At 66.0% G+C, this 57,671-nt stretch carries 49 protein-coding genes and 1 tRNA gene (1 of these 50 only partly in view); 14 read left to right on the top strand and 36 right to left on the bottom strand.

The window, feature by feature from the left end:
- Positions 1-181: 181 nt before the first annotated feature.
- The 3 genes from AC6H0R_RS10770 to AC6H0R_RS10760 all read right to left on the bottom strand — a co-directional run bounded on the left by AC6H0R_RS10770 (position 182) and on the right by AC6H0R_RS10760 (position 4,980).
- Positions 182-1,405, bottom strand: coding sequence for an ATP-grasp domain-containing protein (locus tag AC6H0R_RS10770; RefSeq protein WP_497581372.1), 1,224 nt, complete (start codon positions 1,403-1,405; stop codon positions 182-184).
- A gap of 344 nt (positions 1,406-1,749) precedes the next feature.
- Positions 1,750-3,762, bottom strand: coding sequence for a hypothetical protein (locus AC6H0R_RS10765; protein ID WP_497581371.1), 2,013 nt, complete (start codon positions 3,760-3,762; stop codon positions 1,750-1,752).
- A gap of 117 nt (positions 3,763-3,879) precedes the next feature.
- Entirely contained in the window at positions 3,880-4,980 is a 1,101-nt protein-coding gene (locus AC6H0R_RS10760) for an alkene reductase (protein WP_497581370.1), read from the bottom strand.
- A 226-nt stretch (positions 4,981-5,206) separates the two neighbouring features.
- Between AC6H0R_RS10760 and AC6H0R_RS10755 the strand changes: the two genes are divergently transcribed.
- On the top strand, positions 5,207-6,313 hold the full coding sequence (locus AC6H0R_RS10755) for an LLM class oxidoreductase (protein WP_497581369.1): 1,107 nt from the start codon (positions 5,207-5,209) through the stop codon (positions 6,311-6,313).
- A 38-nt stretch (positions 6,314-6,351) separates the two neighbouring features.
- Here AC6H0R_RS10755 and AC6H0R_RS10750 read toward each other — a convergent pair whose 3' ends face one another.
- Entirely contained in the window at positions 6,352-7,389 is a 1,038-nt protein-coding gene (locus tag AC6H0R_RS10750; protein WP_497581368.1) for a T6SS phospholipase effector Tle1-like catalytic domain-containing protein, read from the bottom strand.
- A 159-nt stretch (positions 7,390-7,548) separates the two neighbouring features.
- The gene (locus AC6H0R_RS10745; RefSeq protein WP_497581367.1) at positions 7,549-8,499 is read right to left on the bottom strand and encodes a TAXI family TRAP transporter solute-binding subunit; all 951 of its coding nucleotides are present in this window, start codon (positions 8,497-8,499) and stop codon (positions 7,549-7,551) included.
- A 351-nt stretch (positions 8,500-8,850) separates the two neighbouring features.
- Here AC6H0R_RS10745 and acdA point away from each other — a divergent pair, with 351 nt between their 5' ends.
- Complete coding sequence (acdA, locus tag AC6H0R_RS10740) at positions 8,851-10,059, top strand: 3-sulfinopropanoyl-CoA desulfinase (RefSeq protein ID WP_497581366.1); 1,209 nt, start codon at positions 8,851-8,853, stop codon at positions 10,057-10,059.
- On the opposite strand, the gene AC6H0R_RS10735 is transcribed toward acdA, so the two are convergent.
- The gene (locus AC6H0R_RS10735) at positions 10,023-10,880 is read right to left on the bottom strand and encodes a cupin domain-containing protein (RefSeq protein ID WP_497581365.1); all 858 of its coding nucleotides are present in this window, start codon (positions 10,878-10,880) and stop codon (positions 10,023-10,025) included. The two genes, acdA and AC6H0R_RS10735, sit on opposite strands and share 37 nt — an antisense overlap.
- An 85-nt stretch (positions 10,881-10,965) precedes the next feature.
- Between AC6H0R_RS10735 and AC6H0R_RS10730 the strand changes: the two genes are divergently transcribed.
- A complete protein-coding gene (locus AC6H0R_RS10730; RefSeq protein ID WP_497581364.1) occupies positions 10,966-11,508 on the top strand; it encodes a peroxiredoxin-like family protein in 543 nt (180 codons plus the stop codon).
- 140 nt (positions 11,509-11,648) lie between these two features.
- The gene (locus AC6H0R_RS10725) at positions 11,649-13,229 is read left to right on the top strand and encodes an esterase/lipase family protein (protein ID WP_497581363.1); all 1,581 of its coding nucleotides are present in this window, start codon (positions 11,649-11,651) and stop codon (positions 13,227-13,229) included.
- Between the two features lie 6 nt (positions 13,230-13,235).
- Here AC6H0R_RS10725 and motD read toward each other — a convergent pair whose 3' ends face one another.
- From motD to rlmD, 12 genes are all read right to left on the bottom strand, one after another.
- The gene (motD, locus tag AC6H0R_RS10720; protein WP_497581362.1) at positions 13,236-14,057 is read right to left on the bottom strand and encodes a flagellar motor protein MotD; all 822 of its coding nucleotides are present in this window, start codon (positions 14,055-14,057) and stop codon (positions 13,236-13,238) included.
- Positions 14,058-14,064: 7 nt separating this feature from the next.
- Entirely contained in the window at positions 14,065-14,805 is a 741-nt protein-coding gene (locus AC6H0R_RS10715; RefSeq protein WP_497581361.1) for a flagellar motor protein, read from the bottom strand.
- 11 nt (positions 14,806-14,816) lie between these two features.
- The gene (locus tag AC6H0R_RS10710) at positions 14,817-15,581 is read right to left on the bottom strand and encodes an RNA polymerase sigma factor FliA (RefSeq protein ID WP_497581556.1); all 765 of its coding nucleotides are present in this window, start codon (positions 15,579-15,581) and stop codon (positions 14,817-14,819) included.
- Positions 15,582-15,705: 124 nt separating this feature from the next.
- Positions 15,706-16,509 (bottom strand): MinD/ParA family ATP-binding protein, encoded by an 804-nt coding sequence (locus tag AC6H0R_RS10705; RefSeq protein ID WP_497581360.1) that lies wholly within the window; start codon positions 16,507-16,509, stop codon positions 15,706-15,708.
- 13 nt (positions 16,510-16,522) lie between these two features.
- Positions 16,523-17,995: a flagellar biosynthesis GTPase FlhF gene (gene flhF, locus AC6H0R_RS10700; protein ID WP_497581359.1), complete on the bottom strand. Its 1,473-nt coding sequence runs from the start codon at positions 17,993-17,995 to the stop codon at positions 16,523-16,525.
- 123 nt (positions 17,996-18,118) lie between these two features.
- The gene (gene flhA / locus AC6H0R_RS10695; RefSeq protein WP_497581358.1) at positions 18,119-20,221 is read right to left on the bottom strand and encodes a flagellar biosynthesis protein FlhA; all 2,103 of its coding nucleotides are present in this window, start codon (positions 20,219-20,221) and stop codon (positions 18,119-18,121) included.
- 33 nt (positions 20,222-20,254) lie between these two features.
- On the bottom strand, positions 20,255-21,394 hold the full coding sequence (gene flhB / locus AC6H0R_RS10690; RefSeq protein ID WP_497581357.1) for a flagellar biosynthesis protein FlhB: 1,140 nt from the start codon (positions 21,392-21,394) through the stop codon (positions 20,255-20,257).
- Between the two features lie 148 nt (positions 21,395-21,542).
- Positions 21,543-21,986: a DUF192 domain-containing protein gene (locus AC6H0R_RS10685; RefSeq protein ID WP_497581356.1), complete on the bottom strand. Its 444-nt coding sequence runs from the start codon at positions 21,984-21,986 to the stop codon at positions 21,543-21,545.
- A gap of 34 nt (positions 21,987-22,020) precedes the next feature.
- On the bottom strand, positions 22,021-22,608 hold the full coding sequence (locus AC6H0R_RS10680; protein WP_497581355.1) for a pseudouridine synthase: 588 nt from the start codon (positions 22,606-22,608) through the stop codon (positions 22,021-22,023).
- On the bottom strand, positions 22,609-23,025 hold the full coding sequence (locus AC6H0R_RS10675) for a DUF2721 domain-containing protein (protein ID WP_497581354.1): 417 nt from the start codon (positions 23,023-23,025) through the stop codon (positions 22,609-22,611).
- Positions 23,026-23,042: 17 nt separating this feature from the next.
- Positions 23,043-23,132 (bottom strand) — tRNA-Ser (locus AC6H0R_RS10670).
- A gap of 155 nt (positions 23,133-23,287) precedes the next feature.
- Positions 23,288-24,592 (bottom strand): 23S rRNA (uracil(1939)-C(5))-methyltransferase RlmD, encoded by a 1,305-nt coding sequence (rlmD, locus tag AC6H0R_RS10665; RefSeq protein ID WP_497581353.1) that lies wholly within the window; start codon positions 24,590-24,592, stop codon positions 23,288-23,290.
- Positions 24,593-24,670: 78 nt separating this feature from the next.
- Between rlmD and AC6H0R_RS10660 the strand changes: the two genes are divergently transcribed.
- A complete protein-coding gene (locus AC6H0R_RS10660; RefSeq protein WP_497581352.1) occupies positions 24,671-25,804 on the top strand; it encodes a JmjC domain-containing protein in 1,134 nt (377 codons plus the stop codon).
- A gap of 58 nt (positions 25,805-25,862) precedes the next feature.
- Here the strand turns inward: AC6H0R_RS10660 and bamC are convergent, their stop codons facing one another.
- The 3 genes from bamC to AC6H0R_RS10645 form a co-directional block, all read right to left on the bottom strand.
- Positions 25,863-27,011, bottom strand: a complete 1,149-nt coding sequence (gene bamC, locus AC6H0R_RS10655; protein ID WP_497581351.1) for an NlpB/DapX family lipoprotein — start codon at positions 27,009-27,011, stop codon at positions 25,863-25,865.
- 22 nt (positions 27,012-27,033) lie between these two features.
- On the bottom strand, positions 27,034-27,912 hold the full coding sequence (gene dapA, locus AC6H0R_RS10650; RefSeq protein WP_497581350.1) for a 4-hydroxy-tetrahydrodipicolinate synthase: 879 nt from the start codon (positions 27,910-27,912) through the stop codon (positions 27,034-27,036).
- Positions 27,913-28,026: 114 nt separating this feature from the next.
- Entirely contained in the window at positions 28,027-28,950 is a 924-nt protein-coding gene (locus tag AC6H0R_RS10645) for a histone deacetylase family protein (protein WP_497581349.1), read from the bottom strand.
- Between the two features lie 50 nt (positions 28,951-29,000).
- Here AC6H0R_RS10645 and AC6H0R_RS10640 point away from each other — a divergent pair, with 50 nt between their 5' ends.
- From AC6H0R_RS10640 to infA, 5 genes are all read left to right on the top strand, one after another.
- The gene (locus AC6H0R_RS10640) at positions 29,001-29,939 is read left to right on the top strand and encodes an AAA family ATPase (RefSeq protein WP_497581348.1); all 939 of its coding nucleotides are present in this window, start codon (positions 29,001-29,003) and stop codon (positions 29,937-29,939) included.
- On the top strand, positions 29,936-30,913 hold the full coding sequence (locus AC6H0R_RS10635) for a DUF58 domain-containing protein (protein ID WP_497581347.1): 978 nt from the start codon (positions 29,936-29,938) through the stop codon (positions 30,911-30,913). Before AC6H0R_RS10640 ends, AC6H0R_RS10635 begins: the two co-directional genes overlap by 4 nt.
- Complete coding sequence (locus AC6H0R_RS10630; protein ID WP_497581346.1) at positions 30,900-32,864, top strand: transglutaminase TgpA family protein; 1,965 nt, start codon at positions 30,900-30,902, stop codon at positions 32,862-32,864. Before AC6H0R_RS10635 ends, AC6H0R_RS10630 begins: the two co-directional genes overlap by 14 nt.
- A complete protein-coding gene (mltB, locus tag AC6H0R_RS10625; RefSeq protein WP_497581345.1) occupies positions 32,861-33,877 on the top strand; it encodes a lytic murein transglycosylase B in 1,017 nt (338 codons plus the stop codon). The genes AC6H0R_RS10630 and mltB overlap by 4 nt, the downstream gene beginning before the upstream one ends.
- A gap of 260 nt (positions 33,878-34,137) precedes the next feature.
- A complete protein-coding gene (gene infA / locus AC6H0R_RS10620) occupies positions 34,138-34,407 on the top strand; it encodes a translation initiation factor IF-1 (RefSeq protein WP_497581344.1) in 270 nt (89 codons plus the stop codon).
- Between the two features lie 122 nt (positions 34,408-34,529).
- Here infA and AC6H0R_RS10615 read toward each other — a convergent pair whose 3' ends face one another.
- Positions 34,530-36,953 (bottom strand): Lon protease family protein, encoded by a 2,424-nt coding sequence (locus AC6H0R_RS10615; RefSeq protein ID WP_497581343.1) that lies wholly within the window; start codon positions 36,951-36,953, stop codon positions 34,530-34,532.
- Between the two features lie 206 nt (positions 36,954-37,159).
- On the opposite strand from AC6H0R_RS10615, the gene moaA reads away from it, so the two are divergent.
- Complete coding sequence (gene moaA / locus AC6H0R_RS10610; protein WP_497581342.1) at positions 37,160-38,236, top strand: GTP 3',8-cyclase MoaA; 1,077 nt, start codon at positions 37,160-37,162, stop codon at positions 38,234-38,236.
- 4 nt (positions 38,237-38,240) lie between these two features.
- On the opposite strand, the gene AC6H0R_RS10605 is transcribed toward moaA, so the two are convergent.
- From AC6H0R_RS10605 to mltG, 11 genes are all read right to left on the bottom strand, one after another.
- Complete coding sequence (locus AC6H0R_RS10605) at positions 38,241-39,602, bottom strand: DNA recombination protein RmuC (RefSeq protein ID WP_497581341.1); 1,362 nt, start codon at positions 39,600-39,602, stop codon at positions 38,241-38,243.
- A gap of 31 nt (positions 39,603-39,633) precedes the next feature.
- Positions 39,634-43,035 (bottom strand): ammonium transporter, encoded by a 3,402-nt coding sequence (amt, locus tag AC6H0R_RS10600; protein ID WP_497581340.1) that lies wholly within the window; start codon positions 43,033-43,035, stop codon positions 39,634-39,636.
- A gap of 205 nt (positions 43,036-43,240) precedes the next feature.
- A complete protein-coding gene (locus AC6H0R_RS10595; RefSeq protein ID WP_497581339.1) occupies positions 43,241-46,153 on the bottom strand; it encodes an HD domain-containing phosphohydrolase in 2,913 nt (970 codons plus the stop codon).
- 98 nt (positions 46,154-46,251) lie between these two features.
- Positions 46,252-48,750 carry an ABC transporter permease gene (locus tag AC6H0R_RS10590; protein ID WP_497581337.1) on the bottom strand — a complete coding sequence of 833 codons (2,499 nt, stop codon included), beginning with the start codon at positions 48,748-48,750 and terminating at the stop codon, positions 46,252-46,254.
- A 32-nt stretch (positions 48,751-48,782) separates the two neighbouring features.
- The gene (locus AC6H0R_RS10585; RefSeq protein ID WP_497581336.1) at positions 48,783-49,955 is read right to left on the bottom strand and encodes a M20 aminoacylase family protein; all 1,173 of its coding nucleotides are present in this window, start codon (positions 49,953-49,955) and stop codon (positions 48,783-48,785) included.
- A gap of 67 nt (positions 49,956-50,022) precedes the next feature.
- Complete coding sequence (locus AC6H0R_RS10580; RefSeq protein ID WP_497581335.1) at positions 50,023-50,688, bottom strand: ankyrin repeat domain-containing protein; 666 nt, start codon at positions 50,686-50,688, stop codon at positions 50,023-50,025.
- A complete protein-coding gene (locus tag AC6H0R_RS10575; RefSeq protein WP_497581334.1) occupies positions 50,666-51,445 on the bottom strand; it encodes a TatD family hydrolase in 780 nt (259 codons plus the stop codon). Before AC6H0R_RS10575 ends, AC6H0R_RS10580 begins: the two co-directional genes overlap by 23 nt.
- A gap of 24 nt (positions 51,446-51,469) precedes the next feature.
- Complete coding sequence (locus tag AC6H0R_RS10570; RefSeq protein ID WP_497581333.1) at positions 51,470-51,835, bottom strand: PilZ domain-containing protein; 366 nt, start codon at positions 51,833-51,835, stop codon at positions 51,470-51,472.
- A complete protein-coding gene (gene holB / locus AC6H0R_RS10565; RefSeq protein WP_497581332.1) occupies positions 51,832-52,851 on the bottom strand; it encodes a DNA polymerase III subunit delta' in 1,020 nt (339 codons plus the stop codon). The genes AC6H0R_RS10570 and holB overlap by 4 nt, the downstream gene beginning before the upstream one ends.
- A complete protein-coding gene (gene tmk, locus AC6H0R_RS10560; RefSeq protein ID WP_497581331.1) occupies positions 52,848-53,477 on the bottom strand; it encodes a dTMP kinase in 630 nt (209 codons plus the stop codon). Before tmk ends, holB begins: the two co-directional genes overlap by 4 nt.
- The gene (mltG, locus tag AC6H0R_RS10555; protein WP_497581330.1) at positions 53,474-54,472 is read right to left on the bottom strand and encodes an endolytic transglycosylase MltG; all 999 of its coding nucleotides are present in this window, start codon (positions 54,470-54,472) and stop codon (positions 53,474-53,476) included. The genes tmk and mltG overlap by 4 nt, the downstream gene beginning before the upstream one ends.
- Before the next feature lie 93 nt (positions 54,473-54,565).
- Here mltG and ygfZ point away from each other — a divergent pair, with 93 nt between their 5' ends.
- The 3 genes from ygfZ to AC6H0R_RS10540 are packed head-to-tail and all read left to right on the top strand — an operon-like array spanning position 54,566 to position 56,648.
- Positions 54,566-55,579: a CAF17-like 4Fe-4S cluster assembly/insertion protein YgfZ gene (gene ygfZ, locus AC6H0R_RS10550; RefSeq protein ID WP_497581329.1), complete on the top strand. Its 1,014-nt coding sequence runs from the start codon at positions 54,566-54,568 to the stop codon at positions 55,577-55,579.
- Positions 55,576-55,875, top strand: coding sequence for a DUF4936 family protein (locus AC6H0R_RS10545; protein ID WP_497581328.1), 300 nt, complete (start codon positions 55,576-55,578; stop codon positions 55,873-55,875). Before ygfZ ends, AC6H0R_RS10545 begins: the two co-directional genes overlap by 4 nt.
- The gene (locus tag AC6H0R_RS10540) at positions 55,866-56,648 is read left to right on the top strand and encodes an NRDE family protein (RefSeq protein ID WP_497581327.1); all 783 of its coding nucleotides are present in this window, start codon (positions 55,866-55,868) and stop codon (positions 56,646-56,648) included. Before AC6H0R_RS10545 ends, AC6H0R_RS10540 begins: the two co-directional genes overlap by 10 nt.
- Positions 56,649-56,673: 25 nt before the next feature.
- Here the strand turns inward: AC6H0R_RS10540 and AC6H0R_RS10535 are convergent, their stop codons facing one another.
- The 3 genes in view from AC6H0R_RS10535 to tadA are tightly spaced (each overlapping or abutting the next) and all read right to left on the bottom strand, a layout consistent with a single transcriptional unit that may run on beyond the window.
- Positions 56,674-57,105, bottom strand: a complete 432-nt coding sequence (locus AC6H0R_RS10535) for a GNAT family N-acetyltransferase (RefSeq protein WP_497581326.1) — start codon at positions 57,103-57,105, stop codon at positions 56,674-56,676.
- Complete coding sequence (locus AC6H0R_RS10530) at positions 57,098-57,577, bottom strand: L,D-transpeptidase family protein (RefSeq protein WP_497581325.1); 480 nt, start codon at positions 57,575-57,577, stop codon at positions 57,098-57,100. Before AC6H0R_RS10530 ends, AC6H0R_RS10535 begins: the two co-directional genes overlap by 8 nt.
- Positions 57,577-57,671, bottom strand: the final stretch of a protein-coding gene (tadA, locus tag AC6H0R_RS10525) for a tRNA adenosine(34) deaminase TadA (protein WP_497581324.1). It continues 373 nt past the right edge of the window; 95 of the gene's 468 nt are visible here — the last part of the coding sequence; its start codon lies off the right edge, out of view; it ends in the stop codon at positions 57,577-57,579. Before tadA ends, AC6H0R_RS10530 begins: the two co-directional genes overlap by 1 nt.

Genomic DNA, 57,671 nt, shown 5'->3' with positions numbered 1-57,671 from the left:
CCGCCGACTTCAAAACACTGGGCATGTGCGGAAGGAATCATGCTCGTCCAGTCACCCGGCGCGGTGACCTCGCTTCATGCCACGTCAGATGGCCGCGCCGGTCGGAAGCATCCTACAACAAAGCCCGGCGAGCCCGCACGGCAGTGGCCCGACTGTCACATCCGCGCCATGCCGGCTCGGCTCAGACGTAGAAGTCGAGCGACTCCTGTTTCTTGAGCAGATCACGGATCTCGTACGGATCCGGGCCGAAGAAGTACACCAGGCCCCAATGCGTACCGAAGGCCGTGCGCTTGGTAACGATCTCTTCCAGCGGCGGCGTCAGCTCATGAGACTCGAAGTACGGGTGCTCCTCGGTTTCGGCCGGAATCTCCAGCTTGCTCACCACGCGCCGGCGCGGATACACGCCGAAGCAGCCGGCATGTCCCTTGGCATCGACCACTTCACGCGGAAAGAAGGCCTTGATCTCCTCATCCGTGGTCTTGGGATCAAAGGCCAGCACCAGGCCCTGATAGGCATTGAAGCCGTAGGCACGTTCGAGCAGCTCGAACACTTTGAAGCCGGGCGGTCGGTAGGCCACCTCGCCGAGGTACATCTCGTTGTCGCTGGTGACAAAGTACTCCGGGTGGATGAAGCCGAAATCGATGTCGAAGGTTTTGATCAGCTTCTCGATCTGTTTCTCCACCAGCGGGCGCAGCTTCTCCAGCTCGGGGGTACCCGGCACAAACACCGAATAGCCCAGCGTCACGTACTCGGACAGGTTCAGGAACATGATCTTGCCCTTGTGCACCCAGGCCTCGACCGCAAATTCCCAGCCGTCGAGGTGGCTTTCCATCAGCACCGGGAATTCCTCGTCCGGAATCGCATCGATTTCGTCCGGCGTGCGTATCACGCGGTGCCCCAGGCAACCGGCCTTGTCGAACGCTTTGAGGTGGATCGGATCATTGGGGTCACCGTCGAGCTTGAGCAGAGTCTGATTCACGCGCTTGAGGAAGCGGATCACGTCGCTCTTGTCGTGCGCCTCCTCGAAGATGCCCACGCGGATGCCGCCGAGCTGCGCGCGCCGCTTCATCAGCGCCTTGTCACGGAACAGGATGGACTGGCCGAACAGGCGCGGATTGTTCATCAGCACCGAGTTGATCGCTCCGGCCCACTCCACGGTTTCCTCGAACAACGGAATCGCCACGTCCACGCCCATGTCCTTGAGCCGCTGCGCGATCTCCATGGAACGGTCATTGATGCGCTCGAAATCCCAGGAAACGTAGGGAATGTCATGCTGGGTGCAGTACTCCTCCGCCCACGGCGGCGCGACGACGACATAGCGGCGATCGAAACGCTCGAGCGCATCGACGGCATTGAGACTCCAGCCCAGCAGGGCCACATAGCCTTTCTCGGGATTCTTTTGCATGTTCGTTTTCCTTGTCGTTTCGTCGCGGCAAGCGGGACGCTGCAGGGCGGATGGCCCTTGGTCGCCTCAAGCGAGCGAATGCATCGGTGGGATGCAGGTTGTCGTCGGGCCGCTCGTGGCGGACAACGAAAAGAGTCGGCAATGCGGTGCAATGGCTGACCGCGACCGGGGGTGCTGCAGAGACCGGCCGAAGCCGGAATATGGACGCCGGCAAATGCCGGTCTGGTGAAGCGTGGGGGAAAGTGCAATCGACGCTCAGCGCGTCGCGCGGACTTCCTCGGGCTTTTTAAAATGCCCGCCTGTGCCGCCCTCGTCAACCGATGGGCCGCTCGGAAAACTCGTATTCAGACCGGTTCGGCGGCCTGCAGCATGTCCGTATCCGGGCCGATACGGTCACGCGCCCAGCTCTCTTCAGCCATGCGCCGCACCTCGGTTACCACATCGGACGGCACGCTGTCGGCGTGGCCCGGCTCGAGCGGGTCGTAATGAAAGATGTACAGGCGCGAGGCCAGCTGCGCGAAGGGCAAGGACGACTCGCCGAAATATTCACCGTTGCCCTCGGTCGACACCACCACGCCGCAACCCCAGTCCTGGCCGCCGTCGTTGTTGGGGTTGTAAAAGTAGGCGCGCATCTCGCCGCGCATGTCGAGTGCGCTGCGAATCAGCGTAATGGCGTGCCAACCGACGAAACGTCCGCTCGAATCCGTCACCGCCACGCCAGCCGGCTGCAGGTGGATCTGCGGCTGGTTGCCGTTGTAGTACGGATGGTAGGACGCATGAAAGCTGCGCACGAAGCCCTCGTAATCGGCCAGACGGCCCGTTGCCACATCCACTGCGATGGCAAAGCCACGGCCCACCCACCAGCCGTGGAACTCGGGGTTGATCCACTTGTGCGGGTCCTCGGTGCGCGCCGCCGCAAGCCGCCCCATGCCGAGGTAGATGCGGTCCAGATGCGGCACCAGCACCAGCGACACCGCGTCCAGATCCAGGTGCAGCGCCTCGACCAATCCGGCCGGTTGCTGGGCCGAGTCCAGAGGTGACCCCTCGAAATGCATGGTGATGGCGTCGTCGCGCGCTGCCCAGGCCAGCAGCTGCATCAGGTAATCCGGGTCGTTATAGGCCCACATCGAAATCGCACGCGCGCTTTGGCACGTCGGGTTGTGGCCCTGGCCGACGCCAAAGGGCTGGCCCAGCACGTTGAGCAGACCCGCCAGCAGATGCACCTTGGGCGACACCGCCGTGCCGAACACACCGGCGATCAGCGCAGCCGTTTTCTCATGCAGCGGCAGGCGGATCTGGCGCCACAGCGCCGGCGCCACCGGCGGCGAGAAGAGGATGCCGCGTTCGAGCAGGCAGGACAGGCCGTAGATGGCCTGACAGGTTTCAGGATGCACGGCCTCGTCGATCAGCGCACGGATCAGCTCGACATAGGTCAGAAAGGTGTCGGTACCGGTCGAACTCAGGCCCAACGCGGTCGGCAGCAGATCAGGCTGCTGCTCAAGCAGCCAGCGCACGAGTACCGCGTGATAGACCGACACCAGCCCGGTATCGGCCATCGAGCGCGCGAAGCCGCCTGCCTCCTGCCGGAGCGTCTGCGCATCCATGTGCGCAAGCGCCTCGCTGTAGGCCTCCAGACCCGGATCGTACTGCGTCGCCTGAGTCGGCCCGAACAGCGCGCTGGTCAGCCGGTCTGCGCCGCGCAGGCTGTGCACTTCGGTTTCGGGGTCGGCCAGCACGACGGCCAGCTTGGTGATCATGGTTTTCGCGCCATCGACCTTGACCGGGCGCTGACGCAGGATGCGCCACACCTCGTCGACCAGTTGCTCGAGCATCGAGTCGTAACCGATGCGCTCCGCGATGAAGGCAAAAACCTGACGTGCCGCGTCGGTGCGGCGCTCACGTGCGGCCTCGGTAGCGCGGTCGAAGACGTAGTCCAGATTGACCGCCAGCGCTTCACGCAGGAAATGCACGGCCTGCTCGGACGCAATACCGGGATGACGCCCACGTTCCTCCGCCAGCGCCAACCAGCGCAGCAGACTCAGGCATTCGACGGCGACAGTGCGCTCCTCACCGAACTGCAGCGTGGCGGGGATCAGCTGCGGCTGCAGACTGCCCGGATCGGCCCAGTCACTGCCATCGAACACCCCGGCCGACTGAAAGCGACCGGCGCATTCGGCCAGCACCTCGACCCCCTGCGGCATCGCCAGCAAACGACTGGCAGCGTCGATGACTTCAATGGCGAGCGCCGCCTTGGCGACGCGACTGGCCTGTTCCAGGCGCGAAAAACAACGCTGGAAACGCGAAATGGCAAGCTGCAGGCGTTCGGAAGAATCGGTAGGAAGCGGAATATCTGACATCAGCGGGAGGGGACGGCGGGCTGCCGCTTGGGCGCTTGCAGCGCAAACAAGGCGGCATGACGGGACCCAGCATACACCAGCGACACGGACCGTGCCGCCGGTGTCCCGCCCACGGCCTCAGCCGGGGACGCGATCTTCGAGCGTCGGGTAGTCGATGTAGCCCTCTGCGCCACCGCCGTAGAACAGCTTCGGTCGGGGCGGGTTGAGCGGCGCATCCTCCTGCAGACGGCGCACCAGATCGGGATTCGCAATGAAGGGCACGCCGAAGGCCACCAGGTCGGCATCTCCGGTCGCCACGGTCTGCATGGCCAGCGCACGGTCGTAGCCGTTGTTGACCATCCACGCGCCTGGGAAGGCCTCGCGCAGCGCCGCGTAATCAAAGGGTTTGGCCAGCCCTTCCGGTTCGCGTACGCCCCCGGTTTCGCCCTCGACGACGTGCACATAGGCCAGGCCGAGCGGCGCCAGCGTGCGCACGACGTAGCCATACAGCGCTTGCGGGTCGCTGTCGCGCGGCGTGTCGTTGAAGGTGGTGATCGGGCTCAGACGCAGGCCGCAACGCCCGGCGCCAATCTCGTCGGTCACTGCCTGCATGACCTCGATGAGCAGGCGCGCGCGGTTCTCGATGCTGCCGCCGTATGGGCCGCTGCGGTCATTCACGCTGTCGCGCAGGAACTGTTCGAGCAGATAGGTGTTGGCCGAATGGATCTCGATGCCGTCGAAACCGGCGGCAATCGCATTGCGTGCAGCGCGGCGGTAGTCCTCGATCAGCCCCGGAATTTCGTCGTCACGCAGCGCGCGCGGCGCCGAGGTGGGAACGAAGCCCTCGCGCGTGACGGTCTTGGCATTGGGCCGTTGGCTGGTGGACGACACCGGCTGTGCACCGTCCGGCAGCAGCGAGGTGTGCGAGATGCGGCCGACGTGCCACAGCTGGATCACGATGCGCCCGCCCTCGGCGTGCACGGCGTCGGTGACCTTCTTCCAGGCCGCCACCTGTTCGCCACTGTAAATGCCCGGCGTGTCGATATAGCCCTGCCCCATCGGGCTGATCTGGCTGGCTTCGGTGATGATCAGGCCGGCGCTGGCGCGCTGGCGGTAGTACTCGACGGTCATGTCGTCAGGCACGCAGTCGCGCGCGCGGTTGCGCGTCAGCGGCGCCATTACGATGCGGTTGGCGAGCTCGATGTCGCCGATACGGATGGGGTCGAACAGCGTCGTCATGTGTTTCCTTGTTCTGCTGTGGTTCGGGGCCGGTTGGAGCGCGGCTTGGGGAAATCGTTCGCAGCTTACTGCAGCAGGCAACGGTCGTCGTCGGCCCGGTCAGCACAGCGTCGTCAATCCACCTCCATCCTGTCGAAACGCGCAGGCCAACGCATTGTCCGTAGTCCGCTCGGGAACCACCGCCTGCGGCTAGAATCCGACGCCAGTCCTTTGCAAGGAGCCCCCGTTGTCTGACACCCCGTCATGGCGCAAGCAGCTGCGCAAACTGATCCTCGGCCCATCACCCGAAGACCATCTCGGCCGCATGCCCTTCGTCGCGCCCAAGCGCGGGCTCAAGCTGTTCGGCAACAAGTCCGACGAAGCGCCGCGCGCGCCCTACGTGCCGCCGGACTCGCCGGGCTTCCGCCGCATGTTCGCGCGCGACCAGCTCACGCTCGGACTGTTCTTCGCCATCGACAACTACGACGCGGACCTGCCCGACATGAGCCGCCAGGTGGAGCTGGCCCAACGCGCCGACGAGCTCGGCTTTGCCGCGCTGTGGACACGCGATGTACCGCTGCGCGACCCGAGCTTCGGCGACGTCGGGCAGATCTACGATCCGTGGGTGTGGCTGGGGCTGATCACCGGCGCCACGCGCAACATCACGCTGGCCACCGGCTCCATCGTGTTCCCGCTGAGCCACCCGATCACGCTGGCCAAGGCCGCGGCGTCGGTCGATCAACTCTCCGGCGGGCGGCTGTTCCTCGGCATTGCCTCGGGTGACCGGGCGGTGGAATTCCCCGCCTTCGGACTCAACATCGACCAGCGTGGGGACGTCTTCCGCGAGTCTCTGCTGTATTTCAACCGCCTGCTCTACGAAAGCTTTCCGCGCATCGACTCCCCGCTCGGCAAGCTAGAAAAGGCCGACCTCATTCCCAAGGCGCGCTTCAACCGCATCCCGCTGGGCATCACCGGCCACTGCCGGCAAGATCCCGACTGGATCGCCGCGCAGTGCGATGCCTGGATCATGTATGCCAACAGCCCGAGCACGCAGGAGATCGTCATGCGCACCTGGCGCGACGCCGTGCGCAACAGCGGCGCGGACTTCAAACCCTTTGCCCAGCCGCTGCACATCGATCTGTCGGACGACCCGAACGAAAAGCAGAAGCCGCTGCGATCCGGCTTCCGCCTCGGCCGCAACCTGCTCGTCGAACTGCTGGAAGAGCTGCGCGGCGTGGGCGTGAACCACATCATGCTCAACTTCAAACGCGGCCAACGCCCCGCCGCCGAGGTCATGGAGGAAGTCGGCCAGGAAGTGCTGCCGCTCTTCCCCAGTCATAGCACGCGCGACTGAGATGCAAACGCGGCGCCGATCACCTCCGGCGCCGCGCCTCACACCCCGACATCCAGCCCCGCCCAACCTACCGACTCGACCAGCTTCTTCAGTTGCGGCGGGCGGTAGCTATCGTCCGCCTCGTAGCGCCGCTTCACGCTTGGGTGAATACGCGTAGGCTTGTCCGTCACGATCAGCTCGCGGTCGAGCGGACGCTTCACGCGGTAGATGTGCCGTCGCGACTTGTGCGTGCCCGCCAGCGTGCCGTCAGAGAGCGAAGCCCTCAGATGCGGCTCCACACCCAGCCCGGCCTGTTCGGCCTCGTCCAGCATCCAGCCCAGCGGCACGTCGGACGCAAAACACCCCGTGTCCTTGTCCGGCGGGTAGGAGCCGCCCACGTCCGAATGCACACCGGCAAACCACACCTGCTTCAGATTGACCTCCGGCCGCGGCGTCCACACCGTCGGCTCGAAATCCTGCCGCCGCTCGTCAACCGCCAGCGCATGGCGCGCAAACTTCACGTTCGCCCCCATCTTGGTGTCGTAAAACTCGTCCCGCCCCTCGAACAAGCCCATCAGCGAGAACGGAATGCCCAACGCACCCACCGTGTCCCACACCCCGACGAAATGCACCTCGCGCGACGAATGGCTGTGCTTGGCGCGAAATTCAACCGACTTCACACCGTCGGGGTGGAAATCATTGTTCGGGTTCTTGTAGATCTTCCAGGCCTCGACGATCAGCTGCGCATCCGGCCGTTTGACGATGCCGCAGTTATTGATCAGCCCGCACAGCGCCCGCACCGTATAGGCTCCGCGACTGAAACCGAACAGATAAATCCGGTCGCCCTCGGTGTAGTTCTGCACGAGGTAGAGATAGCCATCCAGGATGTTCTTGTGCAGCCCTTTCCCCGTCGCGCCGGCAATCACCGAGTCGTGGTACGAGCCGATACCCCAGTCGTAGAACACATGCTGCTTCGCCCCGCCCCCCACCGGATCAATCGCCCGCGCCAGCCGCAGCACATTGGTGGGGTACTCCTTCGCAAGGTCTTCCTCCGGCCGGTTCCAGGTGCCGTCGGCACAGATCACGAGGTTTGCCATGGCTTGCACTCCTGTTCATGAGCCGGCCCACCGCGAAATGTCGGAAGACCTTCAAACTCATGACAAAGTGATAGCAGGAAAAGCCCAAAGGAACAAACAAAAGCCGCCTGAAATCAGCCGGATAGGCATGACTCCAGGCCGCAGAATCATCGCAACCTCCTATTTCAGACCGAGCTCTGCCAGATAGCGACGTGCGCCCGGATGGATGCGTTCGGGGTCTCCTGCCGCGCTCCAGGTGTTCTCAGGCAAGGTGTCACGTGCCTGGGTCAGGCGTCTGGCCAGCTCGGGCTGTGCCTCATGGATGGCCTTGGCCAGCCGGTAGGCAACGTCCTCCGGAAGGTCGGCACGTGCCAGCAGAAAACTGTACGAACCCACCGTCAGCAGGGGTTCGGCCTGACCTGGATAGGACCCGGCGGGAATCGTCATCGGCTGCAGGAAGGGGTACTTCGCATTGACCGTGCGTGCCTGCTCGTTGCTCAGACCCACCAGCCGTCCGCCACCTTCCATGATGCGCGTGAAGTTGGGCCAGCCGACTCCGCCACCCCACTGCGCGGCGACCTCGCCGTTCAGGACCATGGTCGCGCCGTCACCGGCGCGCTGCAGATAGACCGCATCAAAGTCCTTGTCCCGGTCCAGGCCGAGCGCTTCGGTGACATACAGGCCGAGCAGGGTCAGGCCGGACGCCTCCGTGCCCCAGGCAACCTTCTGCCCCACCAGATCGCTGAAGTTCGTGGCCGGGCTGTCGCCACGGACGGCAAAAGCCCCGAAGGTCGGGTAGATGGCGGTGATGATCTTCAGCGGTGTCGGACCGGGACGATCAATGCCTTCAAATGCTTCACGCGCCGGCAGACTCGCAACCAGCGCCACGTCGAGCGCTCCCTCCTCCAGCAGGGGAATGTTCTCGCTGCTACCGCGCGTGCTGCGGGCTGTAACTGCAAGAGACGCATCCGCCGCGTTGACCTCCTCCGCCAGAGCCTTGCCGAAGAACTCGAAGCCCCCGCCCGGCGTGGCCGTACCCATGACGACCGCGCTGCGATCTGCCGCCTGAACGTGGCTCGTCAGCACACCACAGGCCAACGCCACGCCCATCCATTTCTTCCATCGCTTCATGCACTCTCTCCAGAATCAGACGGTTTCGCTCGCCGCCACGAGGGGCCGCACCGAAGCGTCTGTTCCCAAAATACCGCGAACGTTCCCGCGCATCCGGCAAGGCGCGCGCAAACTGGCGTGGTAGGCCGCACTGGCACCAGCCTTCAGGCGCCTGAGTCGCACCCACCCCACCTATCCACAATCCCTGTGGATAGACCTGGGGACAGCCGCTGAGCAAGCACCGCAAGCCCTTGATGGGGCGTCACCCTTGCCGGTTGCGCAAGGATGAGGCGGCCGACTCCGTATAAGGCGCAACTGTGCGGTCAGCGCGCTCGCGCTATGGTTGCGGAATCGTCATCGACAGGAGCCGATATGACCCGCCTGACCGCCGACCAGCTTGAGCTGCAGACTCGCGCGCGCGAGCTCGCGCAGAGCCGTTTCGCCCCCACCGCTGCCGACACCGACCTCACCGAGGAATACCCGTGGGACAACATCGCGCTGCTGCGCGACGCCGGCTTTGTCGGCATGACGCTGCCGCGAGAGCTGGGTGGCCAAGGGCGCAGTTATCTGGACGCGGTGATCGTGATCGAGGAGATGGCCAAGGCCTGCGCGACCATGGGGCGCATCACGGTGGAGACCAACATGGGCGCCATCGGGGCCATCGTGCGCTACGGCACGCCCGAGCAAGCGAAGCTCGCGGCCGAGCTGGTGCTCGACGGTGACAAGCCGGCGATCTGCATCACCGAGCCGAAGGCCGGCAGCGCGGCAAGCCAGATGACGACGCGCGCCGACCGCAAGGGCGACCACTACGTGCTCAACGGCGAGAAGTACTGGATTACCGGCGGCGGTGTGTCGCGGCTGCATCTGATCTTCGCGCGGGTGTTCGACGACGGCGTTGAGCAAGGCATTGGCGCCTTTATCTGCGTGCGCGACGACAACGGGCCGGAGGGGCTTGTGGTGGGCCGGCGGCTGTATGCGATGGGCGTGCGCGGCATTCCCGAGACCTATCTGGAATTCCGCGATCTCTCGATTCACAAGTCGATGATGGTGGTGCCGCCGGGCGGACTGAAGCGTGGCTTTGCGTCGCTGATGACAGCCTACAACGCGCAGCGCGTGGGCGCCGGCACGGTGGCGCTGGGCATTGCGCAGGGGGCGTTCGAGGAAGGCGTGGCCTACCTCAAGACGCGCGAGCAGTTCGGCCGGCCGATTGCGGAATTCCAGGGTTTGCAATGGATGGCGGCCGACATGTCCACGCAGCTCGAAGCGGCGCGCCTGCTGCTGCACGACGCGGCCACCAGCGGCGAGCAGTTTCCCGATCTGGACCGCGCGGCGCGCGCCAAGCTGTTCGCGGCCGAGACCGCCAACAAGGTTGTGAATGACGCGCTGCAGTTCTTCGGATCATCCGGCTACGGCCGCGACCAGCCGATGGAGCGTCATGTGCGCGACGCGCGCATGTTCACGATTGCCGGCGGTACGGCGCAGATCCTGCGTACGCAGATCGCGGCGCAGGTGCTGGGCATGCGGCTGCCGCAGACGCGCGACGGCTACGTTCGGCTGGCCGAAGACAAGGGCGGCGCCTGAGCGGATACCCGCCGCGCAGACTGGGCCAGCGCGCGCGACAGCGTGGCCGCGCCGGAATAGCCGGACAGGCCGGCGGCACGCTTGAGCCCCGCCCCGCCCTCGATGGCGCGGCGGGCAATCGCCAGTCGCAGGCGGTTCAGATACGCACCCGGCGGGCAGTGCAGCAGATCACGGAAGCGGTTGGCAAACGCGGTGCGCGACATGCCGGCCTCTTCCGCCAACCGTTCCAGCGTCCAGCCCTGTTCCGGTGCGGCGTGCATGGCCACCAGCGCGCGGGCAATGCGCGCATCGGCCAAGCCGCTGAACAGGCCGCCGTCGGTCCGCGGATGCGCGATCAGATGGCGCAGCAGGCCGATGAACAGGATGTCGCCGGCCCGTTCCAGCAGCAGCGGCTGGCCGCAACGCGGTGCGGCGATCTCGCCTGCAATGAGCTGCACGATCTGCTGCAGCGCGCCGTCGCTCTCCGCCAGCGGCACGACCAGGGCCGCACCGAACTCTTCCAGCAACAGCGGACCGACCGGGCCGGCGAAACGTGCGCGGATGCAGGTCAGGCCGGCCTGTGCGGCGGCATCCAGCGGCTCTACCACGGTCTGCGGCCGCGGACGACACACCACGACGGCCGGGCCGACGATGCATTGCGCCGCCCTGCCCAGCACCTCGACGCGTGCGCTGCCTTCGGTCAGCAGATGCAGCAGCAAGTCCTGCTCTGCCGCTGCGGCCAGCGGTTCGGCTGCCTCGCGCGCCGGGCACGCAAGCTCGAACTGCGGGGCGAGCCCCTGCAACAGGGCGGACAGGCGATCCAGTCGGGCGGGTGTGTTCATATGTACGGATTGCAATGTTTTTGGTTCGATGGGTTGCGCATCGTACGCCACACTGACAAGGCCGTCACATACCCAGGAGACTCTGATGACCCCGTTGATTCCGCGACAAGCCGTTCCCGCCCTTGATCTGCCGCTGGTCGGCGGTGGCCGTTACACGCTCGGCGCCGAACCGGGCGAGCACTTTGATCTGCTGGTGTTCTACCGCGGCCTGCACTGCCCGTTGTGCGCCAAGTACCTGCTGGAACTGGAGCGCCTCGGCGAGGAATACGCCAAGCGCGGCGTGAAGATCGTCGCCCTCAGCAACGACGGCGAAGAGCGCGCGAAGCAGATGGCCGACAAGGTGAAGGCCGACCACGTGAAGTTCGCCTACGACCTGCCTCTGCCGGACGCGCGCAAATGGGGGCTGTACGTCAGCGCCGGGCGCGGCAAGACCTCCATCGGCATCGAAGAGCCCGACCTGTTCAGCGAACCGGGCGTGTTCCTGGTGCGCCCGGATGGCACGCTGTACTACGGCGCGGTACAGACCATGCCGTTCTCGCGCCCGCCGTTCCAGGACCTGCTGCTGGCCATCGACTTCGCCATCGACAAGAACTACCCGGCGCGCGGCGAGTACACCGGCGCCGTGTGAGGCGCGGCCGATCATCCGCGGCCGTGTGACTGTTCTCACCTGCCGACCGACTTCCTCCCCATGTCCAGCGCAAGCACCTAAGCTGATGACATCCGACTTAGGCACCCGACTATGGGTGCCGGTCGCATCGGGGGATGAGCATGTCGCAACGCAGACTGGTGGTGTACGTGCCGGGCATCGGCATGACGTGTGCACAGTGGGAAAAGCTGATCGCGCGGCTGCGCGAGCAGCCCGAATTGTCCGACAGCGACTGGCTGGCCTGGGACCACGGCGTGTGGCTGTTCAGCACGGCGCGGGTGATCGACAGGGCCGCCGAATTGCAGGCCGTGATCGATGCGCGCTGGCGCATCGCCGATGGCTACGACGAAATCGTGCTGGTCGGGCACAGCTTCGGCGGCATGCTGGTGCGTCAGTGCTACCTGCTGGCCAGCGGCTGCGAGCGCTGGCTTCCCGGATCGGTCTGGGCAAGCCGCGTTCGACGCATCGTGCTGCTGGCCGCCATCAATCGCGGACTCGACCAGCGCAAGACCTCGGTGCGCCTGTACGACTGGGCCACACGCCTGGCCGGCTTTGTTACCCGGCGCCGATTCATCGGGCAGGAACTGATCTCGGGCAGTGCAACGGTCACCAACATGCGGCTGACCTGGATCCGCCACATGCGCGGCTTGCCCGAAGATCAGCGACCCGACATGGTGCAGATGCTCGGCACCGTCGACTCGGTGGTGAGCCGCCGTGACAGCGTCGATCTGGAGCAATTTCCCAACGCCATGCACATCTCGGTGCCGGGCCTCAACCACCGTCAGCTACCCGTACTCGATCGCGGCCCCGACCCGGAGCTGAGGGTGCGCCTGATGCACGACGCCATCCTGGGCAAGGCCATGCCGGAGGCCGACGCCCGCATGCTCGCCACGCCCCACGAGGACATCGTGTTCGTGCTGCACGGCATCCGTGCCGCCAACCGCGGCTGGGTGCAGCAGCTGGAAGAACGGGTGCGGGCGCACATGCCGGGGGCTCGCGTCATCACGCCCAGTTACGGCTATCTGTCGGCGCTGGAATTCGCCATTCCCTTCCTGCACAAGCGCCCTGTGCGCACCTTTCAGCAGCTGTACAGCGACTGCGTGGCGGAAAACCCCGGCGCGCGCTTTCACTTCGTCGGCCACAGCAATGGCACCTACATCCTTGGCGAATCCTTGCGGGTTCTGCCCGCCATGAGCTTTGAACGTGTGGCGCTGGCTGGCAGCGTGCTGCCGCGCGACTACGCCTGGCGCGATCTGATGCGCGGCGACAATCCCCAGGTGGGCATGCTGCGAAACGACTGCGCCAACGCCGACGTTCCGGTCGGATTCCTGTGCAGCGGCTTGACCGGCCTGCGCCGTCGCGACATCGGCACCGGGGGATTTGAGGGCTTTCTGCACGACGACGAACGGGTGTTCCAGTACTGGTTTCACGATGGCGGCCACAGTGCGGCGCTGAACGAAGACAACCTGGACAGCATTGCGCGCTTTCTGGTCGGCGGAGACGCCAGCCCGCCACCTGCTCGGCTGGCCGAAGGCAAACCCTATTTCGGACTGCTGTCGCGTGTTGCTCCCTGGCTGTTTCCGATTCTCGTGGCCGGAGTGCTGGGGCTTGTCGCCTACGCAATCTGGACCGGAAACGGCATGCTGCTGGGAGGTGTGGTGTTGGGCGCGCTGGCCCTGGTGGCGATTCTGAAGGTGCTGTGAGCCGGCTCAGGGCAGCAAGGCGCGCATCGGGTCGTCCGCGCGGATAGTGCCCGGCGCCTGCGGCGGCGGGTCGTTGTACATGGCATCCAGCCGGATGGTGACGCGGCGGTTGCGGGCGCGCCCCTCTTCGGTGAAGTTCTCGGCGATGGGACGCTGATCGGCATAGCCGATGGCGGACAGCCGCGAGGGAGCTATGCCGGCGTCGGCAAACAGCCGCACCACCGATGACGCACGCACCGAGGACAACTCCCAGTTCGACGGAAAGCGCGGGGAGTTGATCGGCGAATCGTCGGTGTGGCCCTCGATGGTGACGGGGTAATCCCCGCCGACAAAGACCTCCGCAATCGCGCGCAGCGGTGACTGGGCGGCGGGCTGCAAGCTGGTTTCACCGGCCGGGAACAGCAGGCTGGCATTCACTTCTACCGTGATGCCGTGAGCGCCCTCGGAGATGTTCACCTGACCGGTGCGCGTGAGCGGTTCGAGCGCGCGGCGAATGCTCTCGCCCATGCGGCGGATATGCTCGACGTGGTCGCCCTGCCCGCTGGCCGGTTCGCGGTCGGTGCGGCTCACCGGCGGCTGCGGGCGCGCCGGCACCACGAAGGGCGCGACCACCACCTGCTCACTCGGCTGATTGACGGAGACGCTGCGAAAGGCGGAAAGCAGGGAATCGGAAAGGATGCGGTATTTGCCCTCGTTGACCGAGGACAGCGAATACATCACGACAAAGAAGGCAAACAGCAGCGTGATGAAGTCGGCGTAGGAGACCAGCCAGCGCTCGTGATTCTCGGGATGCTCATCGTGCTGGCGGCGTTGGCGCTGGCGCGGCATGGCGCCCTCACACCAGATAGCCGCGCATGCGGGCTTCGATGATGCGCGGGTTCTCGCCGTTGCCGATGCCGACCAGCGCGTCGACGATCATCTCGCGCTCGGCCGAGATGCGCCCGATGTGCGCCATGAGCTTCTTGGCAAACGGCAGGAAAACCAGGTTGGCAAAGCCCACACCGTAGATGGTGGCGACAAAGGCCACGGCAATGCCGGCGCCCAGCCGCGAGGGCTCGGAGAGGTTTTCCATGACGTGGATCAGGCCCAGCACGGCCCCCAGAATGCCGATGGTCGGCGAATAACCACCGGCCGCTTCCCACACGCGGGCGCCGAGTTTCATCTGGGCTTCGGAGGCGTCGATCTCGACGTTCATCAGCTCGCGCAGGCGCTGCGGATCCACGCCATCGACCAGAAACTGCAGGCCACGCCGCAAAAACGGATCGTCCTGTTGTTCGATACGCGGCTCCAGGGCCAGCAGGCCGTCACGTCGGGCGATGGTGCCCCATTGCGTGACCAGCCCGATGAGCTCTTCACCACGCTCGGGCGGCGGCACGAAGACCCAGCGGGTCATGCGCGCACCCTCGACAAAGACCTTGAACGGGCTCTGCAGCATCACGGCGCCGAGCGTACCGCCGATGACGATGAGCAAGGCCGTGGGTTGGAACAGGGAGGCAACATGACCGCCTTCCAGCACCTGCCCGACGACAATCGCGGCAATACCGAGAACGAGGCCGAACAGGCTGATGCGATCCATCGGCTAGCCGCTCAGACCTTGGCGCGCGGCGGACGACCGCGCCGCTTGGCCGACAACGGGGCTGCCCCGTCGGAGAAGACGTGTGCGCGCAGGCGGGCCACGGCCTGGCTGTGCAACTGACACACGCGTGATTCGGTGACGCCCAGCACTTCGCCGATTTCGCGCAGGTTGAGTTCTTCCTCGTAATACAGGCTCATCACCATCTGTTCGCGTTCGGGCAGGGCCTCAATGGCCTTGACCAGATTGCGGCGCAGATCGGCGTCTTCGAGCATGCCGAGCGGATTGGCGTCCTGATCGACGATGTGACGTTCGAGGAAGTCGTCATCCTCGCTGCCGCTGAAATCCTCGAAATACACCAGCTGGTGGCCGCGAGCGTCCTGCAGGATCTGCTGGTACTCGGGCAGCGGCACGCCGACTTCATCGGCCAGCTCGGTTTCGGACGGCGGGCGCCCGAGGCGTTGTTCCAGCGTCTGCACGGCAGATTCCACGCGGCGCATGTCGCGACGCAGGCTGCGCGGCATCCAGTCATCTTCGCGCAGGCCGTCGAGCATGGCGCCGCGGATACGCTGCGCGGCGTAGGTCTCGAACTGCGCACCAAGGCCGTCCTCGTAACGCGAGACGGCATCGAGCAGGCCGATCATGCCGTTCTGCATGACGTCGTCGAGCTGCACGCTGGCCGGCAGCTTCGCCATCAGGTGATAGGCGATGCGCTTGACCAGTGGTGCATACAGCTCAACCAGTTGTGCCTTGTCGGGGTTGCCTTCGGAGTCGTACATCCACAGAGCCCGGGTGTTGCGGGGCGCAACCCGCCCCTTGCCGACATTATGCACGCCGGAAGCACGGGTTTGACCGATGGGTGCAGCGACTTTTCGGGCAGTGGTCAGCATCGACGCTTCTTCCTCACAACGTCGCGCCGCGTGGCGGCGTGAGACGCGCCCCACTGAGCGATGCCAGGCGGCGCAGGAAAGCCGCCTCAGGTTCGCGCGGCGAAGATTCGACAACATCGGCCGTCAGCCCACCGGCCAGATCGTCGCGCTCGACTTCGCCAAGCCAGGCCAGCGGCACGCCAACGTGCTTGCGCACCAGCGCGTCGAGGCTGTCGAAGAAGGCATTGGCCTCGTTGCGCGAGCGTGCGCCGGACACCGCCACATGCAGCGAGCCGGCGCCGGCCGCAGCCAGTGCCTTGATGACCGAATAGGCTTCGATTGCACCGCTGCGGCTGGCCTCGGCCACCAGCAGGCGGCGCGGCGCGGCGAACACGAAGGGCGACGGGTCTGCCGCCTCCTCGCTGTCGGCGTGCACCAGCACGATGCCGGCGTAGCGATGCAGGCTGCGCAGCGCATCGATAAGTTGTGTGCGGCGTTCTTCGTCGAGCAGCGGCAAGGCCAGCGCGGCGGCACTGACCGGCACGCGGCCAACCAGCCCCGGCACGGACTGCACCAGCGAGGCGGCTTCGCACTGTCCGCCCAGCACGCCGAGCAGATCGCCGCCGTCGGCCACGCCCAGCGACGGCGCCAGCGAATGTTCGCCGCGCGCCTCATCCAGAATCAGCACGCGCTCGGCACGCGCCGCGAGACGGAAGGCCGTGCGCACTGCGGTAGTCGTACGCTCGCGGCCGGTGGTGTACAGCGCAACCACCGTGGGCGGTGCGCGTCGGAACAGCCGGCGCAGACCGGCTGCCTGATCTTCGTGGCTGTCGATCATGTCGGGCCTCCGCTCAAGCACCGGCACCAGCGGCAAACTTCAGCGCCGCCTCGTCGGCATCGAGTTTCCACGCCGCATCACGCACGCGGGCGTTGAGGCTGCGATGCAGCAGGTAGGCGCGGTTGGGCAGGTGCAGGTCTTCCGGCACGCGCTGACCGTTGGTGACGTAGAACACTTCCAGTCCATTGGAAATCGCGGCACCGACAGCCGGCGCCAGCGACACGGCCTCGTCGACCTTGGTCAGCACGCAGCCGGCCAGATCCGGGCCCTTCCAGGCGTCAATGACGTCATCAAGCGTTTCACCGCTGGCGGTGGCATTGAGCAGCAGCAGGCGGTGCACGTTGCCGGCGCCGGAGAGCATGGCGGCCTGCTTCATGACCATTTCGTCACGCTGGCTCATGCCGACCGTGTCGATCAGGATCATGTGCTTGCCGCGCAGCTCGGCAATGGTCTGGCGCAGGTCGGAGGCGTCACGCACCGGGAATACCGGCACGCCGAGAATGCGGCCGTAGATGCGCAGTTGCTCTTGCGCGCCGATGCGGTAACCGTCGGTGGTGATCAGTGCGATCTTGTCGGCGCCATGGCGCATCACGCAGCGCGCGGCGATCTTGGCGGTGGTGGTGGTCTTGCCCACACCGGTCGGGCCGACAAGGGCGAACACGCCACCACGATCGATCAGATCGGCGTCCGACGACATGGCGCGCAGATCGCGGCCAAGCGTGTTGCGCACGACCGTGCGGGCCTCGTCGGCGCTGTGTGCTTCATCAACGGATTCGACCAGCTTGCGCGCCAGACGCGTGGGGAAACCGGCGTCGAGCAATTCGCCCAGCACTTCGGCCGCACCCGGTGCATTGCGACGCGTGTCGCCCCAGGCAAAGGCCGCGAGCTGGCGTTCGATCATGCCGCGAATGCCGCCCAGCTCCGACATCAAACGGGCATTGGCGTCCTGCAGTTCGGTAATGCGCGGGTCGGCAACCTGTGGGCGTGCCTTCTCGCCAAGATGGCGTGAAACCGTTTCGGCCACCGGCGCGACATCTTGCGGCAGCACCGGCTCGATGCGTTCTGCAACGGCCGCGGGGCGTTCGACCACCGGCGCCGGGCGAGCCGGAGCCGGTCGCGGCGCTGGCGCTGGCGCCGGCGCCACATCCTCATAGCCACGCTTGCGGATGATGTAGTCGGGCGTTTCCATGCGCGGCGGATCGAAAGCGCGAATCTGCTGCGCGGGCTTTGCAGCCGGCTGCGGGCGCGCGGCACCGAGGCTCACGCGGCAATCCTCGTCTTCGTGCTCGGACACCGGCGTGACCGGCGCGGGCTCGCGGCGCGGCGGGGTCGACACGGCGCCAACCTCGTCGGCCGGCAGGGCCAGGATTTCAACGCCGCCTTCAACGGCGCGATTCGACAGCACGATGGCGTCGGCGCCCAGTTCGGCCTTGAGGGCACGCAGGGCCTCACGGGCAGTGGCGGCAAAGTAGCGCTTGACGTTCATACCGGTTCTCCAGACTTTCCGCGCCTGTAGCGCAGCATGAGTCCATTATTCCTGCGCCCCCCGCCGTGGCGAGGGTGGAATAAACGGGGTTGTTCCCGCTTATTCCCCTCTTCAGAACCGCACTCAGGCAGCGCCGCCGACCATGGCGGTGACACGCACGGTGCGCGATTCGGGCACTTCGGTATTGGCCACGACCTTGAGCGAGGGCACGGCGCGACGCAGGAAGCGCGACAACAGCAGACGCAGTTGCGGCGGCACCAGCAGCACCGGCGGCACACCGGCGTCTTCCATGCGCTGTGCGGCTTCCGCCGTCTGGCGCAGCATGTTGTCGGCCAGCCCCGGCTCGATCGCCCCGCCATCACCGCCGCTGGCGCCCATGGCCTGCGACAGGATGCGTTCCAGCGTCGGTTCGAGGGCGATGACCTGCACCTCTTCGTTGCCCGGGAACAGGCTCTGCACGATGGCGCGGCCCAGGGTTTCGCGGATGCGGGCCACGAGTTCGACCGGCTCCTGCGTGCGCGGCGCGTTCTCGGCCAGCACCTCGATGATGCTGCGCATGTCGCGGATATTGACGCCCTCTTCCAGCAAGGCCTGCAGCACACGCTGCACCACCGACAGGGCCAGCTGGCCCGGCACCAGGTCTTCGACCAGCTTGGGCGCGTCTTTGGCGATGTGATCAATGAGCTGCTGCGTTTCCTGCCGGCCGAGCAGTTCGGCGGCGTGATTGAGGATCAGGTGGTTGAGGTGGGTGGCCACCACCGTACCGGCGTCGACCACGGTATAGCCCAGCGCATGGGCCTGCTCACGCTGCGCCGGCTCGATCCAGAAAGCCGGCAGGTCGAAGGCCGGATCGCGCGTCTCGCGCCCCTGCAGCGGGCCGGACACGCGGCCCGGATTGATCGCCAGATACTGACCCGGCCAGGCTTCGCCGGCGCCGATCTCGACGCCCTTGAGCGCGATGCGATAGGCGTTGGGCTTGAGTTCGAGATTGTCGCGGATGTGCACCGAGGCAGGCAGGAAGCCCACGTCCTGCGCGAACTTCTTGCGCAGGCCGCGGATGCGCTTGAGCAGCTCCCCGTCCTGCGCCTTGTCGACCAGCGGGATCAGGCGGTAGCCCACCTCCAGGCCCAGCACGTCCACCGGTTGCACGTCGGCCCAGCTCGCTTCGAGATTCTCCGGTGTGGCGGCGGCCTGCGCGGCGGGCGCCTTCGCGGCTTCGGCCTCGGCCTCGACAGCGCGTTCGTTGATCTTGCGCCGCTGCCACGCCAGCGCGAACAGGCCGCCGGCGATCAGGATGAAGACCAGGTTCGGCATGCCGGGGATGAGGCCCAGCACACCGATGATGCCGCCGGTGAGGATCAGCACCTGCGGGTTGGAGAAGACCTGCGTGATGACCATGTCGCCGACGTTGGACTCGTCACCCACGCGCGACACGACCAGACCGGCGGCCACCGAAATGACCAGCGCCGGAATCTGCGCTACCAGACCGTCACCGATGGTCAGCAGCGTGTAGGTTTCGACCGCCGTACCCATGGCCATGTTGTGCTGCACGGTACCGACGATCAGGCCGCCGATGATGTTGATCAGCAGGATCAGGATGCCGGCGATGGCGTCGCCGCGCACGAACTTGGAGGCACCGTCCATGGCGCCGAAGAAGTCGGACTCCTGCGACACTTCCTTGCGGCGGCGCTTGGCTTCGTTCTCGTCGATCAGGCCGGCGTTGAGGTCGGCGTCGATCGCCATCTGCTTGCCGGGCATCGCATCCAGCGTGAAGCGCGCGCTGACTTCCGCAATACGCCCCGCGCCCTTGGTGATGACGATGAAGTTGATCAGCACGAGGATGCCGAACACCACCAGACCGATGGCGGTGTTGCCGCCGACCAGGAAGTAGCCGAAAGCCTCGATGACCTTGCCTGCTGCGTCCGGCCCGGTGTGACCTTCGAGCAGCACGATGCGGGTGGAGGCCACGTTGAGCGCCAGACGCAGCAGCGTGGTGACCAGCAGCACCGTCGGAAACACCGAAAATTCCAGCGGCTTGCGCGTGTACATCGCCACCAGCAGCACCATCACCGCCACCGCGATGTTGAAGGTGAAGAACAGGTCGAGGATGAAGGCCGGCAGCGGCAACACCATCATCGACAGGATCATGATGATGAAGATCGGCGCCCCGAGCAGGCGCATGTTCTCCGGCCGCATCAAGGCGCGCAGGTTCAGCGTTTCATTCATTCAGAAGCCTCGTTTCGCCAATGCATTGCTTGCTCATTCGACCGCACCCGGATCCATGTTTTCCGGCACAGCCAGCTTGTTCGGCGCCGCCGGCTTGCGCCCGCCACGCGACAGCCACGCGTTGAGTTGATAGACATAAGCCATGACTTCCGCCACGGCGGTATAGAGCTGTGCCGGCACCGCCTCGCCCAGCTCGCAATGCGCGTGCAGGGCACGTGCCAGCGGCGGCGCTTCGAGCAGCGGCACATCGTGCTCGGCGGCGATCTCGCGAATCTTCAGCGCCACGTCGCCGCGGCCCTTGGCGACGACGACCGGCGCGCCCATCTTGTTGCTGTCGTACTTCAGCGCGACCGAGAAGTGCGTCGGGTTGGTCACCACCACGTCGGCCTTGGGCACCTCGGACATCATGCGGCGGCGCGCCATCTCGCGCTGCAGCATGCGAATGCGTGCCTTGACGTGCGGATCGCCCTCCTGCTCCTTGTTCTCGCGCTTCACTTCCTCGCGCGTCATGCGCAGCTTGCGGTGGTACTGGTAGAGCTGGAACGGCACATCAATCAGCGCAATGATGGCCAGCCCGAGCACGATGATCAGCGACGCGAACAGCAGCGTCTGGAAGAACTCCGGCAGCGCATATTCCAGCGGTTGCATCATCAGCGAAAACACGTGGTCCCATTCGCGCCACACCGCAAACACGGCCAGCACGCCAATGACCACGGCCTTGAGCACCGACTTGATCAGCTCGACCAGGCCATGCACCGAGAACATCCGGCCCAGCCCCTTGAGCGGGTTCATGCGTTCCGGCTTGAGCGCCAGCACCTTGGTCGAGAACACGAAGCCGCCGAGCGTGATCGGGGCCGCCAGCGCCGCGATCACCAGCACGCCGAACAAGGGCAGCATGGTCAGCAGCACGTCGCTGAAAATGGTGTGAAAGGTGTCGAGCATCAACGCGGTGTCGAACACCGCCTCGCGCTCGAAGCTGAAGCCATGGCGCAGCGTGTCGGTGATGCGTCGGCTCACCCAGCTCCCCATCAGCCACAGACTGGCCACGCCGGCGATGAGCACGAAGAACGTCGACAGCTCCCGCGATTGCGGGACCTGGCCTTCCTCACGGGCTTGCTCTATTCGCCGTGGGGTTGGTTGTTCTGTTTTCTCGAGATCGCTTTCTTCGGCCATTGCCGCTCCACCTCAGGCCGTGCCGCAAAACTGCGGACGAACGGCCACGTGCGGCAATTATCGGGAGGAGGCGGCAAGATTTGCCGGTGGATAAAGACGGGGTTTCTACCCCAATTCGGCCCTTCGGCCGGAGCGCACTGCGCGCAGATCAGCGCGTGGGACGCAGTTTGCTGGCGCCGCCGATGACGTCGCCAGGGCCGATGCCGCGTTGCGCGAACCAGCCCTTGTTCATTTCCAGCGCGTAGCGCGCAGGCTTGGCGGCACAGTGATTGGTTTCGGTCTGCGGGGCCATGTCCTCGATGTTGAGGATCTTCCCATCGGTGTCCAGAAAGGCCACCGACAGCGGAATGAGCGTGTTGCGCATCCACATGCAGTGCGTGGCGTCGAACTCGAACACGAACACCATGCCGCGGTTCTCGCCCATGGACTCACGATGCATCAGCCCGGTCTCGCGGTGTTTCGGGGTATTGGCCATTTCCGCAGTGATGCGGTACATGCCGGCGGTGAGCTGCACCACCGGCATTTGCTGCGCAAAAGCCGCCGGAACGAACAACATGAAAGACAGCAGGAGCAGGCAGCGGCGAAAATTCATCGTCAATCCGGTCGTGGAAGAAACAGCGCAGATTCTAACGCGAGCGCCGCACACGCGGACCAGGCTGCGGCAGCGCGGCCGCGACTTCCTCGCGCCATTGTCCCGGCGCCAGCCCGTCCAGCGACCACGGCCCGATGGCCGTGCGCACCAAGCGCAGCGTGGGAAAGCCGACCTTGGCCGTCATGCGCCGCACCTGCCGGTTCTTGCCCTCGCGCAGCACGATCTCGATCCAGCTCGTCGGGATGTTCTTGCGGAACCGCACGGGCGGATCGCGCGGCCACAGCCAGTCGGGCTCTGCCACCTGCCGCGCCTCGCAGGCTTGCGTGCGGAAGTCACCCAGATCCAGTCCGCCGGCGCGCAAGGCCGCCAGCGCGGCCTCGTCGGGCTCGCCCTCGACCTGCACAAGATAGGTTTTCGGCTGCTTGTTGCGCGGATCGGTGATGCGGTGCTGCAGCGCGCCGTCATCGGTCAGCACCAGCAAGCCCTCGGAATCGGTATCGAGCCGCCCGGCTGCATACACGCCCGGCACGGCAATGAAGTCCTTCAGCGTGGGCTTGTCGCCTTCCGGCGAGAACTGGCAGATCACGCCGTGGGGCTTGTTGAAGAGGAGGATGCGCGCCATTCAGCGCCCGTCGGGATCAGACGCTTCGGGCGGCACCGGCGCCTCGATGTCTTCCACCACGATGGCCAGCGCATTGGTGGAGATCAACACCTCGGCCAGTGACATCAGCAGCGACACCGTCAGCGCCAGCAGACTCGCGCCAAACAGCAGCTTGCCGGCAAAGGCCTCGCCCACATACAGCCCGAACATCGACAGCGCGCACAGCAGAAAGCTCAGCACGGCAAAGCCCTGCATGTACTTGATCAGGACGATGCGATGCTTCAGGCCAGGAATCTGGCGCTGCACGATGGGCGCATGCGGATCCCGCGAGGCATGCAGTTGACGGATCACCTGCGCGAGCGTCAGGAAACGGTTGGTATAGGCCAGCAACAGCAAGGAAATCGCGGGAAACAGCAGGGCTGGTGTGGAGATATCCATGATGTATCCGGGTCAATTGGCGGAGGCGGTGAGATTCGAACTCACGAGGGGCGCAAACCCCTGCCGGTTTTCAAGACCGGTGCATTCAACCACTCTGCCACACCTCCGTAAGACCCATGCGGGCCTGCGGCCCGTGCCGGTTTTGGCTTCGCCAGCGCTGGCGCGCCAAGACCGGTGCATTCAACCACTCTGCCACACGTCCATCTAAACCCGTGCGGATCATTGATCCGCGGCGGAGTATACCGTTCCGCCTCGCTCTGCGTCAGGCCATGCGTTCAAACAATGCGATGGATTCGACGTGCGAGGTCTGCGGGAACAGGTTGGCGATACCGGCGCCGCGCAGCGCGTAGCCCTTCTCGCGCACCAGCACCGCGGCGTCGCGCGCCAGGGTCGCGGGGTTGCAGGAGACGTAGACGATGCGACGCGGCGCGGCCTCGCCGAGCGCCTTGACGATGGCGATGGCACCATCGCGCGGCGGATCGATCAACATGCGGTCGAAATGGCCCAGCGCGGCGAAGCTGTCAGGCGTGACCTCGAACAGGTTGGCAGCGTGGAACTCGCTGTTGGCGGCAAGGCCGTTGGCGCGGGCGTTTTCGGCGGCACGTGCGACCAGCGCATCGCTGCCCTCGATACCGACCACGCGTGCGCCGCTGCGGGCAATCGGCAGGCTGAAGTTGCCCAGCCCGCAGAACAGGTCGGCGATGCGCTCGCCCGGCTGCGGATCGAGCAGCTGCAGGGCGCGTCGCATCAGCAACTGGTTGGTCAGCACATTCACCTGCGTGAAGTCGGTCGGACGGAAATGCAGCTTCACGTCGAACTCCGGCAGGCTGTAGGACAGCCCCGGCGCCTCTTTCGGGTGCAGTCTGCGGATGCTGTCAGGCCCCTTGGGCTGCAGCCAGACCTGAACGGCGTGGGCCTCGGAGAACGCAACAAGACGCCTGATATCTGCGGCGGTGAGGGCTTCGAGATGACGGAACACCAGCACCGTGACATCGTCATCGCCCATAGCCAGCTCGATCTGCGGAATACGGTCGGGAATCGACAGACCGCCGATCAGATCACGCAGCGAGGGTAGCAGGGCCGAGACATGCGGCGGCAGCACCTCGCAGCTCGTCATGTCGATCAGGTGGCTGCTGCTGCGCTCACGAAAACCCACCCGCATGCCGCCCTTGCTCGGCACCAGCCGCGCACCGATGCGAGCGCGGAAGCGGTAACCCCAACTCGGGCCGTGGATGGCGGCATAGATGGTTTCGGCGCGCACCTTGCCGACGTGCCACAGCGCGTCTTCGAGCACCCGCTGCTTGACCGCGGCCTGCGCGGTGGCGTCCAGGTGCTGCATGGAACAGCCGCCACAGGTGCCGAAGTACGGGCAGCGCGGCGTCACGCGCAAGGCGCTGGGCGTGATCACGCGCACCAGCTCGCCCAGCTCGTAGCTCGGCCGCGCACGCACCACCGCGTACTCGACTTCCTCACCCGGCAGCGCCCCCTCGATGAAGACGGCCTTGCCGTCGACGTGGGTGACGCCGCGGCCTTCGTGGTCGAGTGATTCGATGGTGGCGACGGGCATGGGCAGTTCCACGGAAAAGTCCGGCATTTTAACGGTGCAGGACCTCGCGCGTCGAAGCAATCGGCGATAATCCCGGCCATGAAAAGCGAACTCCTTGGCGGCATCACGCCGCAGCAATTCCTGGCCGAGTACTGGCAGAAGAAGCCCCTGTTGATCCGTCAGGCCATTCCGGGCTTCACCGGCGTGGTCGAGCTGGAAGAACTGTTCGAGCTGGCCGGTGACGAGGACGTCGAATCGCGCCTGATCCGGCACGACGCCAGCAAAGGCTGGCAAGTCTCGCGCGGCCCGCAAAAGGCGTCCGCGCTGAAAGGCCGCAAGCAGCCGTGGACGGTATTGGTGCAGGGCCTGAACCTGTGGGTGCGCGAGGCCGACGAGTTGCTGCATCGCTTTGACTTCATCCCGCAGGCGCGGCTCGACGACCTGATGGTGAGCTACGCCACCGACGGCGGCGGCATCGGTGCGCATTTCGACAGCTACGACGTGTTCCTGCTGCAGGGCTTCGGCCAGCGACGCTGGCGCATCGGCGACCAGACCGAGCACACGCTGGTGGAAGGTGCGCCGCTCAAGCTCATCGCCGATTTCCGCCCCACCGAGGAATGGGTGCTGGAGCCGGGTGACATGCTGTATCTGCCGCCGCGCTACGCGCACGAAGGCACGGCCATCGGCGAATGCACGACCTACTCCATCGGTTTCCGGGCGCCGCAGGCACGCGAGCTGGGATCGGGTTTTCTCGGCTGGCTGGCCGAGCGCGTCGATCTGCCGGGCATGTATACCGACCCCGACCTCGCATTGCAGGACAACTCGGCCGAAATCGGCGACCTCATGGTCGATCGCGTCACTGACATGCTCAACGCCATCCGCTGGAACCGCGACGATGTGGCCGCCTTTCTGGGCGACTACCTGAGCGAGCCCAAGGCTTCGGTGTTCTTCCTGCCGCCGGACGAGCCGCTGACGCGCAAGCGTTTTGCCGCTGCGATGGCACAGCACGGCTTCATGCTCGACCCCGGTACATTGCTGCTGCTCCGCGGCGGGCGCTTTCATCTGAACGGGGAGCAGCTGGAGATCGGTGCAACGGATACCGCCCTGCTCGCCGACCTCGCCCACGCCCGCCGTCTTGCGCCCAGTACCGGGCTGTCGGATGGCCTGTTCGAACTGCTCTACCGCCTGTACTGCGACGGCCTCGGCGCACCTGATATCCCCGACGAGGATTAAGGCCCACCAAAACAAACGGCGCCCCGCAGGGCGCCGTTTTTCATTGCACCAGCCTCGCTCAGCGCAGCTGTTCCTGCAGCAGCGTAAGGATGTTGCGTGCGATGTTGCCGGACTCGACACCACCTTCGCGCGACAGCACGGTAACGCGGGATGTGGCGCTGTCGCCTTCGACCAGGATGCGGTACTCGGAACCCGCCTTGGCCGGCTTGTCCTTGCCGAAGCTGAACATGCGGCTGAAGAAGCCCTTCTCGTTGGCCTTCTTGTTGCGCGCTTCTTCATCCGGATCGATGTAGCGCACGAAGTACAGGCCCTGCGAGCGGTCACGGTCTTCCACCGTGAAGCCGACGCGATCCAGCGCCAGACCGACGCGACGCCAGGCGCGGTCGAAGGACTCGTCCAGCCCCAGCCCCATACGACCGTCGGGCAGGCCCAGCGTGGCACGCGGCGCAGCCGGCTCGGCCTGCAATTCGGCAGCAACGCGGGTTTCCTCCGCACCCATATAGACCATCAGGCGACGCAGCATTTCGACTTCGAGCTCGGGATCAGGCTCGCGCGGCTGCCACACAGTGCTGTCCTGGTTGGTGTTGGAATACACCTCTTCGGCACCGCGGTGGCTGATGAAGATTTCGACCGTGCCTTCTTGCTGCCCTTTCTCCAGACGGGTGCGGAACTTGTCGCGCGTGCCGGTGGAGAACAGGCTGTCGAAGATGCTGCCGAGGAAGCGACGCACGAAGTCCTGCGGAATCTGTGCGCGGTCTTCCGCCCAGTCGGTTTCCATGATGCCGATGCTGGGCTGGTCGAGGGTAAGAATGAAGCCCAGCTCGCCCCAGAAATCGCGGATCTGCGGCCACAGGTCGTCCGCGTTGCCGCGGATCACCAGCCAGCGCTCGGAACCCGCACGCTCGATGCGCATGTTGTCGATCGGCGCCAGCACCTCATCGGAACCCTTGACGGCGGCCGCTTCGCGATCACCCTGATAGGCCGAATAGGTGGCGATGCCGCGCGGCGACACGTCGGGCACCGCATAGCGGTCATCGCGCGACGGGGCGGTGAGATCGGGCGGTACTTCAAGCGTGTTGCCCACCGGGCGTGCGCTCTTGTAGTCGATCTTCTTGCCTTCGAGGAGACCGCTGCTGGTGGAAGAGCATGCGACCAGCGTAACTGCCAGCGCCGCAATCGATACCGAGCCGAGAAACTTTGCGTTCATGAGCCTGAGGATTCCTCGCGTGTCAGAGCTTGATGCTGGCGCGGCGCAGGGATTCGCGCACACGCTCGTGGAAGGCTTCGGAAAGCGGCGTAAGCGGGAGACGGATACCGCCCTCGATCAGCCCCATCTGCTGCACGGCCCACTTTACCGGGATCGGATTGGCCTCGCAGAACAGGTTACGGTGCAACCACAACAATTTCCTGTTGATGTCACGCGCCGTCACGGCGTCACCGGCCAGACCGGCGACGCACATCTCGTGCATCAGGCGCGGCGCGACGTTGGCCGTCACCGAGATCGCGCCATGGCCGCCCAGCAGCATGAAGGCTGCGGTGGTCATGTCGTCGCCGGTGTACAGCGCGAAATCCGCGGGGGCACGCTCGATCAGGTCGCAGGCGCGGTCGATGCTGCCGGTCGCATCCTTGATGCCGATGATGTTCGGGATTTCAGCCAGGCGCAGCGTAGTGTCGTTGGCCATGTCGGCCACCGTGCGGCCGGGCACGTTGTACAGCACCATCGGCAGCGCAACCTTCTCGGCGATGCTGCGGAAATGGCGGTACAGGCCTTCCTGCGTCGGCTTGTTGTAGTACGGCACGACCGACAGATGGGCATGCGCGCCGACCTTCTCGGCGAACTGCGCCAGCTCGATGGCCTCGGCGGTGGAGTTCGCGCCGGTCCCGGCAATGACCGGAATGCGGCCGGCGGCGTGCTCGACAGCGACGCGAATCAGTTCGCAATGCTCGTCCATGTCCACCGTCGGCGACTCGCCCGAGGTGCCGACGATGACGATGCCGTCCGTGCCCTCCGCGATATGCCAATCGACGAGGGAACGCAGCCGCTCGAAATCGAGGCGACCGTCCTCGTGCATGGGAGTGACGATGGCGACCAGGGAACCGGTAATCATGGGGCGGGCGGGCAGGCGTGGATCAAGTGGGCGATTCTACCTGAAGCGGCCGGCACGGCCAGCCCCGGCTGAGTACTTTTCAACGCTTGGGACACGCGACCGGACGCCACCACGTCAAAGATCGGCCAGCGCCCGCACATGGGCCACCGCCGCCCGCCCCAGCGCGGAGAGCGCATAGCCACCTTCGAGCATGGACACGATGCGCCCGCCGCACTGCTGCCTGGCAAAGCGCCGCAACTCGGTGGTGACCCAGGCGTAGTCGTCCTCGACCAGTCCGCAGGAGGCCATGTCGTCCTCGTAATGCGCGTCAAAACCGGCCGAGATGAAGATCATCTCGGGGGCGAAGGCCTGCAGCGCAGGCAGCCAGCGGGTAGTCACCACCTCGCGGAAGTCCGCAGCGCGCAGGCCGGCTTTGACCGGCACATTGGCCCAGTGCGCCGGCACGTTGTCGGTGCCGCTGTACGGGTAGAACGGGTGCTGGAAGATGCTCGCCATCATGGCGCGCGGCTCATCGCGCAGGATGTCTTCGGTGCCGTTGCCGTGATGCACGTCGAAGTCCACCACCGCCACGCGCTGCAGGCCGTGCGCTTCAAGCGCATGCAACGCGGCGATGGCAACGTTGTTGAGCAGGCAGAAGCCCATCGCGCTGGCGCGACCGGCATGGTGACCGGGTGGGCGCACGGCGCAGAAGGCATTGTCGGCCCGACCCGACACCACCAGATCGGTCGCCAGCACACCGGCGCCGGCCGCGTGCAAGGCGGCATCCAGGGTGTGCGGATTCATCGCGGTGTCGGGGTCGAGATGGTGCGTGCCGTGCTCGGGCACGCTGTCGCGCAGGCGCTGCAGGTAGGCCGGATCGTGGGCTCGCAGAATCTGCTCGTCGGCGGCCCGCGGGGCATCGTGAAAATCGAGATAGGCCTCAATACCGGAGGCGATCAGCCGGTCGTTGATGGCGCCAAGCCGGGCCGGACATTCCGGATGATGCGCGCCCATGTCGTGCAGCGAGCAGTCCGCGTGGGTGATGAAAGCCGTCGCCATGCGCGCCGCTCCTGAACCGTTTGAGACCTGTGGTGGTCTATTATCGCGCCATGCCATCGCCCAGCCAAACTCCCGCCGAGAGCATCCGCAGACTGCTCACCGCCGCCAACGAGATCATTCTTGGCAAACCGCAACCGCTGCGTCTGACGCTGGCCTGCATCATCGCCCGCGGCCACCTGCTGATAGAAGATCAGCCCGGCGTCGGCAAAACCACGCTGGCACATGTCTTTGCGCGACTCATCGGCCTGCACTTCCAGCGCGTGCAGTTCACCAGCGACCTGCTGCCGGCCGACATCACCGGCGTGTCGATCTTCGACCGCGAGGCCGGCGCCTTCCGTTTCCATCCGGGGCCGCTGTTCGCCCAGCTCATTCTTGCCGACGAAATCAACCGCGCCACGCCAAAAACGCAAAGCGCCCTGCTCGAAGCCATGGAAGAACATCAGGTCACGGCCGACGGCGAAACGCATCCGCTGCCCGACCCCTTCTTCGTCATCGCCACGCAGAACCCGACGACGCAGATCGGCACCTTTCCGCTGCCGGAAAGCCAGCTCGACCGATTCCTGATGCGCATTCACCTTGGCTTTCCGGGGCGCGACGCCGAACGCGCGCTGCTGATGGGCGAAGACCGCCGCGACCTGCTCGAACGCACGCCACCCGTCATTACGCCCGACGAGCTGCTCGCACTGCAACGCGCCACCCGCAACATCAACGTCGCGCCACGCCTGATCGACTACGTACAGTCGCTGCTCGCCGCCACACGCAACGACGCCGAACTGACCGGCGGACTGAGCCCGCGCGCCGGCCTCGGCCTGCTCTCCGCCGCGCGTGCCTGGGCACTGATCCAGGAACGTGACCACGTGCTGCCCGAAGACGTGCAGGCGGTGTTTCCGCACGTTGCCGGACATCGCCTGCACCTCGCCAGCGACGGCCGCAGCGCGCCACCTGCGGTGATTGCGCGCATCGTGGCGTCCGTTGCCGTGGACGGATGAACTTCGTCGACCGCCTCGAACGCATTCCCGACCGCGCCGCGGTCTGGCTCGGCCGTCGCGGCCCGCACAGCCTGCCGCTGAAGCTGACGCAAGGCCGCATCTACGTGCTCCCCTCCGGCGCCGGACTGGCCTTTGGCGTAGCGCTGGTCGTGATGCTGATCGGCGCCATCAATTACAACCTGAGCCTGGGCTACGGGCTGGTCTTCCTGCTCGTTGGCGCCGGCCTTTCAGCCACCGTGCAGGCCTTTCGCAATCTGCTCGGCCTGAATATCGCACGCATCCGCATCGATCCCGTCTTCGCGGGTGAGGCGGCAAGACTTCAGATTCTCATCGAGAACCCTTCAAGCCTTCGCCGCCCTGCGCTGCGAATGCGCTGCGGTACCGCTGAAACACTCGCCACGCTTGAAGCCGCCACGTCCGCCGACATCGAACTAGCGCTGCCCACGACGCAACGCGGCTGGATGCCCGTCGAAGCCATCCGCGTCGGCACCACCTGGCCGCTGGGCCTGGTGCGGGCCTGGAGCAGGATCCGTCCCGACCTCAACTGTCTGGTGTATCCCGCTCCTGAAAGCGACCCGCCACCGCTGCCGCAGGGCGACAGTCCGGAAGCAAACGGCCGCGTAACACCCCGCAGCGGCGACGACGATTTTGCCGGGCTGCGACCGCACCGCATCACCGACTCGCCCGGCCACGTCGCATGGAAAGCCGCCGCCTCGGGTGGCCCTTTGCTGACCAAGGAGTTTTCCGCCCAGCAAGGCAACAGTCTGTTGCTCGACTGGAACGCCCTGCACTGGCTCGACGACGAAGCCCGCGCCGCACGTCTCACCGCCTGGGCGCTCGCAGCCGAAAACCGTGGCCTGCGCTACGCCCTGCGCACTCCCGAAGGTCTGCTTGAGGCCGCGAACGGCGCTCCGCACCTGCGCACTTGCCTGGCCCGTCTGGCACTCGCGCGAAGCCGTCATGAACACGCCTGACACGCGCCCCGCTACGCTGTGGGCGCTGGCCACAGCCACCATCACCCTGGGCCCGCACATGCTGTATCTGCCGGCATGGGTGTCCGCCTGCTGCGTCACCCTGCTCGGATGGCATGCCGTGCGCCACCGCAGCTCGGCCCCAACCGCCGGGCGCCTGCTGCGCCTGTTCATCCTGCTGTTGGCCGCCGCCATCGCCGGCGGCATACGCCTGCATTTCGGCTACTTCCTCGGCAAAGATCCGGGCATCGCACTGCTCGCCGTGCTGCTGTGCATGAAGCTGCTCGAAGGGTCCTCCACCCGCGACCTGCGTGCGGCCATTCTGCTTGCGCTGTTCTTGCAGCTCGGCCTGTTCTTCAATGACCAGAGTCTGCCGGTAGCCGCGCTCGCGCTGAGTGGCGCACTCTGCGCCATCGCCACACTGACGGCCATCGAGGACCCTGCAGCGCGGCCGCTGCTTGCCCTGCGCAGCAGCGGCTTGTTAATGCTGCAGGCGCTGCCCTTCCTGCTCGTACTGTTCCTGCTCTTCCCGCGCCTGCCAGGGCCGCTGTGGGGCCTGCCGGCGGATGCGCACAGCGGCGTCACCGGGCTGTCGGACGAAATGCAGCCGGGCTCGATTTCGCAACTGATCGAGTCCAGCGAGATCGCCTTGCGCGTGGAGTTTTCGGGCGAACCGCCGCCTCCAGCGCAACGCTATTGGCGCGGTCCGGTACTGACTGATTTCGACGGGCGCACCTGGCGCGCGCGCAACGCGCCGCTGCTTGAAGCCCCGCCCTACACGCCGAGCGGGCCACGATACGACTACATTTCCATCATCGAACCACACCAGCGACGCTGGCTGCTCGCCATGGATTTCCCCGGTGAGGTGGATCGCCCTCGCACGCGTTACGCGGGCGACCTGCAACTGCTGTCGGATGCGCCACTCGGACAGCGCACCCGCGTTGCACTGAACGCCTGGCCTGAAACTCCAGTCGGGCTGAACGAATCACCATTTGTGTTGCGCCTGGCGACGCGCCTGCCGGAAGGCTCCAACCCCCGCACGCTTGCACTGGTCAAACGCCTCACCGACGGCGCCGACAGCCCGCGCGAAGCGCTCGATCGCGTATTCGCGCACCTGAAACAGGCCGGCCTTACCTACACCTTGTCACCTCCGCTGCTCGGTGACCAACCGGTAGATGAGTTCCTGTTCGACACCCGGCGCGGCTTCTGCGAACACTTCAGCTCGGCCTTTGCGGTAATGATGCGCGCCGCGGGCATCCCCGCGCGCGTTGTCACCGGCTATCAGGGCGGCGCCATCAACCGCTTCGACGGCAGTCTGGTGATACGCCAGTCGGAAGCCCACGCCTGGGTCGAGGTGTGGCTGCCGGACAGCGGCTGGTTGCGCGTCGACCCGACCGCGCTGACCGCACCGGACCGCATCGAGCGGGGCCTATCCGATGCGCTTCCCGCCGGCGAAGCACGACCGTTCATGATGCGCCCGGGCTTTGCCATCGACACGCTACGTAGCCTGCGCGACCGCTGGGAAGCCCTGTCCAATGCCTGGAACCGCAACGTCGTCGGCTTCGACCAGCAACACCAGCGCAACCTGCTGTCGCGCCTCGGGCTGGACAGTGCCGATCTGCGCACCCTGCTGCTGATGCTCGTCGGTACCGTCTCCCTGCTGCTCACCGGCTTGCTGGTGTGGGCGCTCCGACGCCGCCCGCAGGGCGACGCACTCGACCGTATGTGGCAGCGCTTCTGCACCCGCATGGCACGTCGCGGACTGGCCCGTTTGCCTTCCGAAGGCCCCATCGATTACGCTGAACGCATCGCTCGCGAAAGCCCGCAGAACGCAGCGCGCGTGCGCGCCATCGCACACACCTACGCACGTCTGCGCTACGGCGCGACACGTTCCGACACCGCCGCCCGCACACGTGAGCTGGGCCACCGCATCCGGGAGTTTTCTCCGCAATGAAGCAGCCGTTCCGCACCGCACTCGTCAGCGCACTGGCAGTTTTGCTGCCGCTGGGCGCCGCCGCCTCCTACGTCGACCACAATGAAGCGCGCGATTTCATGCGCGACATGCAAGAGCGCCACGGCTTCTCTGCCGCCGAACTGGAAGCGGTACTGGGCCAGGCCACCCGCATCGAACGCGTGATCGAACTGATCCGCCCACCATCCGAACCCGGCCAGCGCTCCTGGCAGCGCTACCGCTCACGCTTTCTGACCGACGACCGAATCCACCAAGGCGTGGGCTTCTGGCTTGCCTATCGCGACACCATCGAAGCCGCCAGCGCGCGCTACGGAGTGCCGCCCGAATTCATCGTGTCAATTCTTGGCATCGAGACCAACTACGGCGGCTACACCGGAAATTTCGAAACCGTCTCGGCACTCGCCACGCTGGCCTTTGACTACCAGCCCCGCGCGCCGCTGTTCCGACGCGAACTCGAAAACCTGCTGCTGCTCGCACGCGAGCAGAACCGCGACCCGCTCAGCTACTCCGGCTCCTACGCCGGCGCGCTGGGCTACCCGCAGTTCCTGCCCAGCAGCGTGCGTGCCTATGCCGTGGATTTCGACGGCGATGGCCGTATCGAATTCGATGCCAACCCGGTGGACGCCATCGGAAGCATCGCCAACTACTTCGCCATGCATGGCTGGCGCCCAGGCGAGCCAGTGGCGCAGCAGGTGCAACTACCGGCAAAGCTCGACCCGACACCACTGATCGCGGCCGGCATCGAGCCGGCCATCCCGACCAGCACTCTGCGTGCACAGGGCATCTCCGCTTCATCAGGTCATTTCGCGCCCGATCTGGCTACCCTGTTCGACCTGCCTACACCCAACGCAGACACCGAGTACTGGATCGGCTATCGCAACTTCTACGTCATCACCCGCTACAACCGCAGCAGCTTCTACGCGATGGCGGTGTATCAACTCGCACAGGCCGTGCGCGCGCAGATCGAAGCACTCTCACAAACTGCCGCGCGCTGACGCTCCCTGACGCCCACAGATCGCAATCCAAGCCTGAACGGGCTGGCTTGGTGGGCGTGCTATAATCGCCGCCTTGCACCAATCGCGTCGCCCTTGCTATTTGGGCGACACATCCCCGGGAAGCAGCGAACTCCCATCCGTATTCAGACACGGTTCGAGCCGCAATCCGCGGTTCGCCAACGGGTTTTGCCAGTCGCCACACGCGCAGGCCGGCCCGATTCGTCCGTCGCCAGACGCCACGGACAACATGAGGAAGCCATATGGCCAAGGAAGAACTGATTGAAATGCAAGGCTCCGTCACCGAAGTGCTGCCGGACGGCCGCTACCGTGTGACGCTGGAGAACGGGCACAACCTGATCGCCTACTCCGGCGGCAAGATGCGCAAGTTTCACATCCGCATCATCGCCGGCGACAACGTCTCGCTCGAAATGTCGCCCTACGACCTCTCCAAGGGGCGCATCACCTTCCGTCACTTGCCCGGTCGTCCCCCCGGCACGACCGGCGCACCGCCGCCCAAGCGCCGCCGCTGATTGCCCGCCCTCGGGCCCGCGCTGAGTCATCGCGCCGGGCCCAACGGCCGGAACACCACTGAAGACGGGCGAGAGAGGGGTCACTGCGCAACGCAGCCCCCTTCCCGCCACCCACTCAGCTTCTAGCGCTGACCGCGCCGTACCCGACGCTGGTCCTGCCCCTCGGCGCCCTGGCCGTTCTGATACGCGCTCTGCGCGGCGGCCATGGCTTCCAGTGCAAGCGCCACCCTGTGGTTGATCGTGCCTTTCGCCAGCACACCTTTGGTGTCCGGCTCTCCGGCTTCGAGTCCGGTGAGCAGCGTCATCGCGTCATCCACCGTCTCGATGGTGTGAACGTGGAAGTTGCCGCGGCGCACCGACTCGACGATGTCCTCGCGCAACATCAGGTGCCGCACGCTGGCCGCCGGAATCAGCACGCCTTGATCGCCCGTCAGTCCACGCATCGCGCACAGGTCGAAGAAGCCTTCGATCTTCTCGTTCACGCCGCCGATCACCTGGGCTTCGCCGAACTGGTTCACTGAGCCGGTGATCGCAAGGCTCTGTTTGAGCGGTACATCAGCCAGCGCTGACAACAGCGCGCACAGCTCAGCCATCGAGGCTGAATCGCCCTCGACCATGCCATAGCTCTGCTCGAACACCAGACTGGCCGACACCGACAAGGGGCGATTGCGCGCATATCGCGCCGCCAGGAAGGCCGTGAGGATCATCACGCCCTTGCTGTGGATGGCGCCACCGAGCTCGGTTTCGCGCTCGATGTCGACCACTTCACCGTCACCCAGGCGCGCCGTGGCAGTGATGCGCACTGGATGGCCGAAGTGCTCGCCACCCAGTTCCACCACCACCAGACCATTGACCTGCCCGGCACGCTGGCCGTCGGTCGAGATCAGCGTCGAGCCTTCAACGATGGATTCGATCACACGCTCGGCATAGCGGCCGAAGCGGCGCGCGCGCGCCGCGATGGCCCATTCGACATGCTCCCGCCCGGCCATCTCCAGCCCGGCTTCACGCGCATGGAAATCCGCCTCACGCATCAGATCGCCCACCCGCCGCGTGTATAGCGACAGCTTGGCCGCATCCTCGGCGTAGCGGGCGCCCTGCTCAATCAGGCGCGCCACGGCATCACGGCGGAACGGGATGAGCTTGGCGTTGCGGCCCAACATGGCCAGCAAATGCGCGTAGTACTTGACGTTCTGCGGCGTACGCGGCATCTCGTCGTCGAAATCGGCCGCCACCTTGAACAGCTCGGCAAAGTCGGAATCATGCTCGTTGAGCAGGTAGAACACCTCGCGGCTGCCGATCAGCACGACCTTGACCTTGCACGGCACGGGCTGGGGCTCCAGCGTGACCGGCGCGCTCCAGCCCTGCGCCTCAGCCGGCGGCTCGATGCGGATCTCGCCGCTGCGCAGCGCGCGCTTGAGTCCGTCCCAGGCATAGGGCTGGCCGAACAGACGCTCGGCGTCGAGGATCAGGTAACCGCCGTTGGCGCGATGCAAGGAACCGGCGCGGATCATCTGGAAGTTCGACACCTGGTTGCCCATGTGCACGAGGTGCTCGATACGCCCGATCAGGTTGCCGAAGCCGGGGTTGTCCTCATACACGATGGGCGCGCCGGTGGTCTCGGCGTTGTCGACCACCAGCTTGACCAGATAGCGCTGGAAACGTCCGGTGTTGTCCTCGCCCTCGTCTTCCTCGTCGAGCGCACTGCCCCAGTCGATACCGCTGTCGAGCAGATCCTTCTGCACCGCGTCGAGAAATTCCTGGACCGCGTCGATGTCCTTGAAGCGCTCGCGCAGATCACGCGACAGATGCGCAAAGGTCGGCGCCAGCGCGTCGCGCTCGGCACGGCAGATGGATTCACGCAGCGCCTTGCGCCAGCCCGGAAACTCCTCGAGCAGGTCAGCCAGCCGGTCGCTCCAGTCACCCACCTTTTCCTCGATGACATCGCGCTCGGCTTCGGGCAAGGCCTCGAAATCCTCGGGCGACATGGTCTCGCCGTCCTTGGTGGGGGCAAAGACGAAGCCTTCGGGCGTCTTGAGCAGCGACAGATTGTCGGCCGCGCAGCCTTCGCCAAGCTTCTGCAGGGCTTCTTCCTCGCGTTCCTTGTGCGCGTCCTGCAAGGCCTCAATGCGGTCCTCGTGCGTTTCACCGTCGAGCGCGGCATCAATCGCCGGCGCCAGGTCGCGCACGAAGCTCTGCATGTCGTTACGCAACTGCGTACCCCAGCCCGGCGGCAGTGACAGCAGGCGCGGACGCTGCGGATCCTCGAAGTTGTAGACGTAGCAGAGGTCCAGCGGCACCTCGCCTTTCGCCGCCAGCTCGGCCAGCAGCCGATTGACGATGGCGTGGCGTCCGGTGCCGGACTCGCCGAGCACATAGACGTTGTACCCGGGGTGCTGCATGGCCAGACCGAAGCGCAGCGCCTCATCGGCGCGCGCCTGCTCCAGACCGTCGGGCAGGTCGGCCAGCTCGGCCGTAGTTTCGAATTCCAGGGATTCAGGCTCGCAGCGGGTGCGCAGGCGTTCCGCAAGAAGGCGGGTATGCGTCATTCGTTCCATTCCTTGTCATGTCGCCCTGCACACGTGCCGGCCGCGATGCGGCACGTCGGGGCTACAATGTGCATTGTTGCATGACACGCCCGGCGGCAGCGACGATCCGCCTGCGCAGAATGAACCGGCGACAATCGTCGGCGGTCAATTCACCAGCACCGCATGCGCTCACACTGCGCAATGGCGAGTCCGAACAGCGAATGAACATGAAGATCATCCCCATCCGCGCTGAGCTGACAAACACCCTGCCTGAAGTCGAAGGCAGCATCCCCGCGTCCGGGCCGCTCGCCGACCGCATGGGGCGGGAAGTGCGCGACCTGCGCATCTCGGTGACCGACCGCTGCAACTTCCGCTGCACCTACTGCATGCCGCGCGAGGTGTTCGACAAGGATTACCAGTTCCTGCCGCGCAACGACCTGCTCAGCTTCGAAGAGATCGAGCGCGTCGCACGCGTGTTTGCCGACCGCGGCGTGCGCAAGCTGCGCATCACCGGCGGCGAACCGCTGCTGCGCAAGAACGTCGATGAACTGATCGAACGCCTCGCGCGCATCCCCGATGTCGAGATCACGCTTACCACCAACGGCGTGCTGCTGCCGAAGATGGCGCAGCGCCTGAAGGACGCCGGCCTGCATCGCGTCACGGTCAGCCTCGATTCGCTCGATGACCCGACCTTCCGCCGCATGAACGACGCCGACTTCCCGGTGCAATCCGTGCTCGAAGGCATCGCGGCCGCGGCCGACGTCGGACTCGGCCCGATCAAGGTCAACATGGTCGTCAAGCGCGGCGAGAACGACGGCGGCGTAGTCGACATGGCGCGCCACTTCCGCGGCAGCGGCCACATCGTGCGCTTCATCGAATTCATGGACGTGGGCAGCTCGAACGGCTGGGACATGGCGGCGGTCATGCCCTCGCGTGAGATCGTCGAGCGCATCTCGGCGGTCTTCCCGCTCGAAGCGGCCGACCCCAACTACACCGGCGAAGTGGCCGAGCGCTGGCGCTACGCCGACGGCTCGGGCGAAATCGGCGTCATCTCTTCGGTGACGCAGGCCTTCTGCTCCACCTGTACGCGCATCCGCCTGAGCACCGAAGGCAAGCTGTTCACCTGTCTGTTCGCCCAATCCGGCCACGACCTGCGCGCGCTGCTGCGCGGTGGTGCATCGGACGCCGATCTCGACAACGCGATTGCCCGCGTTTGGCTGGCGCGTACGGACCGCTACTCCGAGATCCGCACGGCCAACACCGCCAAACAGCGCAAGATCGAGATGTCGTACATCGGCGGCTGAGGCTCTACTTCCCGTCTTCCGCCGGCGGCAGCTCATCGAGCTGCGTCGATTCGATCTTCTCGAAATGCGCCGTGATCTTGCGTGAGCTGACCTGCACGTCCTGAACGTCGCGGTTGGCCTGGTCGATGTGGCGGGCAAGCGCGTTCATGCGTTCGTCGAAGCGGTGGAAATCCTTGGCCAGCTTGCCCAGCGCGTCTTTGATGATGTGGATGTGTTTGCGTGTCTCCACATCTTTGAGCACCGCGCGCGCGGTGTTGAGCACCGCCATCAGCGTGGTCGGCGAGACCACCCACACGCGACGCTCCATCGCATAGGCGATGAGTTCGGGGTGCCAGGCGTGGATCTCGGCGAACACCGCTTCGGCCGGCACAAACATCACTGCACCGTCCGAAGTCACCCCCTGCTCGATGTATTTCGTGGCAATCGCGTCGATGTGTCGCTTCACGTCGCCGCGGAAGGCCGCCTGCGCCAGTTTGCGGTCGAGCTCGGAGGACTCCAGGTCGAGCATGCGGCGGTAGTTTTCCAGCGGGAACTTGGCGTCCACACACACCATGCCGGTCGGCTCGGGCAGGCGTAGCGCGCAGTCTACGCGCGTGCCGTTGGGCAAGGTGTGCTGGAAGCTGTAGCTATCCGGCGGCAACAGGTTGCGCACCAGACCTTCGAGCTGGACTTCGCCGAAGGCGCCACGTGCGCGCTTGTCGCCGAGCAGGTCCTGCAGGCTGACGACGCTGGTGGTGAGGCCGTCGATCTTCTTCTGCGCCTCGTCGATGGTGGCGAGCCGTTCCATGACGTTAAGGAAGGTCTCGTTGGTCTTGCGAAAACCCTCGTCGAGCCGCTGGTTCACATGGCCGGCGATGGATTCCAGGCGTTCATCGAGCGTGCGCGACACGCCGGACAGCCCGCCCTGCAGTAGCTCGCGGTCGGCCCGCGCCTGCTCGGCAAGGCGTGTGAGCACTTGCTCCAGCAGTTCGGCGCGCAGGCGTTCATGCGCCGAGGCCGAGGCACCGGCCGCTTCGGCGAAACGCTGAGCGGACTGCTCGCGCTGTTCGGCCAGTCGCCCCTGCATGGCGGAATCGAAGGCGTGGAAGGCCTCGCGCATCGCGCGCAGTTCGCGCTCCAGGCTCTCGCGCGTGCGCTCGGAACCCGCATCGGCACGCTGCCCCAGACGTTCCAGAGCGGCGTACCAGTGGTCTGAGGCCTCGTCGAAACGCGCCTCGACCGACTCGCCCATCACCTGCGCCAGCCGGCGTTCGCCGCCCAGCAAGCGCAGCACCACCCATGCCAGTACCAGCAACACTGCTGCCAGCGCACCCAGCGTAAGTTCCGGCGCGTACTCGCGCATCCATTCAAATCCCTGCATCAGCATGCGGCCTGTCGTTGCGATGCAGGGATTGTACTCAGCGCGGCATCATGCGCACCTGATCCCCTTCGCCCAGCGGGCGCGGCTCGCCCAGCAGATAGCCCTGCGCATAGTCCAGCCCCAGTTCGACGAGGCGGTTCATGACGCTCTCGGTCTCGACGAACTCGGCGATGGTCTGCAGGCCCATGGTGTGACCGATGGTGTTGATGGCCTGCACCATCGCCATGTCGATGGGGTCGTTCTCGATGTCCTTGATGAAGCTGCCGTCGATCTTCAGGAAATCCACCGGAAGCGTTTTCAGATAGGCGAAGGACGACAGCCCGCAGCCGAAGTCATCGAGCGAGAACGCGCAGCCAAGCTGCTTCACCTCGCGGATGAAATGCACGACCTTCGACAGGTTGGCCACCGCGGCCGTCTCGGTGATCTCGAAGCAGATCGAACCGTGCGGCAGGCCGGACTGTTCGAGCGTGGTGCGCAGCGTCTGGCGGAAGCGCTCGTCAGACAACGAAGCACCCGACAGGTTGATGCAATACACCCCGTCCAGCCGCCCGTGACGGCGATAGCGGTCGCCCAGCCAAGCCAGGGTGTTATTGACCACCCACTGGTCGATGCGCGGCATCAGGTTGTAGCGCTCCGCGGCAGGCAGAAAGGCGCCGGGCTGGATGATCTTGCCGTTCTCCTCGAGCCGCACCAGGATCTCGAAGTGCATGCGGTTGCGGTCCGGCGCGTTGAGCGGAACGATGGGCTGCACATACAGACGCAAACGGTCCTGATCGAGCGCGGCCTGCAGACGCGTGACCCATTGCATCTGGCCGTGCTGTTCGAGCAGGCGGTCATCATCGGGCTGGTACAGATGCACGCGGTTGCGCCCGCCCTCCTTCGCCGCGTAGCAGGCGGCATCGGCCGATGACAGCACGGCGCCCAGATCGCTCTCGTGACTTTCGAGCTCAACCACGCCGATCGACACGCCGATGGAGAACACCTTGCTCTCCCATGCAAAACGGAATTCGGCGATGGCCTCGCGGAAGGTCTCGGCCAGTTCCAGCGCCCGCTCGCGTGGGCAGCTCTGCAGGATCAGCCCGAACTCATCGCCACCGAGCCGCGCCAGCACGTCGGAAGCGCGCAGATGAGTGCGCAGCAGCGCCGTGACCTGGCGCAGCAACTCGTCCCCGGCCACGTGACCGCAAGTGTCGTTGACGACCTTGAACTGGTCGAGATCCAGGTAGCACAGGTAGTGCGTCTGCCCTTGCTCGAACGGCCGCCCCAGCAGTTCGGACAACCTGCGCTCGAACTCGCGGCGGTTGGGCACGCCGGTCAGCGCGTCGTGACTGGCCTGATGTGACAGCTCACGCGCGAGGTTCAGCGTGACGGTGACATCGTGGAACACCAGCACCGCTCCGATCAGGAAGCCGTCACGCGAGCGGATCGGCGCAGCGGTGTCGAGTACCGGCACGTTCTCGCCATCCCGCCGACGCAGCAGCGCATGCTCCAGCCGCGGCATGACCTGGCCGCGATGCAGCGCCGTGCGCACGGGGTTCTCGATCACGGCACCGCTTTTCTCGTCGACGAGCCGGTAGATCATGCTCACCGGATTACCGCGCGCCTCGTGCGCCCGCCACCCGGTCAGGCGCTCGGCCACCGGGTTCATGTACTGCACGCAGCCACTCTCATCCGTAGTGATCACGCCGTCACCGATCGACGCCAGCGTGACCTGGGCGAGATCGCGCTCCTTGTGCAGTTGCGACTCCACCTGCTTGCGCTCGCTGATGTCGCGCACCATGCCGGTCAGTTGTGCCACCTGGCCGACACGGTTCTCGCTGATCGAGACCTCGAGCACGCGACGCTCACGCGGCGCGCCAAAGCGCAGCTCGAGTTTTTCTCCCGGTACGAACAGGCGCTCCAGCCGCGACTGGGGCGTGCCGCCCTCGGGCGACACAAGACGCTGCACCGGCTGCCCGATGACACCGGAGGCGGCTACGCCGAAGAGCTTCTCGGCCCCCGGATTGAGACTGGTCAGCACGCCTTCGCGGGTGAAGGTGATGATGCCGTCGCGCACATCGCGGATCACCGCGCGCGTCTGTTCGGTGGCCTCTTCAAGCGCGCCGATCACGCGGTTGTAGGCCGAGGCAATCTGGCCGACCTCGGTGAAGGGCTCGACCGGCACGCGGCTGGTCAGCCGGCCGGTCTGGCTGTGCTCTTCCATGGTTTCCATCAACTGCACGAGTTCGGTACGGGCACCGTGCTCGGACACGTTGAGGCCCAGGCGCTCGTCCTCGGGGCTGACCCGCAGCGGGCGAAAGCGTCCCAGGGCGCGCAGCACCAACCAGGCAATGCCGAAAGACCACAGACCGCAGGCGAGCACGCCCAGCGCCTGCACGCCCAGTTGATCAAAACGAGACAGGCCGGTGCCGATCAAGGACAGATCGCCGAACAAGGCCACGCACAGCGTGCCCCACGCGCCGGCGGCCAGGTGGGCGGGAATGGCGCTCACGGCGTCGTCGATACGCCGCGCCAGCAACCATTCGTTGGCAATGACCATGATGACGCTGCCGATGGCGCCGATCACGATGGCTTCCAGACCGCTCACAACGTGCGCGCAGGCGGTGATCGACACCAGACCGGCGAGTGCACCGTTGAGCGCGTACATCACCTCGCAGTAGCCGTGCAGCTTCCAGCCGATCAGGATGCCCGCAAGAATGCCGGCCGCGGCCGCCAGCGCGGTATGCGCCAGGATGGACGGCACGGCGTCGGTGAAGGCCAGCGTGCTGCCACCGTTGAAACCGAACCAGCCGAAGAACAGCAGCAGTCCGCCGAGCATGGCCACCGGCAGGTTGCCGGCCGGAATCACGCGCGCCGGCTCGCCCGGCACGAAACGCCCTTCGCGCGGGCCGAGAATCATCACCGCAGCCAGTGCCACCCAGCCGCCGGTGCTATGCACCACCGTAGAACCGGCAAAATCGACAAAGCCCATCGAGGCCAGCCAACCGGCCCCTCCATCGCCAATCACCCCGCCCCAGGCCCAGTGGCCGAACACCGGGTAGATCAGCCCGGCCACCACCGCGGACACCACGATGTAGGCCGGAAAGTGCATGCGCTCGGCCACCGCACCGGACACGATGGTGGCAGCCGTGGCGCAGAACATCATCTGGAACAGCACGAAGGCCATCATCCAGGTCGAGGTACCGGCCTCGCCGTTCATCGCGAAATGGCCCGTTCCGAACAAGCCGCTGACGCTGTCGCCGAACATCAGCCCGAAGCCGAACAGCCAGAACAGGATCGACGCCACCGCAAAGTCGGCGATGTTCTTGACCGCCACGTTGATGGCGTTCTTGGCGCGCGTCAGTCCGGATTCGAGGCACAGGAAGCCGCCCTGCATCACGAACACCAGAGCGGCACACACCAACATCCACAAGATATCCAGCGACTCGTTTTGCGTCATCGCGTCCTCAGCACGCAGTCCCGGCTGCCGGCCGGGGCGGATTGCAAGGCATTGCCACGGGTGCAACACCACGGGCAAGCTCAAGGAGGATTAGCAAGCCACATGCCACCACGCTGGAGGCCGCCAGAGGCCCAATTGCGGGGGATAGCGACCATACAGCGAGCATCGCAGGGAGCGCGACGCACCATTGCAGTGCGTCGCGTGATCAGTTTTCGAGAGTGTCCGCCGGACCAGCTGCGATGGCGAGCATGGCCTCGACATCCACCTCGTCAATCTGAGCGGCGTCGAGAAAGCGTTCGGCGTAGCGGAGGTAGATACCGGAATCGAGAAAGAGCCGGAACAGATCGGGGTCGAGGTGCTGCCCGGCCACCATGCGCGCCATGATGACCACCGACTCCGACAGGGTCTTGGGCGCCTTGTACGGCCGGTCGGCCGCGGTGAGCGCCTCGAACACGTCGGCCACCGCCATGGTGCGCGCCAGCACGCTCATGTCTTCGCGTTTCAGGCGTCGCGGATAACCGCGGCCGTCCATGCGCTCGTGATGGCCTGCCGCAATCTCCGGCACTCCGGCCAGATGCTGCGGGAACGGCAGGCGCGTGAGCATCATGATGGTCTGGATCATGTGGTGATTGATGATGTAGCGGTCTTCGGGTGTCAGCGTGCCGCGGCGGATTGTGAGGTTGTGAAGTTCGCCCCGGTCGTACTTGTAGTGCGGCACGTCCATCGAGAAGCCCCAGGGGTTGTCCGCCCCGAAGCACTCACCGTCAGGCCGCCCGATACGGTGCCAGGGCTGGTCGGCCAGCAGCGGCTCCTCGGCCGGCACGGGCACATGAGGATACGGCGCGCGCAACAAGCTCTCGTCGCGCGAGATGCCACGACGGTCATCCAGCGTGCGCGTCCAGGTGCGGGCGCCGATGCGGCGCAGCCGTTCGATATCGGCGTCACCCATGGTTTCTCCGCCGAGGTTGCAATCGGCGACAAAGGCAAACTCTGCATCGAGCTCTTCCAGCGTGTGTTCAAGCTGCGCGGCCACAGCTTGCGCGTCTTCACCGGCCAGCCGCGCTTCCAGCGCCGCAATGCGGGCGTCGCGCTTGAGCAGCTCGAAGCGCATGCGGATCTCGTGAATGCGGTCGTGGATGCCTTCGAGTTTGGTGGCCTTGTCGACCACGTATTCGGGCGTGGTGATCTTGCCGCAGTCGTGCAGCCAGGCGCCGATGTGCAAGGCCTCGCGATCACTGTCGCTCATGCGGAAATCACGCCAGAGGTCGGCCTCGCTGGCATGTGCCGCTTCGGCCAGCATCTTGGCGAGCTCCGGCACGCGCTGGCAATGTCCGCCGGTATAAGGGCTTTTGGCGTCGATGGCGGCCGCAATGAGTTGGATGAAGGATTCGAGCAGGTGCTTCTGCGCGTCGATCAGTTCACGTGTCTCGATGGCCACCGCCGCGGTCGCCGACAGCGCCTCGATGAAGCCCACGCGCGAATCGCGTCGCGGCCCGTCACGACCGACCCGAGCCGGCAGCCACACCACAACGGCGCCGACCAGCGCGCCCTCACGCGTAATCAGCGGCACTGCCACGCGCAGGCTGTCGCCTTCGGACTGCATGCGTGTGATGCGTCGCTCCAGCGCATCGGCAACCAGACCGCCCGAACCGGCCTCGATCTCACCAGGCAATGCTGCGTCGATGTGCGCGTCACCGCGCAGACGCACCCGCACGACGCGCGAATCTTCCTGCACCCGATAGATCGCCCCGCCTTCGGCACGCGAGTTTTCGATGACGGTCCCAAGAATGGTCTCGAGCAGGGCTTCAACATCGCGCTCCAAACCGAGCGCTACGCTGGTATCGAGAAAATCCGACAGGGTCGTGCGCATGCGGTCGATACCCAGCGACAGGCGGTCGATCTCCCGGATATGTGAGCGCAGCAAGGGCCGCTGCGCAAAATCAAAGGCCGCGATGGCGCGCGCCTCCTCGGCCAGACGGCGCAGCGAAACCACCGAACGCTGCGTCAGCCACAAACCGAAAGGCACGCTGACGGCAAAAATCAGCAAGGCGATCAGGACCTGCTGAGTGGCGATGCCGCGCGCCTCGGCAAACATTTCGTCCTCGGGAATCGCCAGCAGCGCCATGAGTTCGAGCGAGCCGACCGGCTTGAGCGGGGTGCGCACCAGATGCCAGTCGCGGCTGCCGGCATGATCGGCGTGACCAGTCAGCGCATCGCCCTCCAGCCGAAAGGCATCGGCCAGCAGCGGACGGGAGAGTTCGTCGACATGCGCCAAGCGGAAGGTGTCACCGCCGTCCGGAATCAGCATTGCCACCGGATCGTGATGCGCCACTACGGTGCCCGTCGTGTCGACGATGGCCAACTCGCTCGACGCCGTCATGCGCAAATCGTTGATCTGGGCCGCGAGATTGGCGAACTCCGCATCCAGCCCGATGACAGCCTTGCCCTCGGCCGCGCGCCGCGCGAGCGTCACGCCCGGCACGCGCGTCGTGAAGAACAGATAGGGCTCGGTCAACACCGTTTCGGTGGTCCCCGATGCGCTCACAAACCAGGGGCGGTCACGCGGATCAAAGCGGTAGTCGGGCAAGGCCCGGTGCTCCAGCAAATGCCCGTCCGGCCCGTAGAAGCGGTATTCCCCGGCCGGGCCGGCATTGCCTTGCGTGATGGTCTGCACCAGCAGATCGGCGCCGGACGGCGCATTGAAGCGTGCGGACAGCCCGGCCACTCCAAGTGGCCGGAAGAGCACGAAGTCGCCATCCGGATAGCCGGCATACACGGCCTGCACGATGGAGTTGCCGCGCAGCACCGCACGCGCCAGCGGCTGCTGGGCCAGCCGCTCGTCGAGCGTGCGGGCACGCGCAAGTTCGCTGAAGGAGAGCAGCCGCAACTGATTGTCGGCCGGCTCGAAGATGCGCCCGATACGCTCATCGAGCAGCAATGCGCCCTGTTCGATGGCTTCATTGGTTGCGGTGGCCAGCGAATGCTGGGCACCTCGGTAGGCGCTGAAGGCCAGCGCCCCGACAATGCAGACCACCAGCACGATGACACCACAGGCCACGGCCACATTGAGCGGAACATGGATGCGATAAGGCTTGATGCTGCGCGACGCCACTGTCATTGCTCACCTCGCCAGTGCTCAGACTGCCGTGCTGCGGGAATGACGTCAGACTACTCCGGATTGTTGCACTCGCACCAGTCGGAAATGCGCTTCCTGCTTCAAATAGCAGCCCGCAGACTGGCCAGTGGGGGGCGATGCAACAATCCGCGCGTACCAAGCCATCCGCCAAGCATCACTCCGAGGCCTCCGCATGCCGTGGCGATGATCACCGCAGCCATGTCCGGTGCGTACTCCATACGGAAGACAAACTGCGCCAGACTCCAGCCGATCATGCTCGCTGCTGCACCGGCCAGCACGCCAGCCACCCCGCCCAGCACCGCGAATTCGGCAACCATGGCCTGCATCAGCTGCTTGTTGCGGGCGCCGAGCGTGCGCAGCACAGCCAGCTCGTGGTCGCGCTCGTCATGCGTCGATTGCAGCGCGGCGTACAGCACCACCAGGCCAGCCAGCAGCGCGAAGCCGAACACGAACTGCACGATCAGCACCAGCTTGCCGGTAATCTCCTCGACCTGGGCCAGCACCGCGGCCACATCGATCACCGACAGGTTGGGAAAGGCATTGACCAGACTGGCCGTGAAGGCATGGGCATCAGCCTCCGACAGATGGAAGGCGCTGACCAGACTGGTGGGGTCGCCATCGAGCATGCCGTCGGCAGCGATCACGAAGAAATTGACGCGCATCGAATCCCAGTCGAGCTTGCGCACACTGGTGATCGGCCCCTCGACCAGCCGCCCGGCGATGTCGTAGCGCAGCACGTCGCCCAGCTTCAGCCCGAGAGTGCGCATCAGCCCCTGCTCGACCGACCATTGCGGCGCGTCCGCATCGCCATGCCAGCGCCCCTCGGTGATCGAGATGCCATCGGCCAGCCGGCTGCCCTGACTGAGGTTGAACTCGCGCGTGACCAGGCGCTGTGCGCGATCATCTGCATAGGTGTCGGGATCAACCGCCTCGCCATTGATCGCCACCAGTCGGCCGCGAATCATCGGCAGAATTTCCGGTGCTTCCAGCCCGGCTTCGACAAAATGCTGCGCCACCGCGGCCCGCTGGTCGGGCTGAATATTGATGACGAAGCGATTAGGTGCGTCCGCCGGCGTCTTCTGTTGCCAGTTCTCGACCAGATCACCGCGTACCAGCGTCAGCAACAGCAGCGCCGCAATGCCCAAGCCCAGCGCAGTGACCTGGATCACGCTGGCCGCCATGCGCCGATTCAGCGCCGCCAGCCCGTAACGCCAGCCGCCGCCGGCCAGACCGCCGCTGCCACGCAGCCGGCCCAGCAGGCGCAGTACGCCCCATGCAGCCAGTGCAAAGACACCCAGCGCCAGCGCAAAACCCGCCGCCACAAAAGCGCCCAGTCGCAGATCACCGGCAATCCAGAAGATCAGCCCGAGCAACACCGCCGCACCGGCCAGCCAGGCCGAGCCGCTGGCCGGCTCCAGCCCGCCCAGTTCGCGGCGCAGCACGCGCAGGGTCGGCACGCGGCGCAGACGCAGCAACTGCGGCAGCACGAAACCCACCAGCAAGGCCATGCCCACCGCAATGCCGTGAGCCAAAGGCAGCATCGACGGTGCCGGCAGCCGCAGTTGCATCAGCGAGGCCAGCAGCCCGCCCAGCGTGGCCTGCACCAGCCAGCCGAGCGCAGCACCAACGCAAGCAGCCAGCGCGCCAAACAGCACGAACTCGCCGACGAAGATGAGCAGCACGCGTGATTGCCGCGCGCCAAGGCAACGCATGACGGCGCAGGCATCGAGATGGCGACGCATGAAGCGGCGCGCCGACAAGCCCACCGCCACCGCCGCGAGGATGACCGCCAGCAGCGCCGCCAGGCGCAGGAAGCGCTGTGCCTGATCGAGCGCGGAACGCACTTCAGGGCGCGCATTTTCGATGGTTTCGAGTTTCTGGCCACGCCCCAGACGTGGCGTGGCCCAGGCCTCGAAGGCATCCACGGCTGCCGGGTCGCCCGCCACGTGCAGGCGGTAGGTGGCGCGGCTGCCGGTGACGATCAGGCCGCTGTCCTCGAGGTCCGCCAGATTGAAGATCACGCGCGGCAGCAGGCTGAAGAAGTTGGCGCCGCGGTCGGACTCGAAGCTGACCATGCCGGCAAGCCGGAATTCGAGCATGCCGAGCCCGACCAGATCACCGGTCTGCACGCCCAGACTCGCGTACATGCGTTCGTCCAGCCACAGCTCGCCGCGCGCCGGAATGCCCTCGGCCACTGCATCGGGCTGATTCGGCCCCGGCGCCACACGCACCGCGCCGCGCAGCGGATAGCCTTCGCCGACGACCTTGACGCCGGCCAGTTCGGCCGCTTCCGCGGTGCTGGCCATGCTGGTGAACAACACGGTTTCGGTCAGTGCTAGCCCGCGTGAGCGCGCCTCTTCACGCACCTCGTCGCCCCAGGGCTGATCGGCTGCGAGCAACAGATCGCCGCCGAGCAGCTGGTTGGCCTCACGATCCAGCCCGTGAGCCACGCGATCGGCCAGAAAACCGACGCTGGTGAGGCTGGCCACGGCGATGACGATGGCCAACCCGAGCAGATGCAACTCGCCCGCTCGCAGGTCGCGCAGCATCATGCGGAGGGCCAGTCGCAAGGTATTCATGGAGGCTTACGACCGGGCCGGACGGGAACGGTTCAAGTTGCCGCCGCGAGCAGGCGGCGAGCCAGCTCCACCCAGTAGGCGGCGCCGACCGGGATCAGATCGTCGTTGAAGTCGTAGCGCGGGTTATGCAGCAGGCAACCGCCCTCGCCCGGCCCGTTGCCGAGCCACACGTAGCAGCCGGGCTTCTCGCGCAGGAAGAAGGCGAAATCCTCGGAACCCATGCTCGGACGCATGGCCGTGGTGACCTGGTCCGCGCCCACCAGCGCGCGCGCCACGTCAGCGCACAGCGCAGCCTCGTCCGAGGTATTGACGGTAGCCGGGTAGCCGGCGCGGTAATGCAGCGCGATCTTCACGCCATGCGCCGCACCGATACCATCGCAGATCTCCTGCATGCGGCGGCGCACGGTCTCACGCACTTCCTCGCGGAACGTGCGCACCGTGCCAGCCATCTCGACGCGATCCGGGATCACGTTCTGCGCCTTGCCGGCCTGGAAGATGGTAGTTGACACCACGGCTGCGTCGAGCGGATCGACGGTACGCGCGGCAATGGTCTGGAAGGCCTGCACCACGGCAGCCGCGGCAACCACAGGATCGACCCCCAGATGCGGCATCGCGGCGTGGCAGCCGATGCCCGTGACTTCGATGTCGAAGCGGTCGGCCGCGGCCATCACCGGCCCGTCATGCACGGCGAAGTGGCCGGCTTCCATGCCGGGCCAGTTGTGCAGGCCGAAGATGGCGTCCATCGGGAAACGGTCGAAGATGCCGTCGTCGATCATGGCCTTGGCACCGGCCATGCCCTCCTCGGCCGGCTGGAAAACGAAATACACCGTGCCATCGAAATCCGGATGCTTCGCCAGCGCTTCGGCGGCAGCCAGCAACATGGTGGTGTGGCCGTCATGGCCGCAGGCGTGCATGCAGCCGTCGTGGGTAGAGCGGTGGGCGAACTCGTTGTGCTCCTGCATCGGCAGCGCGTCCATGTCGGCACGCAGGCCGATGGCGCGGGCGCCGCTGCCGGCGCGCAATACGCCAACTACACCGGTACCCCCGATGCCACGATGCGTCTCGATGCCCAGCGCTTCCAGATGCCGTGCCACCAGATCCGCGGTGCGGTGCTCGGCATAGGCCAGCTCGGGGTGGGCGTGAATGTCCTGGCGGATTTGCGCATAGCGAGGCTGATCGCCGCGCAGCGCTTCGATGACTGTCATGGGAACCTCCGGAAAACGATGAAACGGCGGCCCTGGCTGCTGGCCGCCTGCCGCAGCGCAGAGCGCCTTACGGCTTGCCCGCGCGGGCGGCGATGGCGTCGCGCACCATCCCGGCAATGACCGTGTGCCCGTTCTCCTCGGCCCAGGTCACGGCGGTATAGCCGCGATCACTCTCACGCTTGAGATCGGCGTCGGTTTCGAGCAGGCGACGCACGACCTCGATGTGGCCGTTACGCGCGGCGAACATCAAGGCCGTGCCGCCATTCGGGGCCTCTGCGTCGACGTTGGAGCCGGCGCGAACAAGCAGATCGACAACGTCTGCATGCCCCTCGAAAGCGGCGTACATGAGTGCCGTCCAGCCTTCGTGATCGACCTCGACACCGGCATCGAGCAGGCGCAGCACGATGTCGTAATTGCCGCGCAAGGCGGCCAGCATCAAGGCCGAATCGCCCGCTTCGTTGCGGTACGAGATGCGCGCGCCACGGGTGACCAGCAGCTCGACCACGGCCGGGTGGTTTTCGCGCGCGGCGATGATGAGCAAGCTGTTGTTGAAGGCATCCACGGTATCGGGGTCGATGCCACGATCGAGCAGATTGGAGAGCTGGCTGACCCGGCCCAGGCGGGCGGCGTCGAGCGAATCCTCGTAACTGCCGGCCAGCGCGCCGGTGCTGCCGAGCAGCAGACTGGCAGCCAGCAGAAGACCAAAACGTTTAGGACTGAAGCGGTTCTGCATGTCTGAAAAGCCTGAAAAAGTTGTCGCGGGTTGCATTGGCAATGCAGTCGACCGAATCGTCGCGCAAACGTGCGATCTCTTCGGCAACATGCACCACCCAGGCGGGCTCGTTGGTGCGTCCGCGGTGCGGCACGGGCGCGAGATACGGTGAATCGGTTTCGATCAGCATGCGATCGAGCGGCACCATGCGCGCCACTTCCTTCAATTCAACCGCGTTCTTGAAGGTGACGATGCCGGAAAACGAAATATAGAAGCCAAGATCAAGCGCTGCTGCGGCCACCTCGCGCGTTTCGGTGAAACAGTGCATCACGCCGCCCACTTCGTCGGCGCGCTCTTCGCGCATCAGCCGCAAGGTGTCGGCAGCCGACGAACGGGTGTGAATCACCAGCGGCTTGCCGGTCTCACGCGCAGCCCGGATGTGAGTGCGGAAGCGCTCGCGCTGCCACTCGGGCTCATCCTTGTGCCAGTGGTAATCGAGTCCGGTCTCGCCGATGGCGACGATCTTGGGATGATCGGCCAGCGCCACCAAACGAGCCACGTCCGGCTCGTCCACATCGAGGTTGTCGGGGTGCACGCCAACCGTGGCGTAAAACCCCTCGTGGCGCTCGGCAACGGCCAGCACGCGCGGAAAGTTTTCCAGCGTGACCGAGATGCACAGCGCCTGTCGAACGTCGTTGGCACGCATCGCCGCAACGATGTCGTCCTCGCGCTCGGCAAGCTCGGGAAAATCCAGATGGCAGTGGGAATCAACAAACATCGGCAACCGCCGGGAAAAGAAAACTCAGAGGGTATGCGTCGGGCGGTTAGTGCCCACCAGACCGGCCAGCACCGTCTCGATGCGGCTGCGCAGCCCTTTGCCTGCTTCGTCACCGGCAAAGTGCAGACCAACGCCCTGGGTCTTGCCGCCCTGGGCGCCGCCCGGCGTGACCCAGGCAACGGTGGCCGCGACCGCATGCTTGGTCGGGTCATCCATCAACTGAAGCAAGACGAAGACCTCGTCGCCGATCTTGTAGCTCTTCGGTGTCGGCACAAAGATGCCGCCGTTCACGAAGAACGGGATGTAGGCCGCGTACAGCGCCGACTTCGAGTTGATGTTCATCGACAGGACGCTGGGGCGTGCGCCCCCGGGAATTGCCGGTTCGCTCATGACCTTGCTCCGCTCACGACGCGCGCATAGCGCAATAGCATGTCTTCGAGCATCAGCCGCAGATTCAGCGGATGCTGCGCGACCCTTCGGATACGCGCGAAATCATTGTAACAGCTTGACGCACCGGCGATACCGGCCTGCCCGGCGAGCCTTTGCAGCAGCGACATCTGCGCGGGAAAGAAGCGCGCGCCGCCGCCCAGCGCAACGGCCGCCAGATCGCTGACCCAACGCTGCATCCAGTCGGTGAGCACAACCACATCAAAACCTGCCGACGCAGCTTCCTTGCTGCGCAGCCAGTTCTCCCACTGCCCGGCCAGCGTCAGCGGATCGGACTCGGGCAGGCGCGAGACATCGCGCACGAAGCGCGCCAGCATGTCGCCCGCGCCCTTGTCGGCCAGCCGCTCGGCCGCCAGCGGCAGCCCGCCGGTGACCGCCAGCAGGGCCGCATCGGCGCCGCGTGCGGCCACCAGTTCGGCCGGCGGTCGGGCGAAAGACCACTGCTGACAGCGGCTGCGGATGGTCGGCAGCAGCCGGCGCGGCGCCGACGACACCAGGATCAGCACGCAGCCTGCCGGCGGCTCTTCGAGCAATTTGAGTAGCGCGTTGGCCGTGAAGCCGTTCATGGCCTCGGCCGGGTCGACGATGACCACACGGCGCGAGCTCTGGTGGCCGGTAACGGTCAGCGCCTCCTGCACGTCGCGGATCTGGTCGATGACGATCTGCGAGGATTTGCGGCCCTTGGCGTCGGGCTCGGCGTCCGCATCGGCACCGGCATCCGCCGGTTCTACGCGCATCAGATCGGGGTGGTTGCCGGACAACCGCAACGCGCAGCCGGCGCATTCGCCGCAAGCTTCGCCATCGGCACGCGGCGCGCGACACAGCAGGCGGGCCGCCAGCGCCTCGGCCAGATCTCGCTTGCCCACGCCCGGCGGGCCGACAAACAGCAGCGCATGCGGCAGGCGCTCGCCCAGCGCGAGCAGGCGCTGCCAGGTATCCACGAGCCAGGCGTGAATCACAACAAGCGCTCCGCCACGACGGCCTCGACCTCGGCGCGGATGGCCTCCGGCGCGCGATCGGCGGAGATCACGCAGACACGCTGCGGCGCGATCTGCGCACGCGCCAGATAGGCGTTGCGCACGCGCTCGAAGAAATCGCGTTGCTCACGCTCGAAGCGGTCGGGTGCCGCGCCGGTGGCGGCCACACGCGCCGCGGCCACTGCGGGATCGAGGTCGAACACCAGCGTCAGATCAGGCTGCAGGCCGGGGTGCACCCAGGCTTCCAGGGCGGCGAATTTGGCCGCATCCAGGCCGCGCCCGCCCACCTGGTAGGCGTAGGTCGCGTCCGAGAAGCGGTCGCACACCACCCAGCGCCCTGCCGCCAGCGCCGGCAGGATGCGGGCAGCCAGGTGCTCGCGCCGCGCCGCGAACATCAGCATGGCTTCGGTTTCCAGATGCATGGGCTCGTGCAGCAGCAGTTCGCGCAGGCGCTCGCCCAGCGGTGTGCCGCCGGGCTCGCGACTCTGTTCAACCTCAATGCCGCGCGCCTGCAGCAGCGCCACGACTGCGGCGATCTGCGTGCTCTTGCCCGCGCCGTCGATGCCTTCGAAGGTGATGAAACGTCCGCGCGCGTCCGATGCACTCACTGCCCGATCCCCCGGATATGGATGTTCACTGCCCGATTGTGCTCGGTCAGCGTACGCGAGAACTGGCTGCTGCCATCCCCCCGCGCAACGAAATAGAAATACTCGGATGATTCGGGCCGCACCGCCGCCATCAACGACGCCCGCCCCGGCATCGCGATCGGCGTCGGCGGCAGGCCGCTACGGGTATAGGTGTTGTACTCGTGGTCGGTATCGAGGTGGCGGCGGCGCAAGCGTCCCTCGAAGGCCTCGCCGTAGCCGTAGATCACGGTCGGATCGGTCTGCAGCCGCATGCCGATGCGCAGCCGGTTGGCAAACACCGAAGCGACCAGCCCGCGTTCGTCGGGCCGACCGGTTTCCTTCTCGATGATCGACGCCAGAATCAGCGCCTCGTAGGGAGACTCCAGCGGCAGATCGGGATCACGCGCGGCCCATGCATCGGCCAGATGCCGCTGCATGGCCGCATAGGCCATGCGCAACACCGAACTGGACGTCGAGAAGCGCGGAAAACGGTAGGTATCCGGGAAGAACAGGCCTTCCGGGTGCGCCTCATCAATCCCGGCCGCCTGAAGCAGTTCGGCTTCGGTCATGCCGCGGGTGTCGGGCCGGACCCACTCATGGGATTCGAGTGCCGCACGGAACTGCCGGAAATTCCAGCCTTCGATCAGGCGCACTTCGGCGTGAGCGACTTCGCCACGATGGAGCCGATCGACCACCTCAAGCGCCGACATGCCCGACGTGACCTCATACCCGCCGGCAACAATGCGCCCAGCCTTGCCCGTGAGTCGCGCGATCCAGTACAGCGCATCGAGCGAGACCGGCACACCTGCAGCATGCGCCGCACGCGCGGCCTGGCGCATGGTGAAGCCGCGCTCGACCTCGAAATTGACCGGCGCCGACAGCGTCAGCGGACGCTGCGCATACCACCCGCCGGCCGCAACAAGAGCAGCGACGACGATCGACACGCACAGGAGAATTCGCAGCAGCAAGGTCTTCATCGGATCGGAAACAGGTCTGAGGGACGGCAAACATGGCGCTTTGCAGCGGCCCGTATAATACTGCATCGACGTTGCCACTCCCCCGACCGAGCCATGACCCAACCCTGGAACGAATTCCTCGCCGAAGAAGGCGCCCAGACCACCGAACTTGCCGTGCACTTCCCGGCCGTCCCGGTCGACCCTGCCGGCTGCCACGCCGTGCCCTTGAGGCATCTGGCCTGCATCGGCAGCCGCGGCGCGGACACCTCCGAGTTCCTGCACAACCTGCTGTCGAACGACGTCAAGCACCTGGCCGCCGACGGCGCCGCCTGGAACAGCCTCAACACGCCCAAGGGCCGCATGCTGGCAAGCCTGTTGATGCATCGCGACCTGGACGGCTACGGCATCGTGCTGTCGGCCGACATCGCGCCCGCCATCCTCAAGCGCCTGTCGATGTACGTGCTGCGCAGCAAGGTCAAGCTGACGCTCGACGATGTCGCGCTGATCGGCCTGTGCGGCGCGCAGACCGCCGAGGTGCTGACCGCCGCCGGCATTGCCGTGCCGGCCGAGGCCATGCGCCAGAGCATTGCCGACGGCGTGCGCTGCATCCGCATCCAGGGCGACAACTACGTGCTGATCGCCGATGCCGAGCACGCCCCTGCGCTGTGGCTGCGCCTGCGCGATGCCGGCGCCCGGCCCGCCGGAACCGACCAGTGGCAACTCGCCATGATCCACGCCGGCCTGCCGCTGATCACCGCGGCCACGCAGGAGGAGTTCGTGCCGCAGATGCTCAACTTCGAGCTGATCGGCGGCGTGAGCTTCAACAAGGGCTGCTATCCGGGGCAGGAAATCGTCGCCCGCACGCAGTACCTCGGCAAACTGAAGAAGCGCATGTATCGCGTGCACGTGCCATCCGGCCCGGCGCCGGACGCGGGGGAAGACCTCTACACCCCCGGCTTCGGAGATCAATCCGCCGGCAAGCTGGTCAACATTGCGCCTGCAGCGCAAGGCGGCTTCGAAGCGCTGGCCGTGCTGCAGATCAGCTGCGCAGAGGCTGGCGAAGCCCGGCTGGGCGGACCGGACGGGCCGCAGATCAGCTTCCTGCCGCTGCCCTACGCGCTGACATGAGCTTTACGGCGCCTTCATCGGTGATCGAGCTGTATATCTATTACCGCGTGGACGACGTCGACGCCGCCGTCGAGCGCGCCCACGCCATGCAGCAGACGCTGGCCACCCGCAGCGGCATCCGCGGCCGTCTGCTGCAGCGGCGCGACGACGCAAACACCCTGATGGAAATCTATACCGGCGTCACCGACGCTCCCGCCTTTGAGGCCGCACTGGAGGCGGCCGTTGCAAGCTGCGGACTGGACGCACTGGTCCAGCGCGGAACTGCACGCCACGTGGAACGCTTTACATGTGTCTGATCGTCGTCGGCTGGCATACCCACCCGGACTACCCGCTAATCGTTGCGGCCAACCGCGACGAACATTTCGAGCGCCCGACCGCGCCTGCGCACCGATGGGAGGACGAGCCCAAGCTGCTCGCCGGGCGCGACCTGACCAGCCTCGGAACCTGGCTGGGCGCGACACGTGACGGGCGTTTCGCAGCACTGACCAACTACCGCAACCCCGCGCTGCAACGCTCGCACGGCCCCTCCCGCGGCGCGCTGGTGCGCGAGGCGCTGACCGGCATCGCGCAGACGCGCTCGGTACTGAGCCACGTTTCCAGCGTGGCTTCGCACTACACCGACTTCAACCTGTTCGTAAGCGACGGGCGCAGCCTGGGCATCCATGAGAGCGCAGCAGGCCGCAGCCGCATCCTCGACCCCGGCGTATATGCGCTGTCCAATCATCTGCTCGACACGCCCTGGCCCAAGGTCGAACTGGCGCGCCAGCGTTTCATCGCCGCACTGGACGGCCCGCAGACCGACGACGCCTTTCTGGATCTGTTGCTCGACAAGCAGCCCGCGCCGGACCCGAAACTGCCCTCCACCGGCCTGAGCCTGGAGTGGGAACGGCTGATGTCACCCGTGTTCGTGCGGGCGCCCGGCTACGGCACGCGTAGCTCTACCTTGCTGTTCGTGCGGCGCGACGGGGCGGCACGGTTGCGTGAACTGACCTGGAATGAAGAGGCCGAACTGGCCGGCGAGGTCAGCCATGACTTTCACATGACGCTGCCGCCGCAGGACGAGGACTGAAGCGCTCCGGCGCCCCACATCCGCCTCACGCCGGGCACAAGGCGCGTCGCATCACGCGATGCGCGATACCGGCCTCGTCGAACTCCGCCCCTTCCGCTACAAAACCGTGCCGGGCATAGAAGGCCTCGGCCTGTACCTGCGCATGCAGCACCGCTTCGGCCAGCCCGCGCCGGGCGGCCTCGGCCACCAGAGCTTCCAGCATGTGCCCCCCGACACCACGGCCGCGCCAGTCCTGCGCTACCGCCAGACGCCCGATATGACCATCCGGCAACAGACGCCCCGTGCCGATCACGCGCCCGCCGGCCTCACACACCACATGCAGCGAAACGGTGTCGAATTCGTCCAGCTCCATTTCCGGCGGCACGCCCTGCTCATGCACGAAGACCTCGATGCGCAGCGGCATCGCGCGCGCTTCGGCCTGCGCCCAGTCGCACAGCGACAGGTGCGTTTCACTCATGAATGAGGACTTCGGTGCCGACCGGCACGCGCTCGAACAGCTCGATCACGTCGGCGTTGCGCATGCGCACGCAGCCGTGCGAGAGCGGCACGCCCATGGGCTGATCGTTGGGGGTGCCGTGGATGTAGATGTAGCGGCGCATGCTGTCGACCTCGCCAAGCCGGTTGAAGCCCGGCTCGCAGCCCGACAGCCACAGGATGCGGCTGAGAATCCAGTCGCGATCCGGGTGCCGCGCCGCCAGCTCGGGAGACCACACTTCTCCGGTCGGGCGCCGCCCGCGGAACACCGCGCCGGCCGGCGCGCCAGCGCCGATGCGCGCGCGGATCACATGCTGCCCGCGCGGCGTGCAATTGCTGCCCTCTTGCTCGCCCGCGCCATTGGCGGCGGTGGACACCGACCATGTACGCAGACAGGCACCGCCCTCATCGAACAGGCGCAAGGCCTGCTCTGGAATACTGATTTCGATACGCATCACACCACCTGTGTCTTGTTGCGCCGGGCCGCAAAAAAACCGCTCAACAAGGCCCCGCACTCGTCGGCCAGCACCCCGCCAACGATCTCGGCGT

The sequence above is a fragment of the Pseudazoarcus sp. NS36 genome (assembly GCF_059703705.1).
This window is presented reverse-complemented; position numbering and strand designations above follow the sequence as displayed.

Bases quoted from the DNA above. Each gene is read 5' to 3' on its own strand.
- AC6H0R_RS10770 (WP_497581372.1), bottom strand. From the start codon at position 1,405: ATGCAAAAGAATCCCGAGAAAGGCTATGTGGCCCTGCTGGGCTGGAGT.
- AC6H0R_RS10765 (WP_497581371.1), bottom strand. From the start codon at position 3,762: ATGTCAGATATTCCGCTTCCTACCGATTCTTCCGAACGCCTGCAGCTT.
- AC6H0R_RS10760 (WP_497581370.1), bottom strand. From the start codon at position 4,980: ATGACGACGCTGTTCGACCCCATCCGTATCGGCGACATCGAGCTCGCC.
- AC6H0R_RS10750 (WP_497581368.1), bottom strand. From the start codon at position 7,389: ATGGCAAACCTCGTGATCTGTGCCGACGGCACCTGGAACCGGCCGGAG.
- AC6H0R_RS10745 (WP_497581367.1), bottom strand. From the start codon at position 8,499: ATGAAGCGATGGAAGAAATGGATGGGCGTGGCGTTGGCCTGTGGTGTG.
- acdA (WP_497581366.1), top strand. From the start codon at position 8,851: ATGACCCGCCTGACCGCCGACCAGCTTGAGCTGCAGACTCGCGCGCGC.
- AC6H0R_RS10735 (WP_497581365.1), bottom strand. From the start codon at position 10,880: ATGAACACACCCGCCCGACTGGATCGCCTGTCCGCCCTGTTGCAGGGG.
- AC6H0R_RS10730 (WP_497581364.1), top strand. From the start codon at position 10,966: ATGACCCCGTTGATTCCGCGACAAGCCGTTCCCGCCCTTGATCTGCCG.
- AC6H0R_RS10725 (WP_497581363.1), top strand. From the start codon at position 11,649: ATGTCGCAACGCAGACTGGTGGTGTACGTGCCGGGCATCGGCATGACG.
- motD (WP_497581362.1), bottom strand. From the start codon at position 14,057: ATGCCGCGCCAGCGCCAACGCCGCCAGCACGATGAGCATCCCGAGAAT.
- AC6H0R_RS10715 (WP_497581361.1), bottom strand. From the start codon at position 14,805: ATGGATCGCATCAGCCTGTTCGGCCTCGTTCTCGGTATTGCCGCGATT.
- AC6H0R_RS10710 (WP_497581556.1), bottom strand. From the start codon at position 15,581: ATGTACGACTCCGAAGGCAACCCCGACAAGGCACAACTGGTTGAGCTG.
- AC6H0R_RS10705 (WP_497581360.1), bottom strand. From the start codon at position 16,509: ATGATCGACAGCCACGAAGATCAGGCAGCCGGTCTGCGCCGGCTGTTC.
- flhF (WP_497581359.1), bottom strand. From the start codon at position 17,995: ATGAACGTCAAGCGCTACTTTGCCGCCACTGCCCGTGAGGCCCTGCGT.
- flhA (WP_497581358.1), bottom strand. From the start codon at position 20,221: ATGAATGAAACGCTGAACCTGCGCGCCTTGATGCGGCCGGAGAACATG.
- flhB (WP_497581357.1), bottom strand. From the start codon at position 21,394: ATGGCCGAAGAAAGCGATCTCGAGAAAACAGAACAACCAACCCCACGG.
- AC6H0R_RS10685 (WP_497581356.1), bottom strand. From the start codon at position 21,986: ATGAATTTTCGCCGCTGCCTGCTCCTGCTGTCTTTCATGTTGTTCGTT.
- AC6H0R_RS10680 (WP_497581355.1), bottom strand. From the start codon at position 22,608: ATGGCGCGCATCCTCCTCTTCAACAAGCCCCACGGCGTGATCTGCCAG.
- AC6H0R_RS10675 (WP_497581354.1), bottom strand. From the start codon at position 23,025: ATGGATATCTCCACACCAGCCCTGCTGTTTCCCGCGATTTCCTTGCTG.
- rlmD (WP_497581353.1), bottom strand. From the start codon at position 24,592: ATGCCCGTCGCCACCATCGAATCACTCGACCACGAAGGCCGCGGCGTC.
- AC6H0R_RS10660 (WP_497581352.1), top strand. From the start codon at position 24,671: ATGAAAAGCGAACTCCTTGGCGGCATCACGCCGCAGCAATTCCTGGCC.
- bamC (WP_497581351.1), bottom strand. From the start codon at position 27,011: ATGAACGCAAAGTTTCTCGGCTCGGTATCGATTGCGGCGCTGGCAGTT.
- dapA (WP_497581350.1), bottom strand. From the start codon at position 27,912: ATGATTACCGGTTCCCTGGTCGCCATCGTCACTCCCATGCACGAGGAC.
- AC6H0R_RS10645 (WP_497581349.1), bottom strand. From the start codon at position 28,950: ATGGCGACGGCTTTCATCACCCACGCGGACTGCTCGCTGCACGACATG.
- AC6H0R_RS10640 (WP_497581348.1), top strand. From the start codon at position 29,001: ATGCCATCGCCCAGCCAAACTCCCGCCGAGAGCATCCGCAGACTGCTC.
- AC6H0R_RS10635 (WP_497581347.1), top strand. From the start codon at position 29,936: ATGAACTTCGTCGACCGCCTCGAACGCATTCCCGACCGCGCCGCGGTC.
- AC6H0R_RS10630 (WP_497581346.1), top strand. From the start codon at position 30,900: ATGAACACGCCTGACACGCGCCCCGCTACGCTGTGGGCGCTGGCCACA.
- mltB (WP_497581345.1), top strand. From the start codon at position 32,861: ATGAAGCAGCCGTTCCGCACCGCACTCGTCAGCGCACTGGCAGTTTTG.
- infA (WP_497581344.1), top strand. From the start codon at position 34,138: ATGGCCAAGGAAGAACTGATTGAAATGCAAGGCTCCGTCACCGAAGTG.
- AC6H0R_RS10615 (WP_497581343.1), bottom strand. From the start codon at position 36,953: ATGACGCATACCCGCCTTCTTGCGGAACGCCTGCGCACCCGCTGCGAG.
- moaA (WP_497581342.1), top strand. From the start codon at position 37,160: ATGAAGATCATCCCCATCCGCGCTGAGCTGACAAACACCCTGCCTGAA.
- AC6H0R_RS10605 (WP_497581341.1), bottom strand. From the start codon at position 39,602: ATGCTGATGCAGGGATTTGAATGGATGCGCGAGTACGCGCCGGAACTT.
- amt (WP_497581340.1), bottom strand. From the start codon at position 43,035: ATGACGCAAAACGAGTCGCTGGATATCTTGTGGATGTTGGTGTGTGCC.
- AC6H0R_RS10595 (WP_497581339.1), bottom strand. From the start codon at position 46,153: ATGACAGTGGCGTCGCGCAGCATCAAGCCTTATCGCATCCATGTTCCG.
- AC6H0R_RS10590 (WP_497581337.1), bottom strand. From the start codon at position 48,750: ATGAATACCTTGCGACTGGCCCTCCGCATGATGCTGCGCGACCTGCGA.
- AC6H0R_RS10585 (WP_497581336.1), bottom strand. From the start codon at position 49,955: ATGACAGTCATCGAAGCGCTGCGCGGCGATCAGCCTCGCTATGCGCAA.
- AC6H0R_RS10580 (WP_497581335.1), bottom strand. From the start codon at position 50,688: ATGCAGAACCGCTTCAGTCCTAAACGTTTTGGTCTTCTGCTGGCTGCC.
- AC6H0R_RS10575 (WP_497581334.1), bottom strand. From the start codon at position 51,445: ATGTTTGTTGATTCCCACTGCCATCTGGATTTTCCCGAGCTTGCCGAG.
- AC6H0R_RS10570 (WP_497581333.1), bottom strand. From the start codon at position 51,835: ATGAGCGAACCGGCAATTCCCGGGGGCGCACGCCCCAGCGTCCTGTCG.
- mltG (WP_497581330.1), bottom strand. From the start codon at position 54,472: ATGAAGACCTTGCTGCTGCGAATTCTCCTGTGCGTGTCGATCGTCGTC.
- ygfZ (WP_497581329.1), top strand. From the start codon at position 54,566: ATGACCCAACCCTGGAACGAATTCCTCGCCGAAGAAGGCGCCCAGACC.
- AC6H0R_RS10545 (WP_497581328.1), top strand. From the start codon at position 55,576: ATGAGCTTTACGGCGCCTTCATCGGTGATCGAGCTGTATATCTATTAC.
- AC6H0R_RS10540 (WP_497581327.1), top strand. From the start codon at position 55,866: ATGTGTCTGATCGTCGTCGGCTGGCATACCCACCCGGACTACCCGCTA.
- AC6H0R_RS10535 (WP_497581326.1), bottom strand. From the start codon at position 57,105: ATGAGTGAAACGCACCTGTCGCTGTGCGACTGGGCGCAGGCCGAAGCG.
- AC6H0R_RS10530 (WP_497581325.1), bottom strand. From the start codon at position 57,577: ATGCGTATCGAAATCAGTATTCCAGAGCAGGCCTTGCGCCTGTTCGAT.